The organism is Caulobacter sp. UNC279MFTsu5.1 (assembly GCF_900114015.1).
Taxonomy (GTDB): Bacteria; Pseudomonadota; Alphaproteobacteria; order Caulobacterales; family Caulobacteraceae; genus Caulobacter.
In genome coordinates, this window is sequence record NZ_FORN01000051.1 from 1 (window position 1) to 41,282 (window position 41,282).

36 protein-coding genes and 1 tRNA gene are annotated in these 41,282 nt (G+C 69.5%); 24 read left to right on the plus strand and 13 right to left on the minus strand.

What is annotated here, in order from left to right; all coding sequences use genetic code 11:
- Window positions 1-672 (minus strand): FecR family protein (locus tag BM066_RS21905; protein ID WP_089930284.1); only part of this gene is annotated, 672 nt, incomplete at its 3' end.
- 100 nt (window positions 673-772) lie between these two features.
- On the minus strand, window positions 773-1,306 hold the full coding sequence (locus tag BM066_RS21910) for an RNA polymerase sigma factor (protein WP_255367683.1): 534 nt from the start codon (window positions 1,304-1,306) through the stop codon (window positions 773-775).
- Between the two features lie 171 nt (window positions 1,307-1,477).
- Here BM066_RS21910 and BM066_RS21915 point away from each other — a divergent pair, with 171 nt between their 5' ends.
- The 7 genes from BM066_RS21915 to BM066_RS21945 all read left to right on the plus strand — a co-directional run bounded on the left by BM066_RS21915 (window position 1,478) and on the right by BM066_RS21945 (window position 11,876).
- Entirely contained in the window at window positions 1,478-2,191 is a 714-nt protein-coding gene (locus BM066_RS21915) for a thermostable hemolysin (RefSeq protein ID WP_255367686.1), read from the plus strand.
- A complete protein-coding gene (locus tag BM066_RS21920) occupies window positions 2,188-3,639 on the plus strand; it encodes an AMP-binding protein (RefSeq protein WP_089930313.1) in 1,452 nt (483 codons plus the stop codon). The genes BM066_RS21915 and BM066_RS21920 overlap by 4 nt, the downstream gene beginning before the upstream one ends.
- Before the next feature lie 12 nt (window positions 3,640-3,651).
- A complete protein-coding gene (locus BM066_RS21925; RefSeq protein WP_089930286.1) occupies window positions 3,652-4,314 on the plus strand; it encodes a TenA family transcriptional regulator in 663 nt (220 codons plus the stop codon).
- A complete protein-coding gene (locus tag BM066_RS21930) occupies window positions 4,307-5,059 on the plus strand; it encodes an SDR family NAD(P)-dependent oxidoreductase (protein WP_089930287.1) in 753 nt (250 codons plus the stop codon). The genes BM066_RS21925 and BM066_RS21930 overlap by 8 nt, the downstream gene beginning before the upstream one ends.
- 19 nt (window positions 5,060-5,078) lie before the next feature.
- Entirely contained in the window at window positions 5,079-5,738 is a 660-nt protein-coding gene (locus BM066_RS21935) for a tetratricopeptide repeat protein (protein WP_089930288.1), read from the plus strand.
- Window positions 5,739-7,302: 1,564 nt separating this feature from the next.
- Complete coding sequence (locus BM066_RS21940) at window positions 7,303-10,389, plus strand: TonB-dependent receptor (RefSeq protein ID WP_089930289.1); 3,087 nt, start codon at window positions 7,303-7,305, stop codon at window positions 10,387-10,389.
- 392 nt (window positions 10,390-10,781) lie between these two features.
- Window positions 10,782-11,876, plus strand: coding sequence for a fatty acid desaturase family protein (locus BM066_RS21945; protein ID WP_089930290.1), 1,095 nt, complete (start codon window positions 10,782-10,784; stop codon window positions 11,874-11,876).
- Here BM066_RS21945 and BM066_RS21950 read toward each other — a convergent pair.
- Window positions 11,835-12,605 (minus strand): DoxX family membrane protein, encoded by a 771-nt coding sequence (locus tag BM066_RS21950; RefSeq protein WP_089930291.1) that lies wholly within the window; start codon window positions 12,603-12,605, stop codon window positions 11,835-11,837. The two genes, BM066_RS21945 and BM066_RS21950, sit on opposite strands and share 42 nt — an antisense overlap.
- 115 nt (window positions 12,606-12,720) lie before the next feature.
- Here BM066_RS21950 and BM066_RS21955 point away from each other — a divergent pair, with 115 nt between their 5' ends.
- Window positions 12,721-13,533 carry a helix-turn-helix transcriptional regulator gene (locus BM066_RS21955; protein ID WP_177218525.1) on the plus strand — a complete coding sequence of 271 codons (813 nt, stop codon included), beginning with the start codon at window positions 12,721-12,723 and terminating at the stop codon, window positions 13,531-13,533.
- Between the two features lie 196 nt (window positions 13,534-13,729).
- On the opposite strand, the gene BM066_RS21960 is transcribed toward BM066_RS21955, so the two are convergent.
- The 3 genes from BM066_RS21960 to bioF are packed head-to-tail and all read right to left on the minus strand — an operon-like array spanning window position 13,730 to window position 16,463.
- Entirely contained in the window at window positions 13,730-14,638 is a 909-nt protein-coding gene (locus BM066_RS21960) for a Gfo/Idh/MocA family protein (RefSeq protein ID WP_089930293.1), read from the minus strand.
- On the minus strand, window positions 14,635-15,309 hold the full coding sequence (gene bioD, locus BM066_RS21965) for a dethiobiotin synthase (RefSeq protein ID WP_089930294.1): 675 nt from the start codon (window positions 15,307-15,309) through the stop codon (window positions 14,635-14,637). Before bioD ends, BM066_RS21960 begins: the two co-directional genes overlap by 4 nt.
- The gene (bioF, locus tag BM066_RS21970; RefSeq protein ID WP_089930295.1) at window positions 15,309-16,463 is read right to left on the minus strand and encodes an 8-amino-7-oxononanoate synthase; all 1,155 of its coding nucleotides are present in this window, start codon (window positions 16,461-16,463) and stop codon (window positions 15,309-15,311) included. Before bioF ends, bioD begins: the two co-directional genes overlap by 1 nt.
- An 87-nt stretch (window positions 16,464-16,550) precedes the next feature.
- Here bioF and BM066_RS21975 point away from each other — a divergent pair, with 87 nt between their 5' ends.
- Together BM066_RS21975 and BM066_RS21980 are read left to right on the plus strand one after the other, a co-directional pair.
- Entirely contained in the window at window positions 16,551-17,843 is a 1,293-nt protein-coding gene (locus BM066_RS21975) for an adenosylmethionine--8-amino-7-oxononanoate transaminase (protein WP_089930296.1), read from the plus strand.
- 13 nt (window positions 17,844-17,856) lie between these two features.
- Window positions 17,857-18,753 carry a DMT family transporter gene (locus BM066_RS21980; protein ID WP_089930297.1) on the plus strand — a complete coding sequence of 299 codons (897 nt, stop codon included), beginning with the start codon at window positions 17,857-17,859 and terminating at the stop codon, window positions 18,751-18,753.
- A 95-nt stretch (window positions 18,754-18,848) separates the two neighbouring features.
- Here the strand turns inward: BM066_RS21980 and BM066_RS21985 are convergent, their stop codons facing one another.
- Window positions 18,849-19,358 (minus strand): superoxide dismutase[Cu-Zn], encoded by a 510-nt coding sequence (locus BM066_RS21985; RefSeq protein ID WP_089930314.1) that lies wholly within the window; start codon window positions 19,356-19,358, stop codon window positions 18,849-18,851.
- A 111-nt stretch (window positions 19,359-19,469) separates the two neighbouring features.
- On the opposite strand from BM066_RS21985, the gene gyrA reads away from it, so the two are divergent.
- Entirely contained in the window at window positions 19,470-22,238 is a 2,769-nt protein-coding gene (gene gyrA / locus BM066_RS21990; RefSeq protein WP_089930298.1) for a DNA gyrase subunit A, read from the plus strand.
- A gap of 50 nt (window positions 22,239-22,288) precedes the next feature.
- Complete coding sequence (gene coaD / locus BM066_RS21995; protein WP_089930299.1) at window positions 22,289-22,777, plus strand: pantetheine-phosphate adenylyltransferase; 489 nt, start codon at window positions 22,289-22,291, stop codon at window positions 22,775-22,777.
- Window positions 22,778-22,915: 138 nt separating this feature from the next.
- On the opposite strand, the gene BM066_RS22000 is transcribed toward coaD, so the two are convergent.
- Window positions 22,916-24,643 (minus strand): hypothetical protein, encoded by a 1,728-nt coding sequence (locus BM066_RS22000; protein WP_218150929.1) that lies wholly within the window; start codon window positions 24,641-24,643, stop codon window positions 22,916-22,918.
- 761 nt (window positions 24,644-25,404) lie between these two features.
- On the opposite strand from BM066_RS22000, the gene BM066_RS22005 reads away from it, so the two are divergent.
- The 3 genes from BM066_RS22005 to BM066_RS22015 all read left to right on the plus strand — a co-directional run bounded on the left by BM066_RS22005 (window position 25,405) and on the right by BM066_RS22015 (window position 27,659).
- Window positions 25,405-26,220, plus strand: a complete 816-nt coding sequence (locus BM066_RS22005) for a peptidylprolyl isomerase (protein ID WP_089930300.1) — start codon at window positions 25,405-25,407, stop codon at window positions 26,218-26,220.
- A complete protein-coding gene (locus tag BM066_RS22010) occupies window positions 26,220-27,077 on the plus strand; it encodes a peptidylprolyl isomerase (RefSeq protein ID WP_089930316.1) in 858 nt (285 codons plus the stop codon). Before BM066_RS22005 ends, BM066_RS22010 begins: the two co-directional genes overlap by 1 nt.
- Window positions 27,078-27,191: 114 nt before the next feature.
- Window positions 27,192-27,659: a peptidylprolyl isomerase gene (locus tag BM066_RS22015; RefSeq protein WP_029914804.1), complete on the plus strand. Its 468-nt coding sequence runs from the start codon at window positions 27,192-27,194 to the stop codon at window positions 27,657-27,659.
- Between the two features lie 76 nt (window positions 27,660-27,735).
- On the opposite strand, the gene BM066_RS22020 is transcribed toward BM066_RS22015, so the two are convergent.
- Complete coding sequence (locus BM066_RS22020) at window positions 27,736-28,716, minus strand: endonuclease/exonuclease/phosphatase family protein (protein ID WP_089930301.1); 981 nt, start codon at window positions 28,714-28,716, stop codon at window positions 27,736-27,738.
- 41 nt (window positions 28,717-28,757) lie between these two features.
- Window positions 28,758-29,357, minus strand: coding sequence for a hypothetical protein (locus tag BM066_RS22025; protein WP_089930302.1), 600 nt, complete (start codon window positions 29,355-29,357; stop codon window positions 28,758-28,760).
- A gap of 130 nt (window positions 29,358-29,487) precedes the next feature.
- Here BM066_RS22025 and queA point away from each other — a divergent pair, with 130 nt between their 5' ends.
- Both queA and tgt read left to right on the plus strand, forming a co-directional pair.
- Complete coding sequence (gene queA, locus BM066_RS22030) at window positions 29,488-30,609, plus strand: tRNA preQ1(34) S-adenosylmethionine ribosyltransferase-isomerase QueA (RefSeq protein WP_089930303.1); 1,122 nt, start codon at window positions 29,488-29,490, stop codon at window positions 30,607-30,609.
- Window positions 30,609-31,724, plus strand: a complete 1,116-nt coding sequence (gene tgt, locus BM066_RS22035) for a tRNA guanosine(34) transglycosylase Tgt (protein ID WP_089930304.1) — start codon at window positions 30,609-30,611, stop codon at window positions 31,722-31,724. Before queA ends, tgt begins: the two co-directional genes overlap by 1 nt.
- 153 nt (window positions 31,725-31,877) lie before the next feature.
- Here tgt and BM066_RS22040 read toward each other — a convergent pair whose 3' ends face one another.
- A complete protein-coding gene (locus BM066_RS22040) occupies window positions 31,878-32,609 on the minus strand; it encodes a hypothetical protein (RefSeq protein WP_089930305.1) in 732 nt (243 codons plus the stop codon).
- 126 nt (window positions 32,610-32,735) lie between these two features.
- Here BM066_RS22040 and BM066_RS22045 point away from each other — a divergent pair.
- From BM066_RS22045 to BM066_RS22075, 7 genes are all read left to right on the plus strand, one after another.
- Window positions 32,736-32,810: transfer RNA gene (locus BM066_RS22045), tRNA-Lys, on the plus strand.
- 271 nt (window positions 32,811-33,081) lie between these two features.
- Window positions 33,082-33,723: a hypothetical protein gene (locus tag BM066_RS22050; RefSeq protein WP_218150930.1), complete on the plus strand. Its 642-nt coding sequence runs from the start codon at window positions 33,082-33,084 to the stop codon at window positions 33,721-33,723.
- Window positions 33,720-35,033: a hypothetical protein gene (locus BM066_RS22055; protein WP_089930306.1), complete on the plus strand. Its 1,314-nt coding sequence runs from the start codon at window positions 33,720-33,722 to the stop codon at window positions 35,031-35,033. The genes BM066_RS22050 and BM066_RS22055 overlap by 4 nt, the downstream gene beginning before the upstream one ends.
- Entirely contained in the window at window positions 35,020-35,976 is a 957-nt protein-coding gene (locus BM066_RS22060) for an AAA family ATPase (RefSeq protein WP_089930307.1), read from the plus strand. The genes BM066_RS22055 and BM066_RS22060 overlap by 14 nt, the downstream gene beginning before the upstream one ends.
- Before the next feature lie 24 nt (window positions 35,977-36,000).
- Window positions 36,001-37,317 (plus strand): DUF58 domain-containing protein, encoded by a 1,317-nt coding sequence (locus tag BM066_RS22065; RefSeq protein ID WP_255367685.1) that lies wholly within the window; start codon window positions 36,001-36,003, stop codon window positions 37,315-37,317.
- Window positions 37,317-38,315, plus strand: a complete 999-nt coding sequence (locus BM066_RS22070) for a stage II sporulation protein M (RefSeq protein WP_089930308.1) — start codon at window positions 37,317-37,319, stop codon at window positions 38,313-38,315. Before BM066_RS22065 ends, BM066_RS22070 begins: the two co-directional genes overlap by 1 nt.
- The gene (locus BM066_RS22075) at window positions 38,312-39,223 is read left to right on the plus strand and encodes an RDD family protein (RefSeq protein WP_089930309.1); all 912 of its coding nucleotides are present in this window, start codon (window positions 38,312-38,314) and stop codon (window positions 39,221-39,223) included. Before BM066_RS22070 ends, BM066_RS22075 begins: the two co-directional genes overlap by 4 nt.
- On the opposite strand, the gene BM066_RS22080 is transcribed toward BM066_RS22075, so the two are convergent.
- Together BM066_RS22080 and BM066_RS22085 are read right to left on the minus strand one after the other, a co-directional pair.
- The gene (locus BM066_RS22080; RefSeq protein ID WP_089930310.1) at window positions 39,220-40,005 is read right to left on the minus strand and encodes a DUF7847 domain-containing protein; all 786 of its coding nucleotides are present in this window, start codon (window positions 40,003-40,005) and stop codon (window positions 39,220-39,222) included. The two genes, BM066_RS22075 and BM066_RS22080, sit on opposite strands and share 4 nt — an antisense overlap.
- 2 nt (window positions 40,006-40,007) lie before the next feature.
- Window positions 40,008-40,811, minus strand: coding sequence for a DUF7847 domain-containing protein (locus tag BM066_RS22085; protein ID WP_089930311.1), 804 nt, complete (start codon window positions 40,809-40,811; stop codon window positions 40,008-40,010).
- Window positions 40,812-41,282: the final 471 nt, after the last annotated feature.

Sequence of the window (41,282 nt, forward strand, 5' to 3'; positions counted from 1 at the left end):
CACGAGGCGGGCCACCGGCGTCGGGCCCAGGGCGGGCTGGCGCACCTCGACGACGCCGCGACGGACGGTCACCCGCACGGTCTTGTCATAGTGGCGGATGTTGAACTCGGCGCCCACGACGCGGACCTGCTGGTCGCCCACCGAGATCAGGAAGGGGCGGTTCGGATCCTTGGCGACGTCGAAGGTCGCCTGGGCGTCGTCCATCTGAATGCGCCGCGCGCGCCAACCCAGCTGGACCTCCAGGATCGAGGCCGCGTCCATTCGGATGTGCGTGCCATCGGCCAGCGCGACCTCACGGGTCTCGCCGAGGCGCGTCTGGTAGACCGTCGGCGTCCCGCGATAGCCGCGCCAGACCATCGGGCCGACGACGATCGCGATCGCGGCGGCGGCCGCAGCGGCGGACCAGACGGGCAGGGCGCGGCGGCGCAGCGGGACGACCCGCGAGGCGGCCGGCTTCACGGCCGGAGCGATCTCGGATGCGCGCTCGGTGAGTTCGGCGGCGAGACTTTCAACCTCTTCGAAGGCGGCCAGATGGTCGTCGGAGGCTTCCAGCCAGGCGGTCAGGGCGGCCCAGTCGTCGGCCGAGGCCTGGTCCGACTGCACCCGGACCAGCCACGCGACGGCCTCGTCGCGCAGGGCGTCAATCGCCTTCATGCCGTCCGCGCCGCTCATCGGTGCCTACCGTTCCCTGAGGTCCAGACCTCGTTGCTCGCCCCAATGACGCCATAAACGTCAAGGCGCCTCCAAACTTTCTTGAGACTGTTTCCGAACCTCATCGACCCACCTTGGCGAGGATGCGCTTGAGGCTGGTCATGATGTACTTCTCGACGCTGGACCGCGACACGCCCATGGCCGCCGCCGTCTCCGCGTGATTGAGGCCTTCCAGCTTGTGCAGCCGGAACGCTTCCTGGACGGCCGGCGGCAGGTCGTTCACGACCGCCACGATCTGGGCCAGACGCTGGCGGGCGGCCAAAGCGTCGTCGGCGCGGGGCTCGTCGGCCGTCTCCCAGTCCGTGGCGCTGGGACCGCTCGCGCCACGCCACTGGGCGTCGCGCTGGCCCGCGCGACGCTGGGTCTTGATCCGATCCAGCATCAGGTTCGAGCCGAGCCGGTAGAGATAGGCGGCGGGATTGTCGATCGGCGCGACCGGCGGCGGGGTGATCTTCAGATAGATGTCCTGCACCAAGTCCTGGGCGGCTTCCTCGGATCGCAGCCGCACGCGGAAATACCGCACCAGCTCGTCCCGCCGTTCGAGATAGCAGGCGAGTAGAGGATGGACGTCGCTGTCGTCCAAGGACTCGATCAAGCTCCGGCCGGCGTGGCGCGCCGCTGGGAATCCGGCGACCCGCGCAGTCTTTCCGATGCCGTCTCCGGGCGCAATCGCAATCCCTTTGAGGAGGTTTCGAGGTCACGTCGTCTTGGCTGATCGAAGGGCGCCCCGACGCTCGCCAGGACCTGGAGATCGGCCTTGCTGGAAGTGATGATGCTGGACGACGGCGCCATGCGCGGCAGCCTGCGGTTCGACGAGGCGCGCATGCGGCGCTTCACCGGGCTGGCGCCCAAGGTGATCTCGATCCATCACCTGATGCGCCCGGAGCGCCTGAGGGTGGAGGCCTATCTCGAGGCCGCCTACGCCTCGGCGTTCAAGGGCGTGATCCGTCGGCACTATCCGACGCTGATGAGCGTGCAGGACGGCGAGGGCCGCATCCATGCCGCCGTCGGCTTCCGGTTCGCGGCGGAGGAGCCGCTGTTCTTGGAGCAATATCTCGACGAACCGGTCGAGGCGGCGATCGCCCGCAAGCTGGGCGAGCCGGTGGGACGCGGCGGCGTGGCGGAGATCGGCAATCTGGGCTCCGGCAGCGTCGGCGCCTCGATGTTCCTGTTCCTGGCCCTGGCGCGGCATCTGGATCAGAACGGCTGCACCCACGCCGTGGCCACGGCCACGCGACAGCTGCGCCGGAGTTTCGGCCGGGTCGGTTTCGAGACCCAGGTCCTGACCCGCGCCGAGCCGTCCCGCCTGGGCGAAGCGGCCACCGAGTGGGGCGCCTATTACGAGCGCGATCCGGAAGTGCTGGCCGGCGCGATCGGCCCGGCCTTGCGGCCCTTGAGCCAGATGCTGATGGTCGAGCCCGTCCAGGTCGAGAACATCCGCTCCCGTCTTCACCGGGCTTGCCCGGGGGCCGGCCGATGAGCCGGGTCCTGCGGGTGATCGACGCCCACGCCGCCGCCTCGCCCGAGGCGATCGCGCTGAGCACCCCGTCGGCGACCTGGACCTACGCCCAGCTGGGCGAGGCGGTGAGCCGGACGGCGACGGCGCTGTTCGCCTTCGCGCCGCTGGTCCGTCCCGGGTCGCCTGTGGCCGTGCGCTTGCCCAACGGACCGGCCTGGGTGATCCTGGACCTGGCGCTGATCCGCCTGGGCTGGCCCAGCCTGCCGCTGCCCGGCTTCTTCACCCCCATCCAGCGCGATCATGCGCTTGCCGACGCCGGCGCGACCCTAATGATCGAGTTCGCGGAGGGGGAGGGGCAGATCGTCGTGGCGGGCGCGCCCCTCGCCGTGACGCCTTGCCTGACTCCTTCGGTTCCGTTGCCGGCGAGCACGGCCAAGATCACCTACACCTCGGGCTCGACGGGCCAGCCCAAGGGCGTTTGCCTGTCGCAGGCCCAGATGGAGGCGGTGGCCGGATCCCTGGTCGAGGCGATCGGCGCCGACTATGCCGGCCGACACCTGCCGCTGCTGCCCCTGTCGATCCTGCTGGAGAACGTGGCGGGCCTGTACACCACCCTGATCGCCGGCGGGCGCTATCACGTGCTGCCTTCGGCGGCGCTGGGCCTGGACAATCCCTTCAGGCCAGACCTGGCCGCCCTGGCCGGCGCCATCGCGGCAGAAGAGGCGACCAGCCTGATCGTCGTGCCCGAACTGCTGCGGGCCCTGCTGATGGTGATGACCTTTACCGGCGCGCGCTTCCCCGCGCTGAACCTGGTGGCGGTGGGCGGGGCCAAGGTCTCGTCGCAGCTGCTGAGCCAGGCCGACGCCCTGGGCCTGCCGGTCTACGAAGGCTACGGCCTGAGCGAATGCGCCTCGGTCGTGGCGCTCAACACCCCGGCCGCCCGCAAGGCCGGCGCCGTGGGGCGGCCCCTGTCGCACCTGACCGTCGAGATCGCCCCCGACGGCGAGATCGTCGTCGGGCCTCATCCGTTCCTCGGCTACGCCGGCGGCGAACCGAACACGGGCGTGGTCCATACCGGCGACCTGGGCGCGTTCGACGCCGACGGCTTCCTGCGCATCGAGGGCCGCCGCGGCAACACCATCATCACCGCCTTCGGCCGCAACGTCGCGCCCGAATGGGTCGAGAGCGAGCTGCTGGCGCAGCCCGAAATCCGTCAGGCGGTAGTGTTCGGCGAGGCCCAGACCGCGCTCGGCGCGCTGATCGTGCCGCTGCTGCCCGACATGGACGAGGCGGCGATCGCCCAGGCGGTGGCCCGGGCCAACCAGGCCTTGCCCGACTACGCCCAGGTCAAGCGCTGGCGGGTCCGTGCGCCGTTCGACCTGGCCGCCGGCGAACTCACCAACAACGGCCGCCCGCGTCGGGCGGTCCTGCTGTCGCGTCACCGCGACTTCATCGAAGCCTCGCAATAGGAGCCCGACTTGATGTTCTTCCAGAGACTGGTCGCCGAAACCGTCGAGGGCCAGCAGACCCTGGCCGGCGTGCCGCAGATCCAAGACGGCCTGGCCGGCCGCATTTCCCGCGAAACCTACGTCGCTTACCTCACGGAGGCCTATCACCACGTCAAGCACACGGTGCCGCTGATGCAGGCCGCGCGGGCGCGCCTCGACGACGCCCACGACCGGTTCCGCCACGCGCTGGACGAATACATCGCCGAGGAGACCGGCCACGAGCACTGGATCCTCAACGACATCCGCCACTGCGGGGGCGATCCCGAGGCGGTGCGCCTGGGCGAGCCGCGCGAGGCCACCCAGCGCATGGTCGCCTTCGCCTACGACTACATCGCCAAGGTCAATCCGATGGGCTTCTTCGGCATGGTCTTCGTGCTGGAGGGGACCAGCGTGCGCCTGGCCACCCAGGGCGCCGAGGCGGTGGCCAGGAACCTGAACCTGGGTCCGGAATGCTTCAGCTACCTGACCTCGCACGGCTCGCTGGACATGGAGCATCTGGTCTTCTTCCAGAAGCTAATGGACGAGGTGACCGATCCCGATGATCAGGCCGCGATCATCGAGGTCGCCAAGGCGATCTTCGACCGCTTCGCCGACGTCTTCCGCTCAATCCCGCATGATCGGGTGGCCTATGTTTAGAGACAAAAACGTTCTGCTGACCGGCGGCGCCGGCGGCCTGGGCTCGCTGATCTCGGCGCAACTGATGGAGGAGGGGGCGAGGGTCGTCGTGCTGGACCGCGCCCAACCCGCCAATGGCGCGGCTTTCCTCAAGCACGACATCTCGACCCCCGAGGGGATCGAGGCCGCCGCCGCCGCTGTCGCGCGGCGTCATTGGGATATCGTGATCAACCTGGCGGGAATTCAACACTTCGGCCCCTTCGAGCGTCAGACGCCCGAGCACCTGATGGCCAGCTACATGGTCAATCTGATCGCGCCGGTGCGGCTGACCCAGGCCGTCCTGCCCAGGATGAAGGCGGCGGGCGGCGGCCAGATCGTCAATGTCGGTTCGATCTTCGGCTCGATCAACTTCGCCCACTTCGTCACCTACTCCAGCGCCAAGGCCGGACTTCGCGGCTTCAGCCAGGCGTTGCGGCGTGAGCTGTCGGGCACGGGCGTCGACGTGACCTATGTCGCGCCGCGTGCCGTGAAGACGGCCTTGAACTCGCCGGCGGTGATGGAGTTCGCCAAGCTCACCCAAATGAACATGGATCCGCCTGAATTGATCGCCGCACGGATCGTCGAGGCTGTCCGAGGTCGCAAGCGCGACGTCTATTTCGGCTTTCCTGAAAGCCTGTTCGTCCGGATCAACGCCATCTTCCCGCGCCTCGTCGACGGCGCTCTTTCAGCCAACGACCGCAAGGCCGCGCGGCTGTTCACCCGCTGATTATCTGGAGCCTTTGATCATGAAACTTTCCATGCTGGCCGTGGTCGCGGCCGTTTGTCTCACCGGCGGGCCCGCCCTGGCCGCCGACCCGGCCTTCGACGCCCGCATTGACGGGCTGGCGCGCAGTTGGGCGCACGTGAACTACGAGGTTCACGACAAGTCGAGCCAGGCGGCCGAGGCGGCCAAGCTGGCGGCCGAAGCCGACGCTCTGGCCAAGCAGTATCCCAACCGCGCCGAACCGCTAGTCTGGGAGGCGATCTCCACGGCCACCGAGGCCGGCGCCAAGGGCGGCATGGGCGGTCTGGCCCTGGCCAAGAGCGCGCGCGGCATGCTGGAACGGGCTGAGAAAATTAATCCCGCAGCTCTCGGCGACGGCTCGGTCTATACCAGCCTGGGATCGCTCTACGCCCAGGTGCCGGGCTTCCCGATCGGGTTCGGCGATGCGGGCAAGGCGCGAGCCTACCTGACCAAGGCCGTGGCCGCCAATCCGAACGGCGTGGATTCCAACTTCTTCTACGGCGACTTCCTGATGCGTCAGGGCGACTACGCTGGGGCCGAGATCGCGCTTCTGCGCGCCGTCAACGCGCCCGTCCGCATAGGCCGCGAGGTGGCCGATCGCGGGCGCAAGGCGCAGGCCGCCGCGCTCCTGGCGACCGCGCATCAAAAGGCCCACGACTAGCTGACCTTTCGCGCATCTGAATTAAGGCTGGCAGCGACAGGTGGCCCAATGTCCGGTTGTTGCCGCGGTCCTTGAGTCCGCTTCTGACGCTCAAGCGCCGAAGGCCGAGCAGCGCGCGGCTCTGTTACCGGCCTCGGTCGGCACGATATGGCTAGGTGTTGCCGCCTGCGCGACCAGTAGTCCCGGACGGGCCAAGCGCGCAGCGCGGGGACCTTTTGGGCTCTCCGCAGCCGAAGGCGCGCCGGCTAAGTAAGTAGGTGGTGCCGCTGCCTTCAGGTGAGACGCAAGTACTGGGCCGTAGAGACCGCCCAGGACCGTCGCTGCGAATAGCGTGAGCGCACAGGATCAACTGCGGGGTGCAGAGCTGCCGCTTGTGTGGCCTCTGCGGGCGGAGCCTCTTCATACCCAATCGCAATCCGGCTAAGGCCGAGCTTAGCTGTCATTTGATAATGCGCTCCTTGACGCCACACCGAACGGTCGAACGCTGGTTTAGGGGACTCAAATGGACGAGGACCGCTGGAAGCTGGAGCGTGACGAGAGGCTCAAGCGACTTGGACTTCGATCCGGTCCTGATGAGCGCCCGCAGTGCATCCATTGCCACCGGCCGTTCGAACAGCACCGATCTGCGGGTGGCGAATACGGTCTCTGCGAGGACTGCCTCTTCGATGACTGATGGGGAACGCGGCCGGCGAAGTGACCCCCGGCCGACGTCGCGCTGTTCGTCGTGTGCCGGAGCTGAAGGGTCCGCTTCCTGGAGCGGTTTCCGAGTCTGCTTCTAGCGCAGCCCGGCTGGAGACCGGACGCCCTGACGGACCGAGTGAGGGTGATAAGCCGTCGCCGGGGCGCTCTCGCGCCTCCGACCCGGCATCGACGCCGCGCCCGGCGACCTGGCCGCCCTGGTGGCGACGGCCGCCTGACCGGGGGAATGAGGGCTCATGACGCGGCGGCCGTCTGGTGCGATGTCGATCCTCAGCACGACGATCGTCATCGGCGGGCGAGTTCGGCGAAGTTCAGGAACCCGTGAACGCCAAACTGGGTGGTCCGAGCGTGTGGACCGCTTGTCCTGGCCATGGGCGTGGCGGTTTGGGAGTGGCTGGCCAGGAGGCCGCCGCCAAGGCCACGGTAAAAAGGGCTTAAGCGCACGATTGACCTCTCAGGCTGCTGACTCCGCCAGAATACTCTGACTAGGCGCGATCTGTCGTTCGGACCCCCACGGCGCATCCGGGTTGGAACTTCATGTTCACGCTAACCTGGGCGGTGCGGGGTAATTGGCCTGGACTGTGAACGGCGATTTTGTGAATGGCTCGAGTCTGTTTCGTCGGCCGCGCGCGCCAAAGAGGCGGGGATCGGTCGATGTCTTCCAGAAAATCCATTGAAAACATAAGTTTGAGTTTGTCACACAAATGGTCCGGCCAATGCTGATCTTGGTCAGGCCAAAGCTGTTCCAGGATATTGACGCGCGAGCGGTTTTAAGCGAGGCTTTGGTAGCGCTAACAGAGCCGTCGGCGCCAAAAAAGCGAGAAGGGCTCGTCGTTCGGCGGGCCCCATTAGAGGGGAATTATCAATGCAACGGGTACGTATGGGTGCGCGTCTACGTCGCGCCGCGCTGCTGGGCGCCACGATGCTGTCCGGGTTGATCGCCGCCGAGGCGCATGCGCAAACCACGCCCCCGGCCGGCGCCGACGCGCCCAACGCGGACGCGGTCACCGAGATCGTTGTCACCGGCTATCGCCGCAGCCTGGCGCAATCGACCGTCGCCAAGCGTGACGCGACCGCTTTCGCCGATTCGATCTTCGCCGAAGACATCGGCAAGTTTCCCGACTCCAACATCGCCGAGTCGTTCAACCGCATCCCCGGCATCACCATAACCCGCGACATCACCGGCGAGGGCACGAACGTCGCCATCCGGGGCCTGGGCTCGAACTTCACCAACGTCACGTTGAACGGCGCCTCGATCGCGGTCGCCTCGTCGGGCGCCACCGACGCGCAGGGCACCGATCGCTCGGTCGACCTCAGCTTCTTCCCGACCGACCTGTTCACCAAGCTGACGGTCAACAAGAGCTATTCGGCCAGCCTGCTGGAAGGCGGCGCGGCCGGTAACATCGACATGCGCTCGGCCCGGCCGTTCGATCGGCCCGGGCAGCACCTGACCATGAACGTCCAGGGGGTGAAGCCGGACGGCGCCGACTGGGGCGGCAAGGGCTCGCTGATCGCCAGCAAGACCTGGGACAATTTCGGCGTCCTGTTCGGGATGTCCGGCCAGCGGCTCAAGACCGATACGCGCGGCTACGAGACGATCGGCTTCACCAACCCGAACCTGTCGGCGGCCCAGTGCGGCGCGGCGACGGGCTGCAACCCGACGGGCGGCGGCAACTGGACGATCCCGGGCACGGTGCCGGTCGGCGCCGGCGGCGGGCTGGTGGCCGGTCAGACCATCGACCAGGCCTTCCTGCTGGCTCACAATCCCGGCGCCTCGATCCAGCAGATCGACAACGGCCTGCTGCCGCGCCTGGGCCGCCCCTCGGCGGAGTACGGTCGCCGCGACCGGTTCAACGCCGTGACCAGCCTGGAATGGAAGCCGAACGACAACCTGAACTTCTACGTCGACGGCATGTACGGCTACAAGAAGAACGACCTGCTGCGTGAGGACATGGCCTGGATCGTGCGCAACGGCGCGATCATTCCGACCAACACCAAGTACGACAAGACCGACTGCTCCACCGGCTGCACGGTCACCCAGGGCACCTACGCCAACTCGCAGTTTTTCCTGGAATTCCGTCCCTATCTCGAAAAGACCGAGCTTTGGGGGATCAATCCGGGCGGCGAATGGCGCATCACCGACAACCTGAAGGTCGAGGCCCAGGCCAACTACACCAAGAGCACCTTCCACCGCGAAAGCCCGACCTTCGGCCCGGTGACCGCGCTGGGCGCCGGCACGACCGTCGACTACACCTACAACCCGAACGGCATTCCGACGATCAAGAGCAGCATCGACCTGAACAACCCGGCCAATTTCGTCTGGACCGGCGGCCGGTTGAACATGCAGGACGAGAAGCGCTGGTATGAGACCAAGGGCGCTCGCGCCGTCGTCACCTGGGGCGACGAGAAGTTGAACCTGAAGTTCGGCGGCAATTACGACGACATTTCGCGCACCATCCGCGGCTACGACAATACCCAGCCGTGGCAGAACGCGACTTGCGGCAACAACCCGAGCATCAACCTGCCGTCGCCCAACGGCCAGCCGCCCTGCCAGGGCCTGAACCAGCCGGGCGCCGCGCCCGCGGGCTATCCGACCTACCCGGGCTACGGCGCCGGCTACACGGCCGGCCAGACCGGGACGCTCACCTACGCCGGCTCGCTGATCCCGACCGCCAACCTGGCCAGCTACCTGAAGCCCGGCCCGGCCGGCTTCGTCACGGTCGACTGGGACAAGGTCAAGAAGGCCACCAACTACGACGCCCTGCACGCCGCCACGCCCGAGACGGGCGGCTCCAACACCGGCGCCAGCGGCGGCTACATCAACGAAAAGAACAGCGCGGCCTATACCGAGCTGAACGGCGTCACCCAGGTGCTGGACAGCGACCTGCGCTTTAATGTCGGCGTTCGCTACATCCACACCAAGCAGACGATCGGCGGCCGCGTCTCGGTCGCGGACCCGCGCAACAGCCCGGCCGGCGGCGCCCTGCCGGACGGCTCGCGCTATCCGAACATCGTGAACTTCGTCTACACCGAGAACACCTATTCCAAGTGGTTGCCGGCCGCCAACATCGCCTACGACGTAGGCGAGCACGCCGTCGCCCGCGCGGCGGTGTCGGAGACCATGACCCGTCCGGATCCGGCCGCCCAGCTGCCTGGCGTCAGCTTCGGCGCGCCGTCGGCCGACCAGGCCACCATCGGCAACTCGGCCCTGAAGCCGTACTTCTCGAAGAACATCGACCTGGGCTTCGAGTTCTACACCGGCCAGGAAGGCGTGATCGCGGTCAACGCGTTCCGCAAATCGCTGACCGGCTTCACGACCAACAACGTCGTGACCCAGCCGTTCTCGTACCTGGCCCAGTACGGCATCACCTACGACACTCTGAATGACACCCAGAAGACGGCGATCAATTCGCGCGGCGGCCCGACCGCGGCGCAGGTCCAGATCCAGTCGCAGATCAACGTGCCCAACAAGCTGACGATCAACGGCCTGGAATTCCAGTGGGTCCAGCCGCTCGACTTCCTGACCAGCCGGTTCGGCGTCGAGGGCCTGGGCGTCAACGCCAACGCCACCATCGTCGACCAGACCAGCAATGGTCCGGCCACCGCGTTCGGCGTGGCCAAGTACACCTACAACCTGACGGGCTATTACGAGCACAACGGCGTCAGCCTGCGTCTGAGCCACGTCTATCGGAAGGGCTCGCAGTCCAGCGGCGCCAACCAGAACGGCGTCACCGCGGCGGCGCTGTTCTCCGACGACTACAAGCAGACCGACTTCTCCTCGAGCTTCGACCTGCAGAAGATCTTCGGCCTGGGCAACGTGCCGCAGCTGACCTTCAACGTGACCAACATCACCAACGAAAAGCTGCGCTCGCACTTCCAGTACGACAACGCGACGTTCACCTACTACAAGCCCGGCCGCCAGTTCCTGGTCGGCATGCGGGCGACCTTCTAGGGCCGCAGGCGGACGGCGTTGGCGCCGTCCGCCTGTTTCCATGATCGACGCGGCGTCGGCTTCCTTTCGGCTGTAGCCGAAGATGGCGTGCTGTCCGGGCGGCGCGCGCGAGCGGAAGGGCTCGCACCGCGATCGAACGGAACCAAAACAGCGAGCTGTTGTCATTTTCTCTTGGCGAAGGCGAAAGACCTTCGTCCGATCAGGGGCTTGTCCGCCGTTGCGGCCCGATGGGCGTGCATAACCGTTCCAGGGCCAGGTTTCCTGGACCTGCGACAAAGGCCGGCGTTTCGACGCCGGCCATTTTGCGCTAGAGGCTCTGAGCGATTTTCGTCCGTTCACCCGTCATGCGGATTGAATTTCGAGGGTCGCGGCGCCAAGTCGGGGCGCTGTAGATGCGTGGGCGCGAGGACGAGGTGGGATCATCCCCGAAAGCAGAGGCCGGCCTGGTCCGCCAGGCGCATGGCCTGACGGCGGACCTGACGACGCCCAGCCGCGCGATCTACTGGCTGGACCTGATCCTGACGGTCGCGGCGGCCTGGGGCGGCCTGGCCCTGGCGGCCACGACCGACAGCCTGGCCATCGGCCTGGTCGCGGGCCTGGTCGGCCTGCTGGCCCTCTATCGCGGCCTCAGCTTCATCCACGAGATCAGCCACCTGCGGCCCAAGGACGTGCCCGGCTTCCGGCTGGGCTGGAACCTGCTGATCGGCGTCCCGCTGATGACGCCGTCGATGATGTACGAGGGCGTGCACAACCTGCACCACGCCAAGGACCGCTTCGGCACCGCCCGCGACCCCGAATACCTGCCGCTGGGCCGCTATTCGCCGTTCAGGCTGGGCCTGTTCGCGGCGATCTCGCTGCTGGCCCCGCTGGGCGTGATCCTGCGCTCGGGGATCCTGGTCCCGCTGTCCTTCGTGGTCCCGGCCGTGCGCCGGTTCGTCAGGACCAGGCTGTCGGCCCTGGTGATCAATCCCGACTTCGTGCGCGAGGACAACGACCGGACCCGGCCCGACTGGCTGGCCCAGGAGGTGGGCTGCTGGCTGTGGTGCTGGGGCGTCATGGCCCTGACGGTCGCCGGAATCGCGCCCATCCGCATGGTGCTGACCTGGTTCGCGCTGTTCTCGCTGGCCACCTTCGTCAACCAGCTGCGCACCCTGGTCGCCCATTACTGGGAGAATGACGGCGAGCGGATGAGCTTCGAGGACCAGTTCCTGGACTCGGTCAACGTGCCGCCGCCGGCCCTGCTGCCGTTCCTGTGGGCGCCGGTCGGCCTGCGCTACCACGCCCTGCACCACCTGCTGCCGCGCCTGCCGTACCACAACCTGGGCAAGGCCCACGCGCGGCTGTCGGCTCAGCTGGCGGCGACCTCGCCCTATCACCGGGTCGAGGAGAAGGGCCTGTTCGCGGCGCTGGGCAAGCTGTTCCGCCGCGCGGGCGCGACGCCCGCCCTAGCCGTCGAACCCAACCCGGTCGAACGCCAGAGCGCCTGAGGGCTCGGGCGGTCTCGGCAGCGACTGGCGCAGCGCCCAGGCCGCGCCGGTCAGCGACAGGGCGACCGCCGTCATCGTCCATTCCAGATGGCTGCCTGGCGCCGCCATCACGCGCGGGATGTGCAGCAGCACCACGAAACTGGCCATCATCGCCGCCAGCAGGGTCGCCGCCGGCCGGGAGGCCACGCCGAACAGGATCGCCAGCCCCGCCGCCAGGTGACCAACGCCGGTCGCATAGGCCCAGAACAGCGGGTAGGGGATCCAGCCGGGCACCATCTTGGCGGTGAAGTCGGCATAGGCGAAATGGCTCAAGCCGAACACCAGCGGGCAGACGCCGTAGACCAGCCGCGCGGCCAGCCTCAGCCGGTCGTTCGGCGGCTGGGCGGACAGGGCCATCAGCGCCAGGCCTCCGGCCGACAGCGATAGGGGCTCGGCCACGCCCAGCCACGTGGCGATGCGGGCGGGCGCGGCGGCGGTCTCGGGGCCATGCAGCGCGGCCCAGCCCAGATAGACCAGGGCCAACGCCGCCGAGGCGGGACGGGCGGTGCGCGGCCACAGGACGCCCAGGCCCAGGACCAGCATGATCGCGGCGCTGAGCAGCGCCAGGGCGTGACGCCCGGGCAGGCCTGTGGGCACGGGCTGCCATTGCAGCGCGAAGTCGCCGAAGACCAGGCCGATGATTCCCAGCGCTGTCGCGCCAAGGCCGTAGACGACGCCGTTGCGGTTCATGAACTCTCCCGTTCAGAGACGGCGAGCTTGGCGCGCCGTCCGCCGCCTGACTTGGGGTTTGTTGCGCGGAGGCCTCGAGACAGGTTCTATGGTCGTCACCCTGACGGAGGCGCCCATGTTCCGCGTCGAGACCCACGGCCCCGCCTTGCCCGCCCGCTCGCCGCTGTATGGCGCCGGCGAGGCGCGCTGCGCCACCGACGCCCAAGCCCCGATCGAGAAGTGCTATGCGGGTCCCTGCATCGGCGTGGTGGTGGCCGGGACCTTCGACTATGCGGGCCGCCACGGCAGGGCTCGCGCCACGCCCGGGGCGATCCTGCTGGGCAACGCCGGCGAGGCCTTCGACTGCCGCCACCTGGACGCCGGCGGCAACCGCCGGGCGGTGATCGCCCTGCAGCCGGGCCTGCTGGCCGAGGTCGCCGACAACTGCGGGCTGGACGACGCCGACTTCGCGGTCTCGGCCCTGGCCCCGTCGCGCGAGACCGCGCCGCTCTACGGGGCCGTGCGACGGGCGGCGGGCGGGCTGCGCCTGGACGAGGAGGACGTGATCGACCTGGCGGCCCGCGCCCTGACCCTGGGACGCCGTCCGCGGCGGCCCCCGCCGACCGCGGGCGAGCGCCGGCGCATCCGCGAGGTGGTCCGCCACCTTGACGTCGCCTATGCCGAACCTTGCGGGCTAGAGACCCTGGCCGCCATGGGCCAGGTCAGCCGCTTCCACTTCATCCGCCTGTTCCGGGCGGTGACCGGCGAGAGCCCGCGCCAGTACCTGATCGGCGCGCGCCTGCGGGCCGCCGCCGACCGCCTGACCGACACCGCCGAGCCGGTGACCCGCATCGCCCTGGACATCGGCTTCAACGACATCTCGCACTTCAACGCCACGTTCCGCCGGGCGTTCGGGCTGTCGCCGACGGCGTGGCGGAAGACGGCGTAGGAAGCAAAAACTGGGATTCCGGATCCCCACTATCCGCTCATCCCGGCGAATGCCGGGACCCAGATCCCATAGCTGGGCGGCTGATTGGAAAAGCTCCGAGCCTTTGGCGTCAGCCACACCGCCATTCCATCTGGGTCCCGGCATTCGCCGGGATGAGCGGATCAAAAGATATCGCTTCGGCCGGGAGAGAGACGCCTCAACCCGCTAACGCCCCCACCACCGTCTCGCACAGCCGGTGCGTCTCCAGCGCGTCCAGCGCCGAGAGCCGGCGGCCGTCGCGGATGGCGGCCAGGAAATGCTCGCACAGCCCTTCGAACCCGCGCTGGCGGCCGACCGGGATCCAGTCGCCGCGCCGCGTGAGATGGTCCTGGGCCGACTGGTCGACGACCTGGGCCATGTCGACGATCCGCCGCTTGGCGCCGGCGCCGGAGACCTCCAGCGTCTCCTCGTTCGACCCGCTGACCCGGTTCATGATCCCCAGGGCGTCGCGGCCGGCGCCTGACAGCGACAGCGCCACATGCTGCAACAGGCCATCCGCGACCCGGCCGTGCACCCGCGCCTCGCCTGCGCCCGGCGCCATGAACCGCAGGGTGTCGACCACGTGGATGAAGTCGTCGAACACCACGCGGCGGGTCTCGTCGGCCTGGTCGGCGCGATTCTTCTGCATGACCACCAGCGGCAGGTCGAGGGCGGCGGCGTCCCGGTAGATCGGGGCGAAGCGGCGGTTGAAGCCGACCATCAGCGAGACGCCGCGCGTCTCGGCCAGGTCGACCAGGGCCTCGCTGGCCGCGGCGTTGTCGGCCAGCGGCTTGTCGACCAGGGTCGGCACGCCGGTCTCCAGCAGGCGGCGGACGATGTCGGGATGGGCCGCCGTGGCCGCATGGACCAGGGCGCCGTCCAGGCCCTCGGCCAGGGCCGTGTCGAGCTCGTCGTGCAGCCGTTCGACCCGCCAGGCCGCGCCCAGCTCGGCCAAGGTCCGGGCGCTGCGGGTGACGAAGCTGAGCGCGATGTCGGCGCGCGGGCCCAGCACGGGCAGGTAGGCCTTCCGGGCGATGTCGCCCAGGCCGATCATGGCGATGCGGAGAGGGGCGGTGCGCAGGGTCATGGCGTCCCCAGGTGAACGAGCAGGTGGTCGGCGAGGGCGGCGGCGTCCCAGGCTTCGGCGCGGGGCGCGAGGAACAGCGGCGCGCCGTCCAGGAACGGCGTCAGGGCCTGGGCGGTCTGGGCCAGGTCGGGGGCGTCGAGGCTCTCGCTGATCACCACCGCCGCCACCTCGGCCTTGGCCGCGCGCAGGGCGACCAGGGCGGTCAGGACGTGGCTGATCGTGCCCAGATAGGATCCCGCCACCAGCAGCACCGGCGCGCCCAGGGCGGCGATCATGTCGAGATTGGTCTCGCCGTCGGTCAGGGGCGACATCACCCCGCCGGCCCCCTCGACCAGCAACAGGCCGTCGCGGAGCTCGGCGGCGCGGGCCACGGCGTCGATGACCATGTCGTCCAACGCCAGGACCTGGCCCTCCAGCCGGGCGGCGATGTTGGGCGCCAGCGGGGCGCGATAGCGGCGCGGGGCGATGCGGAACACGGCGCCGGGATCGCCCAGGGCGGCGGCCAGCCGGGCCGGGTCGCTGACGGCCGCGTCCCTGGGATCGAAGCCGCTGACCACCGGCTTGAAGGCGTCGACGACCGCGCCCCGGGCCTTCAGGGCGCGGATCAGGGCGCAGCCGACATGGGTTTTGCCGATGTCGGTGCCCGTGCCGGTGATGAACAGGGCCGGCATCAGGCGCGGGCCTTCACATAGGGCTTCACCAACTGCGCCAGGCGGGCGATCTCGGCGTCGGGGTGGTCGGCGCTGAAGGCGATGCGCAGGCGGGCCGCGCCGGCCGCCACGGTGGGCGGGCGGATGGCGACCACCAGGAAACCCTTGGCCTCCAGAGCGCGCGAGGCGTCCAGGGCGTCCTGGGCCTCGCCGATGATCACCGGCACGATCGGGCTGGTCGCGGCCGGCAGGCCGACGGCCTTGGTGAAGGCCCGGGCCTTGGCCAGCGGCAGGGCGGTCAGGGCGGGATCGGCCTCGATGAGGTCGAGCGCGGCCAGGGCCGCCGCGGCGGCGGCCGGCGGCAGGCCCGTGGTGTAGACCAGGGTGCGGGCCCGGGTCTTCAGCAGGTCGACCACGGCTTGCGAGCCGCAGACATAGCCGCCGTACGAGCCCAGGGCCTTGGACAGGGTGCCCATCTGGAATGGGATCTGGGCCTCAGGGAACAGGGCCGCCGAGCCGCGGCCCTCGGCCAGCACGCCCACGCCATGCGCATCGTCCGACAGCAGCCAGGCGTCGTTGGCCTCGCAGACCGCCGACAGCCAGTCCAGCGGGGCGATGTCGCCGTCCATCGAGAACACCCCGTCGGTGGCGACGACGGCGTGGCGGGCGCCGGCCCGATGCTCGGCCAGCAGGGCGGCCAGGTGGTCGGTGTCGTTGTGGGCGAACGGGATGATCCGGGCGCCCGACAGCTGGGCCCCGGCCCAGATGCAGGCATGGGCCAGCTCGTCGACCAGCACGAGGTCGCCCTTGCCGGCGAAGGTGGGGATCAGGCCGGTGTTGGCCAGATAGCCCGAGCCGAACACCGCGCAGGCCTCGGTTCCCTTCAGTCGCGCCAGCCGGGCCTCCAGTTCGGACAGCAGCGGATGGTCGCCGGTCACCAGCCGCGAGGCGCCGGACCCCGCGCCATAGGTCTCGATCGCGGCCTGGGCGGCGGCCTTGACCGCCGGATGCTGCGACAGGCCCAGATAGTCGTTGCAGGAGAACGACAGCAGCCTGCGGCCGTCGCGCTCGACCACGGCGCCGGCGGCGCGCCGGGTGGGCTTGAGCCGACGCAGCAGGCTGGCGGCCTCCAGGCGCTGGATCTTGTCGGCGGCGTAGGTGTCGAGACTGTGCATCGCGGTTCCTGTTTGCCCCCCACGGCGGGAGGGCATAGGCAGTGCGCCCCAAATACGCAATTGGGCTAGGCAACGAAGGATCGCCCGATGACCGCCGAAAGTCCGGACTGGCTCACCGCCGGCGCGCCCCACGTCTGGCGGCCCTATTGCCAGATGAAGACCGCCCGGCCGCCGCTGCCGGTCGTCGCGACGCGCGGCTCGCGGCTGATTCTCGACGACGGGCGCGAGCTGGTCGACGGCCTGGCCTCGTGGTGGACCGCCTGCCACGGCTACAACCACCCGCACATCGCCGCCGCCGTCCGCGACCAGCTGGAGCGCATGCCGCACGTGATGTTCGGCGGGCTGGCGCACGAGCCGGCCTATCGTCTGGCCAAGCGCATGGCCGACCTGCTGCCCGGCGACCTGAGCCATGTCTTCTTCGCCGAGTCCGGCTCCGTGTCCGTCGAGATCGCCATGAAGATGGCGCTGCAGTTCCACATCAATCGCGGCGACCGGGGGCGGACCAAGTTCCTGTCGTTCCGGGGCGGCTATCACGGCGACACCCTGGCGACGATGACCGTCTGCGACCCGGAGGAGGGCATGCACAGCCTGTTCTCCGGCGTGATGCCGTCGCAGGTGATCGCCGACCTGCCGGTGGATGAGGCCTCGGAAGCCGCCCTGGACGCCCTGTTGGCGGAGCGGGGCGGGGAGATCGCCGCCATCCTGACCGAGCCGCTGGTCCAGGGCGCGGGCGGCATGCTGTTCCATGGGCCCGGCGTGCTGCGGACCCTGCGCCGCCTGGCCGACAAGCACGGCGTGCTGCTGATCTTCGACGAGATCTTCACCGGCTTCGGCCGTACGGGCGAACTGTTCGCCATGCAGGCGGCGGGCGTCGAGCCCGACATCGTCACGCTCTCGAAGGCCCTGACCGGCGGGACCCTGCCGCTGTCGGCCGCCGTGGCCTCGACCCGGGTGTTCGAGGCGTTCTGGTCCGACGACGCCGGCGCGGCCCTGATGCACGGCCCGACCTATATGGGCAACGCGCTGGCCTGCGCCGCCGCCAACGCCTCCTTGGACCTGTTCGAGGACGGCGCCTGGCGGGTCGACGTGGCGCGGGTCTCGGCGGCGCTGGCGCAGGGCCTGGAGCCGGTGCGCGGCGCGCCGGGCGTGGTCGATGTGCGGGTGCTGGGCGCGATCGGGGTGGTGGCGTTCGACGCGCCGGTGGCCGTCGGCGCCCTGTGCGACGCGTTCGCGGCCGAGGGGGCGTGGATCCGGCCGATGGGCAGGACCGTCTACCTGACCCCGGCCTTCACGACGCCGGACGCCGACCTTGAGGTCCTGACGGCGGCTGTTCGCAAGGTTGTGGGCGCCGGCGGGGTTGAAGGAACAGGCGGGGTCTGATCCAAGCGAGGCCATGTCGTCCAGCACGCCCCTGACGGCGCTCGAGCGCCTGGCCATCGCGGCCATCATCCTGACCTGGGGCCTGAACAACGCCGCGGCCAAGGTGGCGACCGCGCAGCTGCCGCCGATGATGGTCGGGGCGCTGCGCTTCGCCCTGGCCCTGGCCTTCCTGCTGCCGTTCCTCAAGACCCCGTTCCCGTGGTCCAGGCGGCTGCTGGCCATCTGCCTGCTGTCGGGGCCGATCCACTTCGGGATCATCTACATCGCCTTCGGCCTGGCCAAGTCGCTGAGCCCGCTGGTGGTGGCCACCCAGCTGTGGATCCCGTTCACCGCCCTGTTCGCCTGGAAGATGCTGGGCGAGACCATGAAGCCCCTGGCCGTCGCCGGCCTGGTCACGGCCTTCGTCGGGGTGGCCTGGATGAGCCTGGACCCGCACGGGGCGGCCGACCTGCCGGCCATCGTGCTGGGCGTGGTCGCCAGCGCCTGCTGGGCCGTGGCCACGGTGCTGGTGCGCCAGACGCCGGGCGCCCGGCCGCTGCAGGTCCAGGCCCTGACCGCCGCCGTCGCCGCGCCAGCGCTGCTGGGCCTGTCGTTCGGCTTCGAGGACAATGTCGTGGAACGGGTGCGGACGGCCGCCCCGATCGCCTGGGCCTGCGTGGCCTTCGCCGGCGTGGTCTCGACCATCGGGGCCAGCGCCCTGCTGTTCTGGCTGGTCCAGCGGCGCGAGGCGGGCCGGGTGACGCCGTATTTCCTGCTCACGCCCCTGGTGTCGTGCACGATCGGCGTGGCGTTCATGGGCGACGCCCTGTCGCCGCAGCTGGTGATCGGCGCGGCCGCGACCCTGGCCGGCGTGGCGTTGGTGGCCCTGACCGGGAAGAAGGCCGCGCCGCCCGAGGGCGAGGCGACCTAGGTTATCTCAAAATCCGCTCATCCCGGCGTTCGCCGGGATGAGCGGTTGAAAATGAGACTCTCCGGTCCCAAACCAGATGCGCTATCGGACTGCGCCTACTTCACTACCCCGCACGCCACCCGCGCCCCGGCCCCGCCGATCGGCTGGGTCTTGTAGTCGTCGGGGCTGGCGTGGATCACGATCGACGAGCCGTCGGCGTCGAGCAGGGCGGGGCGGCCGCCCGCGCCGTTCAGCGACACCAGCGGCGAGAACAGCTCGGCCGTCGCCGAGCCGTCGGCGGCCGCGAACAGGTTGGGCAGGTCGCCGTTGTCGTTGCCGTCCGGGTTCAGCAGGCCGTGGACCACGGCGGTCGTGGTGTGGACGTGGGCGCCGGCCGACTTGAAGTCGGGCGCGCCGCAATCGCCCTTCTCGTGGAAGTGCAGGCCGTGCCAGCCCGGCGTCAGGCCCTTGGCCTCGATGCGCAGCAGCACGCCGTGCGGCGCCTCGATCAAGGTGGCGGTTCCCAGGGTCTTGCCGTCGGCGCCTTTCAGCTGGGCGGTGGCGGCGTGGGCCGCCGGCGCGGCGGCGATCAGGCCAAAGGACAGGGCGAGGGCGGTCAAACGCATCTGAAACTCCCGGAAATCCAAGGGTTGGGCCTGCGAAGGTGGCGTCTTGGCTAGGGGAATGCTAACTGTTTTTGACGGTTCCGTGTTCGATTCTGACGGCGAAAAATTCCCTTGAGCGACGATCAAAACACCATCCCCGGGTCCCCGGCCTCGCCGGCGTCCCGTGGGGACGTTACCCCCATCAACATCGAGGACGAGCTGCGCCGCTCCTATCTCGACTATGCGATGAGCGTGATCGTCAGCCGGGCGCTTCCGGACGCCCGCGACGGGCTGAAGCCGGTGCACCGCCGGGTGCTGTTCTCGATGCATGAGCAGGGCCAGACGCCCGAGCGGCCCTACGTCAAGTCGGCCCGCGTGGTCGGCGACGTGATGGGTAAGTACCACCCGCACGGCGACGCCTCGATCTACTTCACCCTGGTGCGCATGACCCAGTCGTTCTCGATGGGCCTGGTGCTCATCGACGGCCAGGGCAACTTCGGCTCGGTCGACGGCGACATGCCCGCCGCCATGCGTTACACCGAATGCCGCATGGCCCCGCCGGCCATGTCGCTGCTGGCCGACCTGGACAAGGACACGGTCGACTTTCAGGACAATTACGACGGCAAGGAGCAGGAACCCGTCGTCCTGCCGTCGCGGATCCCCAACCTGCTGGTCAACGGCGCCGGCGGCATCGCCGTCGGCATGGCCACCAACATCCCGCCGCACAATCTGGGCGAAGTGATCGACGCCTGCCTGCTGGTGATCGACCAGCCGGACGTCACCACCGACCAGCTGCTGGACCTAGTGCCGGGACCCGACTTCCCGACCGGTGGCGAGATCATCGGCCGGGCCGGCCCGCGCCAGGCGCTGCTGACCGGGCGCGGCTCGGTGGTCATGCGCGGCCTGGCCACGGTGGAGGAGATCCGCGCCGGCCGCGAGGCCATCGTCATCACGGCCATTCCCTACCAGGTGAACAAGGCCAACCTGGTCGAGTACATCGCCGAAATGGTCCGCGACAAGCGGATCGAGGGCGTGTCCGACATCCGCGACGAGTCCAACCGCGACGGCATGCGCATCGTGGTCGAGCTGAAGCGCGACGCCTCGGGCGAGGTGATCCTCAACCAGCTCTACCGCTTCACGGCGCTGCAAAGCTCGTTCGGCGTCAACATGCTGGCCCTGAACCGGGGCCGGCCCGAGCAGATGGGCCTGCGCCAGCTGATCGAGCTGTTCGTCAACTTCCGCGAGGAGGTGGTGGTCCGACGGACCAAGTTCGAGCTGGGCAAGGCGCGCGACCGCGGCCACGTCCTGGTCGGCCTGACCATCGCCGTCGCCAATATCGACGAGTTCATCCACATCATCCGCTCGTCCAAGGACCCGACCGAGGCCCGCGAGCGGCTGGTGGCCAAGTCGTGGCCGGCCGGCGACATGCTGCCGCTGGTCGAGCTGATCGCCGACCCGCGCACCGTGCAGGAAGAGGGCGGCCTGATCCGCCTGACCGACGAGCAGGCCCGCGCCATCCTGGCCCTGACTCTGTCGCGCCTGACGGGCCTGGGCCGCGACGAGATCGGCAACGAGGCCGCCACCCTGGCCGAGGCGATCCGCGGCTATCTCGACCTGCTGTCGGACCGCGCCAACATCATGGCCGTGGTCCGCGAGGAACTGGTCGAGGTGAAGGACAAGTTCGCCATTCCGCGCCGTTGCCAGATCGTCGACGGCGACGCCGATGTCGAGGACGAGGACCTGATCGTCCGCGAGGAGATGGTCATCACCGTCACCCTGGGCGGCTACGTCAAGCGCACGCCGCTGGCCGCCTATCGCACCCAGCACCGGGGCGGCAAGGGCAAGGCCGGCATGGCCACCAAGAACGAGGACGCGGTCACCCGCGTGTTCTCGGCCTCGACCCACGCCCCCCTGCTGTTCTTCACCTCGGGCGGCAAGGTCTACAAGATGAAGGTCTGGCGCCTGCCGCTGGGCGTCGCCAACAGTCGCGGCAAGGCCTTCGTCAACCTGCTGCCGATCGAGCCGGGCGAGACCATCACCTCGATCCTGGCCCTGCCGGAGGACGAGGCCACCTGGAACGGCCTGGACGTGATGTTCGCCACCCGCTCGGGCAGCGTGCGCCGCAACAAGCTGTCCGACTTCGTGGACGTGCGCCGCAACGGCAAGATCGCCATGAAGCTGGATGAGGGCGACGGCATCGTCGGCGTGGCCGTCTGCGACAGCCAGAAGGACATCCTGCTCAACACCGCCTCGGGCCGCTGTATCCGCTTCTCGGCCGACGAGGTGCGGGTGTTCGCCAGCCGCGACTCCACCGGCGTGCGCGGCGTGCGCCTGGCGCAAGGCGACAGCGTCATCTCGATGAGCGTGCTGCGCAATGTCGACGCCACCCCGGCCGAGCGCGCCGCCTATCTCAAGCACCAGCGGGCCCTGGCCCGAGCGATGGGCGAGGAGGGCGACGAGGCGCCGGCGGCTCCCGAGGAGGGCGAAGAGGACGGCGGCGAGGCCAGCCTGACCCCCGAGCGCATCGCCGAGCTGGGCGCGGCCGAGGAGATCCTGTTGACCGTGTCGTCGGAGGGCTTTGGCAAGCGCACCAGCGCCTACGACTATCGCCGCACCGGCCGCGGCGGCCAGGGCCTGACGGCCCAGGACCTCAGCAAGCGCGGCGGCAAGCTGGTCGGCTCGTTCCCCGTCGAGGAGGGCGACCAGATCCTGCTGGTCACCGACGCCGGCCAGATGATCCGGGTGCCGGTCTCGCAAATTCGTGTTGCGGCGCGGAATACTCAAGGCGTAACCATCTTCCGCACCGCCGCCGACGAACATGTCGTCAGCGTCGAGCGCCTCGCCGAAGCCGGCGGGGACGACAACACGGGCGACGAAAACGAGGCGGACGAGACCTCGTAAGCGACCCAAGCAAGGGGGCCAGCGGGCTCAGGCCCGGGTGAGGGAAAAGCATGCGGATCGGTCTCTACCCGGGCACCTTCGACCCGGTCACCAACGGCCACCTCGACATCATCGGGCGGGCGGTCAAGCTGGTCGACAAGCTGGTGATCGGGGTGGCGGTGAACATCGGCAAGGGGCCGCTATTCTCGCTGGAGGAACGGGTCGAGATCGTCCGGCGCGAGACGGCCCACCTGACCCGGATCGCGCAGATCGAGGTCCGGCCGTTCGATAGCCTGCTGATGCATTTCGCCCGCGAGGTCGGGGCCCAGATGATCGTGCGCGGCCTGCGGGCCGTGGCCGACTTCGAATACGAATTCCAGATGACCGCCATGAACCAGCAGCTCGACCGCGAGATCGAGACCGTGTTCCTGATGGCCGATCCGCGCCACCAGGCCATCGCCTCGCGCCTGGTCAAGGAGATCGCGGCCCTGGGCGGCGACGTCCACAAGTTCGTCCCGCCGGGCGTGGCCGAGCAGCTGCTGGGGAAGTTGGCGAAGTAGGGCGGCTTAGGACGGCTCGACCTTCGGCGGTCTCGGGCGGACCAGTCGGCCCCCAAGCCGGCCTCCCTGGTCCGTCCGTCCCGCACAGGGGCGAGAATGACGGACGGGTTGGGGCGCGCGGCCGAATGTGGATCCGCCCTAATGCAGCCCCTCGATGCTCCACTGCGCGTTCAGGTTCTTGGGGTCGCCTTTACGCGTCAGATAGGGCTCGTCGCCGTTCAGCCAGATATACTGGTTCCAGTAGGTGTTGCGGATCGACCGTCCCTGGCCCGCGGGCTTGAGGTCGTAACTCGCCGGCTCGGCCACGCCCGGCGCGTACAGCTTCACGGCGCCCGTCGCGGCCCGGTAGTCCAGGAACAGAAGCGGATCGACGGCCGAACGGAACATCGCCCGGCTCTGCGGTCCGACCGCCACGAAATCGAGCGGCGTCCCGGCGCGATTGTAGATCAGGGAGTCCGGGACGACGCCGTCGGGGGCGATCATGTATTTCTGGTTGGCCAGGCTCTTGATGCGCACCCGGGTCCCGGTGTCGGCGGCCTGGCTGGGGATCCGCCAGTTCGCCGGCGGATCGCTCATGGGCGCCAGGGCGCCGTTGCGCCAGCGCCACGAATACCAGATGTGCAGCTGGGGATCGAACTGGTCCGAATAGCCCGACCATGGGATGGCGTTGTAGAGGCACTGACGCTGGGTGGTCTCCAGTTGGCGGACGCGGCTTTGCTGGTCGGTCGTGCCAACGTCCAGGTCGGCCATGCACTGCGCCTGGGTCTTGCCCTTGCCGGTTTGTCCCGCGGCCAGGACGTAGGTCGCGTCGCGATGGGCCGGATCGTCGTACCAGGTCAGCATCTCCTTCTCGTCGTAGCTCAGCCAGTGTTCGACCAGGGTGTTGGCCTCGGCCCGGGCCGCGGCCTCGCGTTGGCTGGGCGGCAGGCCCATGGTGCGGACGAACGCCGCCCACAGATCCTTGGTCGCCTCGGCCGCCACCAGGGCCACCGGCTTCATGTTGCTGGCCTTGTAGGCGTTCCAGCTCGGGTTGAGCCGGCCGTCGATCGTGCTCCGCCAGATCACGTCGCCGCTGGAATAGTCCAGGATCGCCGAGATCGCGTGGCTGTGCTGTTCCGATCCCAGCGCGCACAGATAGCTCTTCACCTGGCGGACCTTGACGAAATTGTCGTCGGCGATGCGGACGGTGTGCTCGGAGCTGAACGAGTCCTCGAACAGGTGCGCGGCGCGTCCGAACAGGAAGTAGTTCTTGTCGACCGAAACCGCCGACGAGGTGACGCCGCCGTCGTAGACCGAGATCGTGGTCTTGGGCGCCGTGGCGGCGGCGACGAAATAGTCGACGAAGCGCTGTTGCGAGCTCTTGGCGGCGCGAACGCCGCCTTGCGGACCGGCGTCATCATAGCGGCGCATGAAATGGTCATACTGGATGTCCGCCGGCTCCTGGGCCACGGCGTCCCAGCATTTCCGCGATTGGGCGACGCTGTAGCCGCCCAGGTCGACCCAGCGCTCGCCGATGATGGCGTCCAGCACGGGCTTGTAGCGCGGCGCGTATCGGGTGTCGCCGGACGGCTGGCTCTTGATGCGGCGCGCCTCGTCCTGCGCGCCGGGCGTGGTCAGGGTGGTGTTCCAGGCCAGGCCCTTGCCGGGACGCCAGCCGATCCGCGGGTCGTTGGGGTCGGGCAAGTCCGGCGGCGTCACCGGCGAAACGCCCAGCACCTCGATCGCCGCCATGCGGGTGAGCCATTCGTGGCCCATGGGAAAGATGCCGGTGACGCTCTGGGTGAAGGCGCCGCCCTCCCAGGCCGCGCCCAGGCCGACGAGCAGCGCCGCGGCGGCTCCGACTGTACCGATGACCGACGCCCGCATGACCCGCCCTCCATGATCCGAATGTGGAGCACGTTAGGGTGGAGATTGAATGCTCGCAATAGGGGAATAATTATAATTTACGCGCTTAAGGGGTGGGTGTTCGGTGTCCCCAGGTTTCGCACGGAGCCGGGCGGTTGGGGACACGCCGCAAGGGCATGTCCCCGTCAATGCGACGACCAAGCCGCTGAAATCGCGGCGCTAAAACTTTATGCCCCGCACCCTCTCTGACTGGCCGTATCCTGGTCTCACCTCGACGCAGGGAAAGGGCGCATGGCCGGCGACCGATGCGGCGGCGGGGGGCGATCGAGCGGGAAGCTCTGTCGGCGGCGGCGTCCGCGTGCGTAGGGACGGCGCCAAACCTCGCGTCTCCAGGGCCGGCCGGGCATGGAACACTAAAACGGCGTGGCGCGAGGGCCGACTTTGCAACAGGCGGGCGGATGACGCTCGCGGTCCGGGATCAGGCGCGTTGGCCTGGCCCGCCCGTCGCAGGCGCCAAGGCGCGGCTCCAACAGGGCCTAGCGCGGCGGGCTTGCGGATAACGGTCGCGCGGAGCGTTCGGGCTTCGTCGAAACGGTTACTACTCAAACACTCCGGACGTCGTCCGGCGCTCCGCGTCCCTTTCCATACGCTCAGCGGCCTGCCGCGTGAGGACGAGAGATCGTGCGCCGGAAACTCGCCGGAATCGTCGGCTCTAAAGCGCCGCCACTTGTCGTGCGCGCGGCGGCGTTCTACGCCGTCGGGACAGTCTATCGGGGATCTCCATGAAGCTTGCGTCCATCGCCGCCGTCCTGGCGCTCACCGCGGCCTCCGCCGCCAGCGCCCAGCAGGCCTCCGACTGGCGGACGCCCGACCCCGAGAACATTCTGGTGGTCGACACCAACAAGGGCCGGATCATCGTGGAGCTGTCGCCCGAGACCGCGCCGAACCACGTGGCGCGGGTGCGCGACCTGGCCAAGGCCCACTTCTACGACGGCCTGACCTTCTTCCGGGTCATCGACGGCTTCATGGCCCAGACGGGCGACCCCAAGAACGACGGCACCGGCGGTTCGGACCAGCCGAATCTGACGGCGGAGTTCCTGTTCCGCCGCGGCCCCGGCTATGCGCCGGCCGGCAAGTCCGGAACGACCGAGATGGGTTTCGTCGGCGCGCTGCCGGTCTACAGTCAGAACAGCGCCCTGGCGGCGATGACCGCCGACGGCAAGGTGGCCGCCTGGGGCGCGTTCTGTCCCGGCGTGCTGGGCATGGCCCGGGCCAACGATCCCGACAGCGCCAACAGCCAGTTCTTCTTCATGCGCCAGCACTACGCCTCGCTGGAGAAGACCTACACGCCGTTCGGCCGCGCCCTGACCGGCCTCGAGGCCATCCGCGCGATCAAGACCGGCGAGCCGGTCCCCGATCCGCAGGACAAGATGCTGACCGTCCGCGTGCTGTCCGACATGTCGGCCGCCCAGCGTCCCAGCATCCAGGTGATGGACACCCGCTCGGCCGCCTTCGCGGCTCTGGTCGAGAAGAAGCGGGCCGAGATGGGCGGGGCCTTCGGGCCCTGCGACGTCGATGTGCCGGTGAAGGTGAAATGATGATCCGTCCGCTGATCGCCACGGCCGCCGTTCTTTCGAGCCTCGTCGCGGTCGGCGGGGCGCAGGCCGCGCCGAAGGTCGCGAAGATCGCGCCCCCGGGGCCGACCGAGTGGCGCACGCCGGCCCCCGAGGACGTGGTGGTGATCGACACCAACAAGGGCCGGGTGATCCTGGAGCTGATCCCCGAGGTCGCGCCCGGCCACGTGGCGCGCTTCCAGGAGCTGACCCGCGAGGGCGTCTATGACGGCCGCACCTTCTTCCGGGTGATCGACCGCTTCATGGCCCAGACCGGCGATCCGGACGACACTGGGGAGGGCGGCACGAAGAAGTCCAACCTGAAGGCCGAGTTCACCTTCCGTCGCGACGCATCGACGCCGTTCACGGCCGCCGCCGCCCCGGCCGGGACCGAGGTGGGGCTGCTCAAATCGCTGCCGGTCGTCAGCCAGGCGTGGAGCTGGGCCGAGGTCACCTCGGATAAGAAGGTCTCGGCCTGGGGAACCTACTGCCCCGGCGTGGTCGGAGAAGCCCGCGACGAGGACGTCAACTCGGCCAACAGCCAGTTCTTCCTGATGCGTCAGCCCTATCCGTCGCTGGACAAGCGCTACACCGCTTTCGGCCGGGTGCTGGTCGGGCTGGACGTGGTGCGGGCCATCAAGACCGGCGAGCCGGTCGAGAAGCCGCAGGACCGGATGACCAAGGTGCGGCTGCTGGCCGACATCCCCCCGGCCGAGCGTCCCAGCGTCCGGGTGGTCGACACCGCCAGCCCCTGGTTCAAGGCCGAGATCGCCCGCAAGCGCGCGGCGCGGGGCGCCGATTTCTCGGTCTGCGACGTCGATCTGGCGGTCGACGTCCGCTAGGCCGCCAGCCGGGCTGTGGCGATTGATCCGCGTTCGGGATGCAACCCGGCGGTTTCCCCCTCGCGGAAAGCGGGCTAGAAGCCTTGCGACTCCTCCAATCCTCAAGGGATGACCATGTCGGCCGACCTCGAAAACACCCTGCTGCTGACGCTCGAGACCGGGCCCGTCACGATCAAGATGCGCCCCGACCTGGCTCCGGGCCATGTCGACCGCATCAAGGAGCTGGTCCGCGAAGGCTTCTATGACGGCGTGGTCTTCCACCGCGTGATCCCCGGCTTCATGGCCCAGGGCGGCGACCCGACCGGCACCGGCCGCGGCGGTTCGGCCAAGCCGGACATCAAGGCCGAGTTCTCCAAGGAGCCGCACGTGCGCGGCGTCTGCTCGATGGCCCGCACCCCCGATCCGAACTCGGCCAACAGCCAGTTCTTCATCGTGTTCGACGACGCCACCTTCCTGGACAACCAGTATACCGTCTGGGGCCAGGTGGTCGAAGGCATGGAGAACGTCGACGCCCTGCCGACCGGCGAGCCGCCGCGCAATCCGGGCAAGATCCTCAGCGCCAAGATCGCCGCCGACGCCTAGAGCGCGTCACGGCGTTCGAAATGGAAAGGCCCCGGGAGACCGGGGCCTTTTTTGCTGGGCGCTCGCTTGTGGCCGCTCAGCGGGCCAGGATCGCCACCACGGGACGGTGGTCCGAGCCCAGGCTGGGGCCGCGCTCGACCTTGACCGTCTTCCAGGCCTTGCCGGCGTAGACCTGGTCGATCGGCAGGACGGGGAAGGGCGCGCTGGCGACACGGGTGAACGCGCCGGTCGGCCAGCTGGCCAGGGCCCGGGTTCGGCGCTCAAGGCCCAGGGCCTTGTCCTGCCGGCGCAGGCTCCACGACCACGGCGTGGAATTGAAGTCGCCGGTGACGATCAGACTGTCCCTGGGAAAAGCCGCCAGCTTGCCGACCAGCGTCCGGCTCTGCGCCTGCCACTGTCCCGCCGGGATGGGCCAGACGAAATGGGTTCCGGCGACGGTGAAGTCGCCGCGCGGATGGCGCAGGGTCATCCAGCCGCCTGCCAGGCTGCGATCGTCCTGGTGGAAGCCGTGCTCGGCGACGATGGGCCAGCGGCTGAACATCCGTGTGTCGCAACCATACTTGAACCGGCAGGCCGTGCTGTAGGGGTAGGCCTTCTTGAGCGCGCGCACCACGGGCCAGGCCGCGCCGCCGGCTTCTTCCAGCACCACGACGTCGGCCTTCTGCTTCAGCAGCCAGGCGGTCGTGGCGTCGGGATCGTGATTGTCGGCCCAGGCGTTGAACTGGACCAGCTTGAGCCGCGACATGTCCTTGGCCGGCTCTTCGGGCCGTTGCAGGGCCGAGAGTAGTTCCGGCGTCATCAGGGCCAGCACGGCGACGACCCCCAGCGAGGCGACGCCGGCGAGGGCCTTGCGCTCCCCGTCTCGCGAGAAGGCGACGGCCAGGGCCAGTCCCGCGCCCCCGCACGCCAGCCACAGCGGGGCGGCGTGGGTCAGGGCGTCGAGGCGGTCGCTGAACGCCCCGCCCAGGCAGGTCAGGCCGGCGACCGCGCTGATCAGGCACAGCATCAGGGCGGTGCCGCGCAGAAACAGGTTGGCGAGGTGGAGGATCAGGCGCATGCCCCCGGCCTTAGCACGACCGCATGGCGTCCGCGCGGGGCTTAGTCGCCGCCGAAGTACTTGAAAACGATGTTGCGGAAGGGGTGGGCGCCGACCTGCAGAGCGCCCGTCAGGACAGGTTTCGGTTCTCCGGGTCCGGCGGCCTTGGCGGCCTTCAACGCCTTGAGATCGAAGGCGCCGGTGAAGGTCACCTGGCCAAGGTTCGGATCGACGCCGTGGAAGCTGACCTCGCGGCCGTCCACGCGATAGGCGGTCGGCATCACCCGGATCGACACCGTGCGGTAGATCTGGCCCAGCTCGTTCTCCGCCGTCGGGCTGGTGACGTCGTCAAAGGTCATGAAGATCGGCGCATAGGTGGCCGGCCGCTTGCCTGCCTCCCAATCGGCGAAGTCGTCGGCCTGGCCGATGTCCAGCGAGACCAGCTTCAGGTTGCCGGATTGCACGGCGGCGTCGGTGAGATAGACGCCCCGGCTGTCCAGATTCGGGTCGTGCGAGAACGTCACCGGCGCGGCGGGCGCCGCGGCTGGGGCGGTCGACGGGGCGGGCGCCGTTTCGGGCGTCTTGACCTCGGCGGCGGGCTTGCAGGCGGCGAGGGCCAGGCAGGCCAGCAAGGCGGGCAGGCGGCGGTCGATGACGGTCATGGCTCCCCCCGGTGATGGCGTCGACAGCCAGGATGGGGGACGGAGGGACGGTTTGTCCATCAAAGCTTGGCCTACCTCCCGGCGCCCGGCGCTTGACCTCGACGCCCCGTCGTGGCCTTGAAGCCGCCCCATGCGCTTGTCCGACTTCGATTTTCACCTGCCCGACGAGGCGATCGCCCTGCGGCCGGCCGAACCGCGGGATTCCGCGCGCCTGCTGGTCGTCAGACCGGGGGACCGTCTGGAAGATCGGATCGTGCGCGATCTGCCCGACTTCCTGCGGCCGGGCGACGCCCTGGTCTTCAATGACACCCGCGTGATCCCGGCCCGGCTGATGGGCCTGCGGGCCGGCCGCGAGACCGGCGGCGGCGACGGCTCGCCGGTGGCTGTCGAGGCCACCTTGCATCGGCGGATCGCGCCCGACCGCTGGGTCGCCTTCATGCGTCCGGGCAAGCGGCTGAAGGCAGGCGACCGCATCGCCTTCGGCCACGATCAGGGCCGCGTCTGCCTGGCCGGCCTGCTGGACGCCACCGTGGTCGCCAAGCACGAAGGCGGCGAGATCGAGCTGGCCTTCGACTTTTCCGGCGTCGACCTGGACCTGGCCGTGGCCGCCCATGGCGAGATGCCGCTGCCGCCCTATATCGCCGCCAAGCGGGCCGAGGACGACCGCGACCGCGCCGACTACCAGACCGTCTACGCCCGCGAGGACGGCTCGGTGGCCGCCCCGACCGCCGGCCTACACTTCACCCCGGACCTGCTGGAGCGGTTGAAGGCGAGGGGCGTGTCCCTGCATTTCGTCACCCTGCATGTCGGGGCGGGCACCTTTCTGCCGGTCAAGACCGACGTCATCGCCGAACACCGCATGCACGCCGAGTTCGGCGAGGTGCCGGCCGACGTCGCCGAGGCCCTGAACGCGGTCCGCGCCGCCGGCGGACGCATCGTCTGCGTCGGCACCACCAGCCTGCGCCTGCTGGAGAGCGCCACGGGCGAGGACGGGATCGTCAGGCCGTTCGCGGACGAGACGGCGATCTTCATCACCCCCGGCTACCGCTTCCGCGCCGCCGACGTGCTGATGACCAATTTCCACCTGCCCAAGTCGACCCTGTTCATGCTGGTCAGCGCCTTCGCCGGCCAGGCGACGATGAAGGCGGCCTACGAACACGCGATCGCCACCGGCTATCGCTTCTATTCCTATGGCGACGGCAGCCTGCTGTTCCGCGCCCCCTTAAACGAGAATGGGCCCGAGCAAGCCTGATGGTCGCCTTTCCCTTCGAGATCTCCGCCACCGACGGCGCGGCGCGCACGGGCGTCCTGAAGACCCCGCGCGGCGACATCCGCACGCCCGCCTTCATGCCGGTGGGCACGGCGGCGACGGTCAAGGCGATGACCGTCGACCAGGTCAAGGCCACCGGCGCCGACATCATCCTGGGCAACACCTACCACCTGATGCTGCGGCCCACGGCCGAGCGGGTGAAGCGGCTGGGCGGGCTGCACAGGTTCATGCGCTGGGACAGGCCGATCCTGACCGACAGCGGCGGCTTCCAGGTGATGAGCCTGTCGGGGATCAGCAAGGTCACGGAAGAGGCCGTCACCTTCTCCAGCCACATCGACGGCTCCAAGCATGTGCTCAGCCCCGAACGGTCGATGGAGATCCAGGCCGACCTGCTGGGCAGCGACATCGTCATGCAGCTGGACGAGTGCGTGGCGTGGCCGGCCGAGGAAGCCAGGGCGCGCCAGGGCATGGAGCTGTCGGCCCGCTGGGGCAAGCGCTCGAAGGCCGCATTCGGGACGCGCGACGCCCAGGCCCTGTTCGGCATCCAGCAGGGCTCGACCTTCCGCAACCTGCGCCAGGAGTCGTCCGATCGCCTGCAGGAGATCGGCTTCGACGGCTACGCCCTGGGCGGGCTGGCGGTCGGCGAGGGGCACGAGGCGATGTGCGAGGTGCTGGACTACGCCCCGGCCATGCTGCCGGCCGACCGGCCGCGCTACCTGATGGGCGTGGGCAAGCCGATCGACCTTGTGGAAGCCGTCTATCGCGGCGTCGACATGTTCGACTGCGTGCTGCCCACCCGCTCGGGTCGCCACGGCCAGGCCTGGACCTGGGACGGGGCGATCAACATCAAGAACGCCCGCTACGCCGAGGACGAGGACCCGCTGGATCCCGCCAGCGACTGCCCAGCCAGCCGCGACTACTCCAAGGCCTATCTGCGCCACCTGTTCAAGGCCGAGGAGATTCTGGGCCAGGTGCTGCTGTCCTGGCACAACATCGCCTTCTTCCAGGCCCTGACGGCGGCCATGCGCGCGGCGATCGCCGAGGGCCGGTTCGAGGCGTTCCGCCGAGACTTCGCGGCGCGTCAGCAGGGCGGATAGGGGGCGGCGAAGGGGCCGACAAGCGGGCGCATCGACCGTCTGAAAAGGATCATTGCCAGATACGCCCCCCACCGGCGGGAGAGAGCGCAAGGCCCGCACCGTTTCGATTTCCTCGCCGAGCATTGGGCATCGCCTGAAGCGGGCCTACCCAGGCTACCACACCTTGTAGAACGGCTTTTTCTTCTTGGCCGTCGGCGGAGCCGCCGGTGTGTCGACCGCCGGCGCGTCCGCCGTCGCCACATCGGCCGCGGGGGTCTCGACGACCGGAGCGTCGGCCGCCGGCTCGTCCTTCTGCCAGGGGAAGCGCTTCTCGACGATCGGCGCCGCCGGCTTGGCCAGGTGCTGGGGCGTGGCCGGCGGGTTGCAGCCGCGGGCCTCGCCCAGGCCCTTCAGATAGGCGCGGCGGATCGCGCCGGAGGCCACCGCGTGCTGCACCAGCTTGTCGTGCTTCTCGGCGCCGCTCAGCTTGCGAACCCAGCCGCGCATCGGGATCAGGTCCTGGGCGGCGCTGGCCATGGCGCCGAAGGCCGCCGAGCCGGCCATGCGCTTGCTGCGGTCCATAAGATCCTCGTCGTCCTCCGGCGGACGCTTGTCGACATCCTCGCCCAGGGCCAGGTCCAGCGGCGTGATCATCATGATCAGGGTGTCGCAGCTGATCTTCTTGCCTGGCGGGCGGGCGTAGGGATCGGCGATTGCCTCCAGCAGGACCGGCGGGATCTTGGTGCGCACCAGGTTCATGTCGCGCAACGGCGCCTGGGCCGCGCCGGCTATGCCGTCCTTGTTGGCGTCCGAGGTGGTCTGGATCTTCTGGGGCGGGGGCTCCGACTTGGACGCGCAGGCGGCCAGCAAAGGAACGACGACGGCGAGAAGCACGAGACTGCGCATGCCGCCAGCCTAACGCCACTGGGGCGCGTTCGTCATCTCCCTCGGTGCGCGAAAGCGCGCTTGCGAGCCGGGCGGCCCCCGACTATGGTCCGCGCCGCTTCCACCGGCCTCCCGCCGTGTCGATGCGGGCCGGTAGCTCAGTGGTAGAGCATTCGACTTTTAATCGAATGGTCCTGGGTTCGAATCCCAGCCGGCCCACCAACCTTCCTTGAAATGATTGGCTAAAATCACCGCTTCGGCGGCGTCGGCGGAAGGCTGGCCGCAAGGTTCCGGCCCAAGGCGGCGCGATCGTGGCGGGCGTCGGCGCGCCGCCCCGGCGGGCCGCGCCCGTCGAATCGATTCTCCGGGCCGGGAGCAATGTCTCCGCCAATCGTCGTCCGCGGCGCGCCGGTTGCAGGCGACACTGAAAGTTGAATCGTCTAGCAATGTCGTCGGGGCAATGTGGAGTTGGGGTTTGGCGTCGGGGGCTGGTGTGGATCGCAACGCGGCGTCGCCGGGTTTCGACGGCGCGTCGGACGCCTTCGCGCGCGCCCACGACGCCCTGCTGCGCGGCAAGGACCTGCAGTTCGAGCCGACCGCCGCGCCCAAGCCGCCCCACGTTCCCGACTGGCTGGTGGCGGTCGGCAAGGCCCTGGCGGCCGCCGCGCCCTATCTGACCTACGTGTTCTGGGGCTGCCTGATCCTCGGGGCGGCGGTCATCCTGTATTTCGTCGGCCGCGAGCTGATCGCCACGCGCTGGCCGTCGCTGAAGCCGCACAAGGGACCGGTCCTGGGTGACGAGGCCTGGCGGCCCAGCGCCGCCAAGGCTCGGACCCTGCTTGAGGACGCCGACCGGCTGGCCGCCGCCGGCCGCTTCGCCGAGGCGGTGCACCTGATCCTGTTCCGCAGCATCGAGGACATCGAAGGCAAGCGTCCCGACCTGATCAAGCCGGCCCTGACCAGCCGCGACATCGCCCAGCTGGACGGCGTCCCCGAGCGGGTGCGCATTACGTTCAGCCAGATCGCCCGGGTGGTGGAGCGCAGCTTCTTCGGCGGGCGCGCGGTCGGCGCCGATGAGTTCGCCGCCTGCCGCCAGGCCTATGAGGGCTTCGCCTTCGCCGAGGCCTGGCGATGAGCGCGGTGGAGACCGCGATCCCGGCCGAGGCCCCGCGCGACGGCGACAAGGGGCTGTTCTCGCCCAAGGTCGTGCTGGGCATGATCGTGGCCGGGGTCTTCGCCTTCTCGGCCTTCATGGTGCTGTCGACCTACGCGCCGGACCTGCAGTCAGGCGACGACGGCCGAGCCCACGCCCTGTCGAGGTCGGCGATCGGCTATGGCGGCATGGTGCGCCTGTTGCGCGGCCTGAACGAGCCGGTGATCGTCAGCCGTCGCGACCTGAGGCGCGAGGAGCCGGCGCTGATCATCTTCACGCCGGAATCGAACGTCTCGCGCGACGCCTACGTCAAGGCGGCCCAGCTGTCGTCGCGCACCCTGGTGGTGCTGCCCAAATGGACCGGCGGACTGGATCCCCGCCATCCCGGCTGGGTGGGCGGCCTGGAGCCCGTCGCGCCTCGGGACCTGGCCGGTCTGCTCAAGGCGGTCGGTATTCCCAAGGCCTCGACCACGATCGACAAGGGCGCCGCGCCGCAGCGGCTGACCGGCGCGCCGGGCGGCCTGGCCGAGGGGTTGGTGCTCGAGACCGGGCCGATCAGGAACCTGCAGACCCTGTCCGGCCCCGGCCTGGCGCCGGTGCTCACCGACGCCAAGGGCCGGATCGTCCTGGCGCGGCGCCTGCCGACCGAGACCTACTACCTGGCCGATCCCGACCTGCTGAACACCATGGGGCTGAAGGATGTCCGCACGGCCCGCGGCGGCGTGCGGATCCTGCGGGCGCTGCGGGACGACGCCGTCGGCGGCGGACGGACCTTCAGGGAGGACCGGGGGCGGACCATCGCCTTCGACGTCACGCTCGACGGCTTCTCGCGGTCGCAGAGCCTGCTGAAGCTGGCCTTCGAGCCGCCGTTCGTCGGGGCGACCCTGTGCCTGGCGGTCGCCGCCCTGCTGATGGGCCTGCACGCCGCCGCGCGGTTCCGGGCCGTGCGGCGCGGCGAGCGGGCCCTGGCTCTGGGCAAGGACGCCCTGATCGACAATTCCGCCGGCCTGATCCGCATGGCCCGGCGCGAGCCGGCCCTGGCCCCGCGCTACGCCGAGCTGCAACGCGCCGCCGCCATCCGGGCCCTGGGCGGCCAGCGGCACGGCGGCTCGCGCCTGGAGGGCCAGGCCCTGACCGATTTCCTGGACCGCCAGGGCCAGCGCTTCGGCGCGGTCGACAGCGCCTCGCACCTGGACGAGGAAACGCGGACGGTCCGTTCCTTGGGCGACCTGATGAAGGTCGCCGTCAAATGGCATCAGTGGAGACTGGAGATGACCCGTGAACGTCGCTGAGGTGCAGGCGCTCGCCGGCAGGATCCGGGGTGAAACGGCCAAGGCCGTGGTGGGCCAGAATGACACCATCGACCTGATGCTGACGGCCCTGTTCGCCGGCGGCCACGTGCTGCTGGAAGGTCCGCCCGGCACGGCAAAGACCTTCCTGGCCCAGTGCTTCGCCCAGGCGGTGAACCTGGCGTTCGGCCGCATCCAGTTCACGCCCGACCTGATGCCGGGCGACATCCTGGGCGCCAACCTGTTCAACTTCCAGACCAGCGCCTTCACCCTGGTCAAGGGGCCGATCTTCTGCGAGCTGCTGCTGGCCGACGAGATCAACCGCACCCCGCCCAAGACCCAGGCGGCGCTGCTGGAAGCCATGCAGGAGCGCAACGTCACCCTGGACGGCGAGCGCCATGCGCTCAGCGACCGGTTCATGGTGGTGGCCACCCAGAACCCGCTGGAGCAGCAGGGCACCTATCCGCTGCCCGAGGCCCAGCTGGACCGCTTCCTGTTCAAGCATGTGCTGGCCTATCCCAGCCTGGCCGAGGAAACGGCCATCGTCGCCAGCCACGGCGGCCGCACCGGCCAGCCCTCGCCGGAGGCGTTCGACGTCGCGGCGGCCGGCGACACGGCCACGATCGGCGAGGCCGTGGCGGCGGTGGCGTCGGTGCGCCTGACCGACGACATCGTCCGCTACATCGTCGGGGTGGTGCGGGCCACCCGCGACACCGGCGAACTGTCGGGCGGGGCCTCGCCGCGCTGCGCGGCCATGCTGGCCGTCGCCGCCCGGGCCCGCGCCGCCCTGGAGGGCCGCGACTATGTGATCCCCGACGACGTCAAGGCGCTGGCCCTGCCGGCCCTGCGCCACCGGGTGATCCTGTCGCCGGCCGCCGAGATCGAAGGCCGCAAGGTCGACGACGTGGTGCGCGGCCTGGTCGACCAGGTCGAGGCCCCGCGATGAGCCGGGCAGGCTAGGGGCGGGACGTTGCGGATCTATCCCACGGCCAGAGCGATGTTCCTGATGGTCCTGGGCGCGCCCCTGGCCCTGGTGGCGGCGCTCGTCTCGGCGCGGCTGTGGCTGGTGGGGCCGGCCTGGATCGCGCTGGTCGCGGCCCTGCTGTTCGTCGACGCCCTGCTAGCCCCCGGCCGGCGCAGGATGCAGCTGGGCCTGACGGCTCCCGGTTCGATGTCCAGCGGCGCGACCAAGCCCGCGCTGCTCCAGGCCTCGTTCCCGCGCGGCGTGGCGCCGGGAAGCGTGGAGTTCGCCGTCGACCTGGACGACCGCCTGACCGCCGAACCCGCCCATGGCCGGGCCCGCACCCACGAGCGCCAGGCCGCCCTGCCGCTGACCCTGACCGCGGTGCGGCGCGGGGAGGGCAGAGTGCACCGCGTCTCGGCCCGCTGGCGCGGTCCGCTGGGCCTGACCTGGAAACAGCGCGACGACGCCCTGGACAAGGTGATCCCGGTCACGCTGGACATCGCCGGCGTCAAGGAAGAGGCCCTGCGGCTGTTCTCGCGCGACCCGTCCGTCGGCCACCGCCTGCAGCTGGACCTGGGCGGCGGCAGCGACTTCCACGCCCTGACCGACTTCCGTCCCGGCATGAACCGCCGGGCCATCGACTGGAAGCAGTCGGCCCGCCACGGCGCGTTGCTGGCCAAGGAATTCCATGTCGAGCGCAACCACCACATCGTCGCGGCCATCGACACCGGCCGGCTGATGAGCCAGTCGCTGCTGGGCAAGCCGCGGCTGGACCACGCCCTCAACGCCACCTTGCTGCTGGCCTATGTCGGCCTGAAGATGGGCGACAAGGTCGGGCTGTTCGGCTTCGACGCCCGGCCCAACGTCTCCAGCGGCGTGACGTCCGGTCCCAACGCCTTCGGCGCCCTGCAGCGCCTGGCCGCGAAGATCGACTATTCGACCGAGGAGACCAACTACACCCTGGGCCTGACCCAGCTGTCGGGCCAGCTGTCGCGGCGCTCGCTGATCGTGGTGTTCACCGATATCGCCGACTCCACCAGCGCCGAGCTGATGCTGGAGAACGTCAGCCGCCTGCTACGCCAGCACCTGGTGCTGTTCGTGATGATGCGCGACGAGGAGCTGGAGGCGATCGAGCGCAAGGCGCCCGAGGAGGCCGACGACGTCTCGCGCGCCGTGGTCGCCGCCTCGCTGCTGCGCGAGCGCGACGTGGTGGTGACCCGCCTGCGCCGCATGGGCGTGGAGATCGTCGAGGCGCCGGCCGACCAGGTCGGGCCGGCCCTGCTGGCGAGCTATCTGGACCTCAAGCGCCGGGACCTGCTCTGATGGCCGAGCTGCACCTGAAGAGCTACCGTTTCCGGGCCGAGCGCGAGGACGACTGGCGGCGGCTGGAGACGCTGCTGACCAAGGTCGGCAAGGGCTCGGCCAAGGCGCTCAGCGATGAGGAGCTGCTGGCCCTGCCGGTGCTGTACCGCCAGGCCCTGTCGTCGCTGTCGGTGGCCCGGGCCACCTCGCTGGACCAGGGCCTGGTCGACTATCTGGAGAGCCTGAGCACCCGGGCCTATTTCCTGGTCTACGGCACGCGGTCGAACTTCGTCGAGCGGCTGGGCGGATTCTTCGGCCATGCCTGGCCCGACGCGGCCAAGGCCCTGTGGCGCGAGACCCTGGCCAGCTTCCTGCTGACCCTGGTCGGGGTGCTGGCCGCCTATTTCCTGACCCTGCACGACCCCGACTGGTTCAGCGCCTTCGTGCCGGGCGATCTGGCGGGCGGGCGCGGGCCGACGGCCTCGGTCGAGGCGATGCGAGCCACGCTGTACGACCACGGCGAGCACAAGGGCCTGTCGGTGTTCGCCGCCTTCCTGTTCACCCACAATTCCGGCGTGGCGATCTTCGCCTTCGCCCTGGGCTTCGCCTTCTGCCTGCCGACCTCGATGCTGATGGCCTATAACGGCGCGATGCTGGGGGCCTTCCTGGCGGCGTTCGGCATGAAGGGCCTGGGTTTCGAGGCGGGCGGCTGGCTGGCGATCCACGGGGTGACCGAGATCTCGGCGGTGATCCTGGCGGGGGCGGCGGGCCTGCGGATCGGCTGGACCCTGGCCTTTCCCGGCGATCTCTCCCGCCCCGCCGCCATGGCCCAGGCGGGCCGGCAGGCCGCGACCCTGATGGGCGGTGTGGTGGTCATGCTGTTTTGCGCCGGGATCCTGGAAGGCGTCGGACGGCAGGTGATCCAGAACGACTTCGCGCGCTATGGGATCGGCCTGGCCACCTTGGTCGCCTGGCCGGCCTATCTCTACCTGCCGCGCCGCCGGAGCGTCGTGCGATGAAAGCGGCGCGGAAGACTTCCAAGGCCGGGGCGGCGATGGCCATCCCCGATCCGGCGGCCGGCGACGACCGGCGGGCCCGCTCGCTGGTCACGCCCGAGGGCGTCGACCTGAAGCTGCGCCTGGGCGACGCGGGCGAGCGCGCCGCCGCCCTGCTGATCGACCTGCTGATCATGCTGGCCGCGCTGATCGCCTTCGCCCTGCTGGCGGCCCTGGCGATGATCGGCTCGAAGGGCAAGGGCTGGGAGGTGATCGGCACGGTGGCGGTGCTGGTGTTCTTCGTGCTGCGCAACCTCTATTTCGTGCTGTTCGAGCTGACCCCCGGCGCGGCCACGCCGGGCAAGCGGGCCATGGGCCTGCGGGTGGCGGCCCGCAACGGCGGCCGCCTGACCGCCGACGCCATCTTCGCCCGCAACGCCATGCGCGAGATCGAGCTCTACCTGCCCATCAGCTTCCTGGCCGTGCAGGGCGACCAGGTCGGGGCGTGGATCAGCCTGGCCGGCCTGACGTGGTGCGCGGTCTTCATGCTGTTCCCCCTGTTCAACCGCGACCGCCTGCGGGTGGGCGACCTGGTGGCCGGCACCTGGGTGGTCAAGGCCCCGACCCGCAAACTGGCGCCGGACCTGGTGGAGACCTCGCGGCCGTCGGTCGGGCGCTTCAGGTTCACCATGGCCCAGCTCGACGCCTACGGGGTCAAGGAGCTGCACGTGCTGGAGGACGTGCTGCGCCGCTACGAGACCAAGACCATCGCCCTGGTCGCCGCCCGCATCCGCCTGAAGATCGGCTGGAGCGCCGCGCCCGACGAGTCGGACGGCGACTTTCTGGCCGCCTACTACGCCGCCCTGCGCGGCCGGCTGGAGTCGCGGCTGCTGCTGGGCAAGCGCCGCAAGGACAAGTTCGACAAGGGCTAGGCGAAGACTTCGGCTGTGAGGTCGGCCGAGCCGCGATGAGCCTTGCTCAGGTGCATGTAGATCGTGGTCATGATCGCGACGCTCAACGGCGCGGCCAGGGCGGTCAACAACGGCGCCACTCCGTAGGCGTTGATCGGCGCGTTTGCAGCCCGGACGAAGGACATTCCCGGCGTTGTGATCTGGAAAATCACCCATTCGAGAGCGACCACGACCAGGGTGTAGAACACCGTCAGACCCAGCAACGCCCAGCGATGTCCCTTGGTCAGGGCGCGGCTGCGCTTCAAGGCCCGGACCGCCCCCAGTCGTTCGACGATCAGGGCGGAGGGGGCCAAAATCCACATCAGCGCAAGGATGATCCCCGGCACGACCAGCAGCAGCGCGCCCGCCATCGCGCCCAGCAGATAGAGCGCCTGGACGGCCAGCACCGGCAGGAAAAGGCGCAGGCCCTGGCTGAGGGTCTGGCCGGCGGTCGGGGAGCCACCCTCAAGGACCTGGGCGACGGTCCAACTCGCGGCCGCGATAAACAGGCTCTGCGGCGCGGCCATGGCCAGCCAATTGATGACCCCGTTTGTCAGGCTCACGAAGGCAAGACCAGCGGCGCTGTCGGCAAAGCCCGGCGTCACAACCAGCGCGTGCTGGCGAAGCCAGGCGGCCCCGGCCGTGCCCGTGAAAACGAGCGCCGCGGACAGCGGCAGCAGGATGAGTCCACACCGGGCCAACACCTGGCCGGCGTCCCGGAAGACCTCGCCCATGACGAGCGGCGTGCGAGCGGTCTCGGCCATGATCAGTCGAACACCGACGCCAGCGCTTCGGGGCCGACGCCTTCGCGCGTGACGCGTAGCTCGGAATAGAGCGTCGCGCCGCCGGCCGTGCTGACCAGGGTGCTGATGGTGGCGATCAGCGGGGAGGCGACCAACGAGACGATGTTGATGGAGCTGGTGAAACCGACCGTCGTTTCCGGGGTCGGCAGGCCCTTGGCCAGCATGAAGGGCATGAAGGCCGCCATGATCGCGATCTCCACGATCCACACGGCGATCACGTAGATCACGAACAGGCCGAAGATCGCCCAGCGGCGGTCGCGAGTGAGGTCGCGGCTGCGTTGGAAGGCGGCCATCACGCCGATCTTCTCCACGACCTTGGCCGGCACCGCGACCGACCACATCACGGCCAGGATGATCCCGGGAACGACCAGCAGGACGAACCCGATCATCAGTCCCAGGCCCATCAGGATGGCCAGGCCCAACAGCGGCAGCCAGTTGCTCAGGCCGACTTTCAGGCTCTCGCGGACGACGACGCGACGGCCGTTCAGGTCCGCCACCGTGGCGTGGACGATCGCGGCCTGCAGCACGAAGGCTGCGACGATCATGATCACCATGCCCACGAAGGAGCCGGCTATCGCTTGCGGGGAGAAGGTCTGCTGATGACCCACGAACCAGATCTGGCCCAGGCTGATCAGCAGGTTGGGCAGGCCGCCCAGCAGCAGCGCCAGCAGGGAGAAGGGAACGAAGTTGCGGCCGATGACCGCGAAAGTCCCGGAAATCACCCGGCCGATCTCGAAGCGGCGCGAGCCCGTGGTCGTGTCCGTCATGTCTGCAGAGCCCCTAAGTCTGGCTTTGTTCAACCATGCGGTGAGCCAAGTGTCCATCGGCCGCGCGTCTATCCCCGCGGTCGCTGAAACGGATGCGAACGAAATCAGCGCCCTACAGGAAAACGCACGTTTCCGATGCCCACCCTTCCAGGCTGGCGGATAATGATCCCACCCGAAGGCATGGGGAGGGCGCACGTACGGCGACCGATGCGGCCTTCGGGGGTGGACGAGCGGGAAGGCTTGTCCGTCGTGTCCCACAAGGACGTTCCAGGTCGGTTCGGAGCAGGTTCGCCTTGGTCGCGACGAAACTCCGGCGCCGGGGATAGACGGATCGAGCCAGCAGGCCTGGGCTGAAATCGCCCAGGCGGTCCGGGGCGCGCCAACGCCCCGCCCGTCGGGGGCCTCCATCGGAGCGGGTTAAAAATCCGCGATCCGAAGGCTTCCGGATAACGGCTCCACGCGAAGCGCCTG

Excerpts from the sequence above, each read along its gene's own strand:
- queA (WP_089930303.1), top strand. The coding sequence starts at position 29,488 with ATGCGCTTGTCCGACTTCGATTTTCACCTGCCCGACGAGGCGATCGCC.
- BM066_RS22040 (WP_089930305.1), bottom strand. The coding sequence starts at position 32,609 with ATGCGCAGTCTCGTGCTTCTCGCCGTCGTCGTTCCTTTGCTGGCCGCC.
- BM066_RS22085 (WP_089930311.1), bottom strand. The coding sequence starts at position 40,811 with ATGACGGACACGACCACGGGCTCGCGCCGCTTCGAGATCGGCCGGGTG.
- BM066_RS22015 (WP_029914804.1), top strand. The coding sequence starts at position 27,192 with ATGTCGGCCGACCTCGAAAACACCCTGCTGCTGACGCTCGAGACCGGG.
- BM066_RS21920 (WP_089930313.1), top strand. The coding sequence starts at position 2,188 with ATGAGCCGGGTCCTGCGGGTGATCGACGCCCACGCCGCCGCCTCGCCC.
- BM066_RS21985 (WP_089930314.1), bottom strand. The coding sequence starts at position 19,358 with ATGCGTTTGACCGCCCTCGCCCTGTCCTTTGGCCTGATCGCCGCCGCG.
- bioD (WP_089930294.1), bottom strand. The coding sequence starts at position 15,309 with ATGCCGGCCCTGTTCATCACCGGCACGGGCACCGACATCGGCAAAACC.
- BM066_RS21925 (WP_089930286.1), top strand. The coding sequence starts at position 3,652 with ATGTTCTTCCAGAGACTGGTCGCCGAAACCGTCGAGGGCCAGCAGACC.
- BM066_RS21945 (WP_089930290.1), top strand. The coding sequence starts at position 10,782 with ATGCGTGGGCGCGAGGACGAGGTGGGATCATCCCCGAAAGCAGAGGCC.
- BM066_RS22055 (WP_089930306.1), top strand. The coding sequence starts at position 33,720 with ATGAGCGCGGTGGAGACCGCGATCCCGGCCGAGGCCCCGCGCGACGGC.
- BM066_RS22010 (WP_089930316.1), top strand. The coding sequence starts at position 26,220 with ATGATCCGTCCGCTGATCGCCACGGCCGCCGTTCTTTCGAGCCTCGTC.
- BM066_RS21930 (WP_089930287.1), top strand. The coding sequence starts at position 4,307 with ATGTTTAGAGACAAAAACGTTCTGCTGACCGGCGGCGCCGGCGGCCTG.
- BM066_RS21980 (WP_089930297.1), top strand. The coding sequence starts at position 17,857 with ATGTCGTCCAGCACGCCCCTGACGGCGCTCGAGCGCCTGGCCATCGCG.
- BM066_RS22005 (WP_089930300.1), top strand. The coding sequence starts at position 25,405 with ATGAAGCTTGCGTCCATCGCCGCCGTCCTGGCGCTCACCGCGGCCTCC.
- BM066_RS22025 (WP_089930302.1), bottom strand. The coding sequence starts at position 29,357 with ATGACCGTCATCGACCGCCGCCTGCCCGCCTTGCTGGCCTGCCTGGCC.
- coaD (WP_089930299.1), top strand. The coding sequence starts at position 22,289 with ATGCGGATCGGTCTCTACCCGGGCACCTTCGACCCGGTCACCAACGGC.
- BM066_RS21960 (WP_089930293.1), bottom strand. The coding sequence starts at position 14,638 with ATGACCCTGCGCACCGCCCCTCTCCGCATCGCCATGATCGGCCTGGGC.
- tgt (WP_089930304.1), top strand. The coding sequence starts at position 30,609 with ATGGTCGCCTTTCCCTTCGAGATCTCCGCCACCGACGGCGCGGCGCGC.
- BM066_RS22070 (WP_089930308.1), top strand. The coding sequence starts at position 37,317 with ATGGCCGAGCTGCACCTGAAGAGCTACCGTTTCCGGGCCGAGCGCGAG.
- BM066_RS21975 (WP_089930296.1), top strand. The coding sequence starts at position 16,551 with ATGACCGCCGAAAGTCCGGACTGGCTCACCGCCGGCGCGCCCCACGTC.
- BM066_RS21950 (WP_089930291.1), bottom strand. The coding sequence starts at position 12,605 with ATGAACCGCAACGGCGTCGTCTACGGCCTTGGCGCGACAGCGCTGGGA.
- BM066_RS22000 (WP_218150929.1), bottom strand. The coding sequence starts at position 24,643 with ATGCGGGCGTCGGTCATCGGTACAGTCGGAGCCGCCGCGGCGCTGCTC.
- BM066_RS22075 (WP_089930309.1), top strand. The coding sequence starts at position 38,312 with ATGAAAGCGGCGCGGAAGACTTCCAAGGCCGGGGCGGCGATGGCCATC.
- BM066_RS22020 (WP_089930301.1), bottom strand. The coding sequence starts at position 28,716 with ATGCGCCTGATCCTCCACCTCGCCAACCTGTTTCTGCGCGGCACCGCC.
- BM066_RS21955 (WP_177218525.1), top strand. The coding sequence starts at position 12,721 with ATGTTCCGCGTCGAGACCCACGGCCCCGCCTTGCCCGCCCGCTCGCCG.
- BM066_RS21935 (WP_089930288.1), top strand. The coding sequence starts at position 5,079 with ATGAAACTTTCCATGCTGGCCGTGGTCGCGGCCGTTTGTCTCACCGGC.
- BM066_RS22080 (WP_089930310.1), bottom strand. The coding sequence starts at position 40,005 with ATGGCCGAGACCGCTCGCACGCCGCTCGTCATGGGCGAGGTCTTCCGG.
- bioF (WP_089930295.1), bottom strand. The coding sequence starts at position 16,463 with ATGCACAGTCTCGACACCTACGCCGCCGACAAGATCCAGCGCCTGGAG.
- BM066_RS21940 (WP_089930289.1), top strand. The coding sequence starts at position 7,303 with ATGCAACGGGTACGTATGGGTGCGCGTCTACGTCGCGCCGCGCTGCTG.